Source organism: Klebsiella sp. RC2 (genome assembly GCF_014192815.1).
Taxonomy (GTDB): domain Bacteria; phylum Pseudomonadota; class Gammaproteobacteria; order Enterobacterales; family Enterobacteriaceae; genus Klebsiella; species Klebsiella variicola.
Genome location: NZ_JACHYL010000011.1, coordinates 1 through 57391 on the forward strand (window position 1 = coordinate 1; position 57391 = coordinate 57391).

The following is a 57391-nucleotide window of genomic DNA, read 5'->3' on the forward strand; positions in this document are numbered from 1 at the left end:
GACTTGGTATTCATTTTTCGTCCGAGGACGTTAAGAATCCATGTCACTTTGAGTGCCCACACAGATTGTCTGATAAATTGTTAAAGAGCAGTTGCAACGCGGCTTTCAGCTCACCGTTGCGAGGTCCCGTATAATACGTTTTCCTCATGCAGAGTCAAGCGCTTATTTTGCTTTTCTCTGTCGGTTTTCAGCGTTGAACTTCATCACCGAAACCCTGCTGACCCGGCGGCTTGTTTGCCGTTGTTCCGTGTCAGTGGAGGCGCATTATAGGGAGTTCTGAGACGTTGACAAGCCCTGTTTTCAAAAAATTATTCAACCGTCTCTTTTTTGTGCAAAACGCCCTTAAAGCGGTAATTTTTCCAGCGTTGGGAAACCATAGCGATGCAGAACGGGTAAAAGTTGTTCTGTTTCTGCCGTCAGCGCCATGCAGAATGCTTTATTCTCGTCACTGGACTTCGCGTCCGGCGCTTCATGCTCTAACAGCCAGGCGGTGCGGCGGGCAATCGCCGCGCCAGAATCGATAAGCCGCGTGCCCTCCGGCAGAACGCGCTGCAGCTCCTCCTGTAAAAGAGGAAAGTGGGTGCAGCCCAGCACCACCGTATCCGGCGGCTCCTGCATCCGCAGCCACGGGCGCAGGATACGGCGCAGCTCTTCTAACGGCACAGGCTCGCCATGCAGCTTCGCTTCCGCCAGCTCCACCAGCTCCGCCGACCCCAGCATCTCAATCCGACATTCATTGGCAAAGCGGTCAATCAGCTCACGGGTATAAGGACGCTTAACGGTACCGCGCGTCGCCAGCAGGCCAACAATACCGTTCGCCGTTAAGCGGGCGGCGGGCTTGATCGCCGGCACCACGCCAACGACGGGGAAAGCGAACTTTTCACGCAGGGCAGGCAGTGAGACGGTACTGGCGGTGTTACAGGCGATGACCGCCAGCGCCAGTGGATAGCGTTGCTGAACGGCAGTCACGATTTCCACAACGCGCTCAACGATAAACTCCTCGCTCTTCTCACCGTACGGGAAAGCGACGTTATCAAAAGCATAGATGTAATGCAGATTCGGCAGCAGCTGCCGAATCTCATTATAAACCGACAACCCACCGACGCCGGAATCAAACACCAGCACGGTGGGACGTGGATCAGAAGGTGTAGCTGCCAGACAAGGTGAATTCCCGTCCTGCAGATTGGTAGCCATAAACTGTCTCGTAATCTTTATCGAACAGGTTGGCTATTTTACCACGAACTGTCAGGTGTGAGGTGACGGGATACGATAAACCGACATCCCAGAGGCTCAACCCACCCATATTGACGGTACGCGAGTTGTCGTAGTCATAATCGTAACGCTTGCCGATGTAGTGATACGTCACATCCCACCCCAGATCGTAGACCTGACCGTTCAGCTCGTATTTCACCTGCTGCTTCGCCCGGCGATAGAGGATCTTGTTGGTTTCGTCATCGCGAGGGTCAACATACTGCAGCGTCAGATGATGCTCCACCGGCCCGGTGGTGACATTCCCCGTCCACTCCAGCCCCTTGATCGTCGCAGACTTGACGTTGTAATAGGCGTTGTTGTCGTAATCGATGAGGTTCTGAATCTCATAGCGATACGCGGAGAGGCGCCAGTCGAGCGGCCCCGTTAACCCTTCGAGGCCCGCTTCCCATTGCTTCGACTCCTCGGGTTTCAGGTTCGGGTTAGAGGCGATGCCAAAACGCTCTGCGCCATACTGCTGCCCAAGGGAGGGGGCGAGGAATCCTGTACCGTACGAGAGCGTTGTCCGATAACCGTCGATAAACTCCCAGCCTGCCGCCGTCTGCCAGGTTCCGTGCCAGCCAAACTGCTCGTCATGATCCTCACGGCCGGAAGCTTCCAGCGTCACGCTATCAATCTGCTGCTGCCCAGTCAGATAAAGACCGGTGGTGTCACGCTTATACACGTCGGTACTGGTCGTTCCGCTGGATTTCAGCTTCTCTTGTTTCCAGTCAACGCCGCCGCTCACTGCCCCATGGCCTACCACAACATTATTTCCCCACTGGATATAGCGCTGTTCCATATCATCCAGGGTGGTGCCCGCGGCATAGCGGCCAGCGTCGCTGCTGTAGTTGTAATCTTTGATGCGCTGATAGTTAGCAATCAACTGAGAGGAGTAAATCCCGGAGTGGTAGTGCAGACCGGTATCCCAGGACTGAGTATAAGACTGATCTTCATCGTTTCCGCCTGCGTAGCCCCAGTTGCCCTGGTCATAGTCAGCGTTGGCGGAATAACCATAGCCGCGGAAGAAACCTGAGAAGTTGTCATCGAACTGATGCTGTACCCCGCCCCACAGCATTTTATTGCGGTAGCCGTCGCGATCGCTGTCGCCACTATAAGAGGAGTTTGGCTGAACGTTAAATCCTTTGGTGGTCTGATAGGCGCCGGCAGCGGTAACCAGCGTATCGCCAAACCGCTTGTTAAAGGCGCCGTCATAGGACTGGTAGCCGTTCGTCCCCGCGCCGGCGTTAATTTGCGAACGCTCAGCGTCGGTCATGGTGATAATGTTCACCACCCCACCGATCGCTCCGGAGCCGTAGACTGCGGAGCGCGGGCCACGGATGTATTCCACCCGCTGGACCAGCGAGATAGGGATCTGACTGATATCTACGCCATTGGAGATCCCCGGACGCGCCATCGGCACACCGTCGATCAGCACCAGCACGTGACGAGCCTCCGTCCCCCGAACATACAGCGAAGCGCTCTGCCCCATGCCGCCGTTGCGGGCAATATCGACCCCAGGAAGACGACGCATGACATCGTTTAAATCTTTGGACTGCCAGCGGTCGATATCATCGCGCGTCACAATGTCGGTCGGCGCCAGCACGGTATTGACCGGCTGTTGAAAACGGTTTGCTGTCACCACTAACGTATCTGAATTGCTATCCTGCGCCCAGCCGGAAAATGCCGTGACGGATAAAGCCGTCATCAGCGAAGCTTTTTTAATCATTGTAAAAGCATCCGAAACAGAAAAAGGATGCCGCAGGTTTTATCAGTTGCTCGCGACGATAAAACCCAGTGCGACGTATTCCGGCAGGTCTTCGGGCTTGGAGGCTGTTTCAAGAAATAATGACTTCCCACGGCTAGCCGCAGTGTCTGCACCGAGTGCGCTCATTTCTCACCTTCCTTACCGCTGCGCGTCAGCCCCAGATTTCCACTGGGTTCCCTTTTAACTCACAGGACCGGTAGGCGAATGCTACAATTAGAATCATATAGATGTCCAGACTGCTAATTATATTTCCCGCCACATTCGAGGCTGGACATCCCCGGCGCTTTCCCTACAATCCCCGCGTACTTATTTTATTCAGGATGCATCATGACCCCCGAACACCTTCCTACCGAACAATACGAAGCGCAGCTGGCAGAAAAAGTCGTCCGTTTGCAAACCATGATGGCGCCTTTTGCCGCGCCGGTTCCGGAAGTGTTTCGTTCGCCGGTCAGCCACTACCGGATGCGCGCCGAGTTCCGTCTGTGGCACGATGGCGACGATCTGTACCATATTATTTTCGATCAGCAGACCCGGTCGCGGATTCGCGTTGACAGCTTTCCGGCCGCCAGCGCGCTTATCAATCAGCTGATGACCGCCATGCTGGAGGGCGTGCGCAACAATCCCGTGCTGCGCCATAAGCTGTTCCAGATTGACTATCTGACCACCCTCAGCAACCAGGCGGTCGTTTCGCTGCTGTATCATAAAAAACTCGATGATACCTGGCGTGAGCAAGCGGAGGCGCTGCGTGACGCCCTGCGAGCCCAGGGACTCAATGTGCATCTGATTGGACGGGCGACCAAAACCAAAATCGAGCTCGATCAGGACTATATAGATGAACGCCTGCCGGTTGGCGGTCGAGAGATGATCTACCGTCAGGTGGAAAACAGTTTTACCCAGCCGAACGCGGCCATGAACATTCAGATGCTGGAGTGGGCGCTGGATGTCACCAAAGAGGCGACCGGTGACCTGCTGGAATTGTACTGCGGCAACGGTAACTTCTCGCTGGCGCTGGCGCGTAATTTTGATCGCGTGCTGGCCACCGAAATCGCCAAACCGTCGGTGGCTGCGGCGCAGTACAACATCGCCGCTAACCATATCGACAACGTGCAGATTATCCGCATGGCGGCGGAAGAGTTTACTCAGGCGATGAATGGCGTGCGGGAGTTCAACCGGCTGCAGGGTATCGATCTGCAGAGCTATCAGTGCGAGACCATTTTCGTCGATCCGCCGCGCAGCGGACTGGACAGCGAAACGGAAAAAATGGTGCAGGCCTATCCGCGCATTCTGTACATTTCGTGCAACCCGGAAACGCTGTGCCGCAATCTGGAGACGTTAAGCCAGACGCACAACGTCACCCGGCTGGCGCTGTTCGACCAGTTCCCGTACACCCATCATATGGAATGCGGCGTTCTGCTGACCCGGAAATAGGCCCAAAAAAACCGGCAATGTCATATTGCCGGTTTTTTTTACACCACTGGCGGCTTACTCGGCTGCCGTATTTTTGCGGTTACGCATCTTGTAGCCGATCCAGAAGACCATCGCGACGGACAGAACGGCCGGGAAGAAGTTAGAGCCGATATCCGGGTACTCCGCACGCACGACGGTGCTGTACAACAGTACCCCGAGAATAAAAAAGGCGGCGGCCAGGCCCGGAAGCCCAACGGGCATACTGCGATTCTGATAGCGCTGATGCAGACAGTAGATCGTCAGCAGCAGGGATAAAATCGGGAAGACGGAAAACGGAACTATCGAACTGAACAGCGCCGCAAAGGCGCCATTAATGGATAACCCGGCAATCAGCGCCAGCAGCAGCGTACCTTTATCTTGAACTGAGTGTTTCATTGCTCGTCCTTCACGTTATTCGGAATGATGTGACATTTTTTCTTGTTCACGGCGATACCAGTAATACGCGCCTTTCGAGATCATTCTGAGCTGCAGCACCAACCGTTCTTCCAGCTGCCGGCGCTGTTCAGGGCCGACATCCAGCGCTTCCGCGCCAGCGCTAAAGACGATGGTGACCATAGCTTCAGCCTGCGCTTCGGTGAAGGCGCGCGGCATATGGTTTTCGAGTTCTAAATAGTCGGCGAGTTCCGCGATAAAGTGCTGGATCTCGCGCGCGACGGCGGCGCGAAACGCCGCAGAGGTTCCCGAGCGCTCTCGCAACAGCAAGCGGAAGGCGTTCGGGTTGTTACCGATAAACTCCATAAAGGTGGAGACCGAGGTACGGATCACGCTGCCGCCTTTAGCAATTCTCTGGCGCGCCTGGCGCATCAGTTGGCGCAGCATCAGTCCGCTCTCATCGACCATCGTCAGGCCTAACTCATCGACATCGCGAAAATGACGATAAAAGGACGTCGGCGCGATCCCAGCTTCCCGCGCCACTTCGCGCAAGCTCAGGCTGGCGAAACTCCGCTCAGCGCTAAGTTGGCTGAATGCTGCTTCCACCAGCGAACGGCGGGTTTTTTCTTTTTGTTGTGCTCTTACGCCCATCACGATGTATGAATCCTTCCAATAGCCCTGCTGGCACTATACCAGAGATTAAAACTAATCGGTTTGCACTGGATTGTGAATGATTGTTTACGAGCCGTTTCTGCTTTTATGCCGCAAAAAAGCACAACGATAATTGGGTTAAAGCGCAGCGAATGTTATCATCGTGTTTATTTTATGTATAAAACAGGTGAGTAATGCCATGTCACACTCTTGGGATTATGATGCAATAGTGATTGGTTCCGGTCCTGGCGGCGAAGGCGCCGCCATGGGACTGGTGAAACAGGGAGTACGCGTTGCCGTCATTGAGCGCTACCATAATGTCGGCGGCGGTTGCACCCACTGGGGCACCATCCCGTCGAAAGCCCTCCGCCATGCCGTCAGCCGTATTATCGAGTTTAACCAAAACCCCCTCTACAGCGACCACTCCCGCCTTCTTCGCTCTTCTTTCGCCGACATCCTCAACCATGCCGACAGCGTCATCAACCAGCAGACTCATATGCGCCAGGGATTCTATGAGCGCAACCACTGTGAAATTCTGCAGGGCAATGCGCACTTCGTTGATGAACATACTCTGGCGCTGGAATGCCATGACGGCACGGTCGAGACGGTGACTGCGGAGAAATTCGTTATCGCCTGCGGGTCACGCCCCTATCATCCGGCCGATGTCGATTTCCACCACCCGCGCATCTATGACAGCGATTCGATTCTCAGCCTGCAGCATGAGCCGCGCCACGTGATCATTTACGGCGCCGGGGTGATCGGTTGCGAATACGCCTCGATCTTCCGCGGCATGGAGGTGAAGGTCGATCTGATCAACACCCGCGATCGTCTGCTGGCCTTCCTCGATCAGGAGATGTCAGACTCGCTCTCTTATCACTTCTGGAACAGCGGCGTGGTCATTCGCCACAATGAGGAGTATGAGAAAATTGAGGGGGTGGATGACGGCGTGATCATGCACCTGAAGTCCGGTAAAAAACTGAAGGCCGATTGCCTGCTGTACGCCAATGGCCGCACCGGCAATACCGACACCCTGGCGCTGGAAAACATCGGTCTGCAGACTGACAGCCGCGGCCAGCTGAAGGTCAACAGCATGTACCAGACCGCCCTCCCGCACATTTATGCGGTTGGCGATGTCATCGGCTATCCAAGCCTGGCTTCTGCCGCTTACGATCAAGGGCGCATTGCCGCCCAGGCGCTGGTGAAAGGCGAAGCTTCAGCGCATCTGATTGAAGATATCCCCACCGGGATCTACACCATTCCGGAAATCAGCTCCGTCGGGAAAACCGAGCAGCAGCTGACGGCAATGAAAGTGCCGTATGAGGTGGGTCGCGCCCAGTTTAAACACCTGGCACGGGCGCAAATCGTTGGCATGAGCGTGGGAACCCTGAAGATCCTGTTCCATCGGGAGACCAAGGAGATCCTCGGCATTCACTGCTTTGGCGAACGCGCAGCCGAAATCATTCACATCGGCCAGGCGATCATGGAGCAGAAAGGTGGTGGTAACACCATTGAGTACTTCGTCAACACCACCTTTAACTACCCGACCATGGCGGAAGCGTATCGGGTTGCCGCGCTGAACGGCTTAAACCGCCTGTTTTAACGCCTTGTCGAAATGGCCATCCATCGTACCGCGGATGGCCTCCGCCAGATGTTCATAGCGGCTGCGCAGCGGGGAGCCGGGACGGTAAACCAGGCCGATGGTTCGTCTTGGCTCTGGCTTAATGCACGGCAGATAGACCACGCCATCGCGTTTTCTTTCCTGCGGTACCGCCAGCGCAGGCAGCAAGGTAATGCCGCTGCCTGCCGCCACCATATTGCGTAGCGTTTCCAGACTGGTCGCCCGGAAGTGGGTATCCTCATCCGCTCCTGCTTCAAAGCAAAAGCCCATCGCCTGATCGCGCAGACAGTGGCCATCCTCCAGCATCAGCAGCTTTTCACCAGCCAGATCCGACATCGGCACCCGGTCGCGGTTCGCCCACGGGTGATCCTCATAGATAGCCAGCATCATCGGCTCATCAAACAGCGGCACCTCGATAAAGGCCTCGCTCTCTTTGACCAGCGCCAGAATGGCGCAGTCGAGCTTACCGCTGTCGAGCTGGGCCAGCAGCTGATGGGTCTGCGCTTCGTGCAGGTACATTTCCAGTTTCGGAAAAGTTTGGTGCAGCATCGGAATGATTTGCGGCAGCAGGTACGGGCCAATTGTCGGGATCAAGCCGATATGCAACGGCCCGGACATGGTTTCCCCTTGTTGGCTTGCCATCTCCTTGAGCACTTTTACTTCGCGTAACACGGTACGCGCCTGATCCACCAGCAACAGCCCCGCCTGGGTAAACAGAACCTTACGGCTGGTGCGCTCCAGCAGCATGACGCCAAGTTCATCCTCGAGCTTGCGGATCTGTCCGCTGAGCGTCGGTTGGCTCACGTGGCATGAGTCAGCCGCCCGCCGGAAGTGGCGGTGTTCGGCGAGCGCTACCAGGTATTCAAGATCGCGAATATTCATTATTCATCCTCCATCGCCACGATAGTCCATGGCGATAGATAGCATAGCAACGAACGATTATCCCTATCAAGCTTTCTGTTCAATAATACGCCCATAGAGACGGTAAACCTGTGAAAATCATTGGCCCGTCACACTGTTTCTCTACCCGAACAACTAAAGCCAACGTGAACTTTTGCGGACCTTGTGTCCGCTTTTTTTTTTTTGCATAAAAAACCCGGCGTCGTCAGGCTCGGCCGGGTTCAGAAAGGTGGATGCCAGAGAATTAGCTCAGGCGCGCTTTCGCGTCGCTGATAGCCTGCGCCACCTGCTGCGGCGAAACGCCGCCTTTCGCTGCGCGTTTATCGAGGCAGGACTGCAGAGACAGAATCGGATAAACATCGTCTGCGATGACCGGACTGAATTTCTGCAGATCGACCAGGGGCAGCGCTTCCAGCGGTTTCCCTTGCGCAATGGCTTCGACTACCGCCTCACCAACAATATGGTGCGCTTCACGGAACGGAACGCCTTTTGCCACCAGATAATCTGCCAGTTCTGTGGCGTTGGCATAGCCCTGCTGCGCCGCTTCCGCACAGCGCGGGCGTTTCACCTGGATGCCATCCAGCACCAGGGTCGCCATATGCAGGCAGTCGAGCCAGGTATCCAGGGCGTCGAAAAGCCCCTCTTTATCTTCCTGCATGTCTTTGTTGTAGGCCAGCGGCAGCCCTTTCAGCGTCATCATCATGCCGGTCAACGCGCCCTGCACGCGGCCGCATTTACCACGAATTAATTCCAGCGCGTCCGGGTTTTTCTTCTGCGGCATCAGCGAGGAGCCGGAGGTCACGCGATCAGAAAGTTCGACGAAGTTCGCCTCGCCGGAGTTAAAGAAAATCAGATCTTCAGCAAAGCGCGACAGATGCACCATGCCGATAGACGCATCGGAAAGCAGCTCCAGCACATGGTCGCGATCGGAAACGCTGTCGAGGCTGTTGCGTGTGGCAGAGGCAAAGCCCAGCCAGCCGGCCAGCTGCTCGCGGTCGATTTCATACGCCGTCCCCGCCAGCGCGCCGCAGCCCAGCGGGCTAACGTCGAGGCGCTTCAGCGCGTCCTGCAGGCGGCTTTCGTCACGCGCCAGCATTTCAACATAGGCCAGACACCAGTGTGCGAACGTCACTGGCTGGGCACGCTGCAGGTGAGTGTACCCCGGCATCACCGCGTCCTGGTTATGCTGGGCGGTCTCCACCAGCGCGCTCTGCAGCTGGCGGTTCGCCGACAGCAGTTCGACAACGGTATCTTTGCACCATAGTTTAAGATCGGTGGCGACCTGGTCGTTACGGCTGCGCCCGGTATGCAGTTTCTTGCCCAACTGGCCCACTTTATCGATCAGCTTGCCTTCCACCCAGCTGTGAATATCTTCGGCATCGCTGGCAAGGATTTGCTGCGGATTGGCGCGCACCTCTTCCAGCAGCACGTTCAGCGCTTCTTCCAGCTGCTGCTGTTCAGCGGCACTCAGAACGCCGACCGTTACCAGCGCTTTCGACCAGGCGACAGAGCCAACGATATCCTGCTCCGCCAGACGATAGTCGAAGCGCAACGAGTCGTTGAACTGTTTGAACCGTTGATCTGCTGCCTGTGTAAAACGCCCGCCCCAAAGTGCCATAACATGCTTCCTTTATTCGTTAGTTCTGCCGGCGGCATTGTGCCGCCCGGCCTACAGTCTGTAAGCCCGGCAGACGACGCGCCGCCGGGCATGATATCTTAAGCCAGAATACGTGTGCCGATCGGCGTGCCGTTAAATAACGCTGGCAGCTGCTCGGCGTGACGCCAGGAGGCGATATCCACCGGACGGCCCAGGGCACGTGCGGCGTCAAGGGCCGCATTCACTTTAACAATCATGCCGTCAGTGATAATGCCCTGCTCGATCAGCTGCTCCGCTTTCTCGGCGGTCATCTCGGCAATGCGCTGTCCTTTACCGTCGAGGATACCGCTGACATCAGACAGCAGGATCAGATCCGCCCCCAGGGTGGCCGCCAGCGCTGTCGCCGCCTGGTCAGCATTGACGTTCATCAGCTGGCCTTCATCGGTCACCCCGATAGAGCTCACCACCGGCAGGTAACCGCCCGCCAGCAGGGTGTTGATCAGCGCCGGGGAGCCCGGCTGCGCCAGCCCGACATGGCCCAGCTCGGCATCCAGTTGCGTGACCTTCACGCTATCGCCATCGCCGAGGAACAGGCCTACCGAGGAAATACCATGTTTTTTCGCCCATGCCAGCAGCGTTTTGTTGGCGGTTCCCGCCAGCGCGCCGGTAATGATGTCAATCTGATCAGCAGGCGTAACCCGCAGGCCATTTTTCTTTTTCACCGGCAGATTAAGCTGCTTCATCAGCTCATCCACCACGCAGCCGCCGCCATGGACGATAATCAGCGGGCGCTGGTGCGCTTCACGGTAGTTAACCAGCGCGGTAAACAGGCGCTCCAGCGCCTCTTCGCTATCGAGTAATACGCCGCCGAGTTTGATAATTAATGGGTTCATCATCACACCTTAAATAAGAGACTGCGTCTCAGCGAAGCCGAAACGAATATTCGCGCACTGCACTGCCTGCGCTGCGGCGCCTTTCAGCAGGTTATCTTCAGCCGCGACGACGATGAGATGGTCGTCCTGCACGGCAAAACCGATATCACAGAATGGCAGACCCTCGACGCTTTTCAATGCGGGTACGCCTTTATCATATAAACGTACCAGCGGTTTATCGGCGTAAGCCTGCTGGTAAACCGCTGCGATCTGCGCGTGGCCGACGCCCGGCTTCAGGCGGCAGGTAATGGTTTCAAGGATGCCGCGCTTAAAATTACCCAGGTGCGGGGTAAAAATCACCTTTGCCCCGAGGTGGCTGGCAATCTCCGGCTGATGGCGATGGTTAAATATGCCGTATGGCTGCAGGCTCACTTCACAGAAGCTATTGCCGATCGCGGCTTTACGACCCGCGCCGCTCACCCCGCTGGTGGCGTTGATCACCGGCCACTGGTTCAGATCCAGCAGATTGGCCTCAATCAGCGGCTTCAGCGACAGCTGCGCCGCCGTCGGATAGCAGCCAGGCACCGCGATTAACTGCGCTTCTTTAAGCGCATCCGCGCTCCACTCCGCCAGACCATACACCGCCTGTTTGAGCAGGTCGGGATGTTGATGAGTGAAACCGTAATATTTTTCGTAGAACGCCCCATCGTTAACGCGGAAGGCACCGGAAAGATCGAACACCACGCAGCCGGCGGCAAGGAACTGCGGCGCCAGGTCGTGACTCACTTCGTGCGCGGTGGCGAGAAACACCACGTCCACGCCAGCGCTGAATTCGCTGATATCGGACATCGGCTGCAGCGGCATATCGACAATGCCTTTGAGCTGCGGATGCAGGTCGGAAATTAATTTTCCCGCATCATTGCTTTGCGCGGAGACCGTCAAAGCGGTTATGTTCATATGCGGATGACGATTGATATAGGTCACCAGCTCTGCGCCGGCATAACCACTGGCACCCACAATCAGCGTATTTAACATTGGAAGCGCATCTCCTTACATTCGATGGGTTTTCTTACGCTCAACGATATTGTATTTTTATTCACAATAAATGCATGAATATTGATACTATCACGACCCAAGGTGTGTCAACAATGAAAAACAATTTACCGCCCTTTATCGAGATTTACCGCGCGTTGATCGCCACACCGTCCATCAGCGCGACCGAAGAGGCTCTCGATCAAAGCAATGAGTCTTTAATCAATTTGCTGGCAGGCTGGTTCCGCGATCTCGGCTTCAATGTTGAGATACAGCCGGTGCCGGATACGCGCCATAAATTCAACCTGCTGGCCAGCACCGGACACGGCGCCGGCGGCCTGCTGCTCGCCGGGCATACCGATACCGTGCCATTCGATGATGGCCGCTGGACGCGGGATCCGTTCACCCTCACCGAACACGATAACAAGCTCTACGGCCTCGGCACGGCTGACATGAAAGGCTTCTTCGCCTTTATTCTCGACGCCCTGCGCGATGTCGACGTCACCACGCTGAAAAAACCGCTGTATATTCTGGCCACCGCCGACGAAGAGACCAGCATGACCGGCGCGCGCTATTTTGCCGAAACCACCCAGCTGCGCCCGGACTGCGCCATCATCGGCGAGCCCACCTCCCTGCAGCCGATCCGCGCCCACAAAGGACATATGTCCAACGCGATCCGTATTCAGGGCCAGTCCGGTCACTCCAGCGATCCGGCACGCGGAGTTAACGCGATTGAGCTTATGCACGACGCCATCGGCCGCATTATGCAGCTGCGCGATCTGCTAAAAGAGCGCTACCACTTCGAGGCGTTCACGGTCCCTTACCCAACCCTCAACCTGGGCGCTATCCATGGCGGCGATGCCTCAAACCGTATCTGCGCCTGCTGCGAACTGCATATGGATATCCGCCCGCTGCCGGGGATGACCCTCAACGATCTTAATGGTCTGTTGGGCGAGGCGCTGGCGCCCGTCAGTGAGCGCTGGCCGGGCCGCCTGACGGTCTCAGAGCTGCACCCGCCGATCCCCGGCTACGAATGCCCGCCGGACCATAAGCTGGTCCAGGTGGTTGAGAAACTGCTCGGCGCGCAGACCGACGTGGTGAACTACTGCACCGAAGCGCCGTTTATCCAGACGCTATGTCCGACGCTGGTTCTCGGCCCGGGTTCCATCAATCAGGCCCATCAGCCTGACGAGTATCTGGAGACGCGCTTTATCAAGCCGACCCGGGAGCTGATTAGCCAGGTGGTCCACCACTTCTGCTGGCACTAAAATCGCCCTCTTTTTCCGCCCCGTTCTCCCGGGGCGGAACGGTGACGATCGTCACATTTCTATAAGCGATGCTTATCCAGCGCCCCCTGAATTAAATTTCGCAAATTACGGCGATTTACTCGTTTGCTGAAGCGATTTCGCAGTAATTGACGTGGGGGTATTTACGTGGCTTTATAAAAGACGGGTTGCTTATCCGTTGCTCACGTTCCAGCGCAGCGGATATAACAAAATAAAATGAGATGGGGTGTCTGGGGTAACATGAACGAACAATATTCCGCATTGCGTAGTAATGTCAGTATGCTCGGCAAGGTGCTGGGCGATACCATCAAGGATGCATTGGGAGAAAATATTCTTGATCGTGTCGAAACTATCCGTAAGTTGTCCAAATCTTCACGCGCCGGCAACGAAGCTAACCGCCAGGAGCTGCTGACCACGCTGCAGAATTTGTCTAACGACGAACTGCTGCCGGTTGCCCGTGCCTTCAGCCAGTTTCTGAATCTGGCGAACACCGCTGAGCAGTACCACAGCATTTCGCCGAATGGCGAAGCGGCCAGCAATCCGGAAGTCATTGCGCGTACCCTGAGAAAGCTCAAAGACCAACCCAATCTCAACGAAGACACCATCAAAAAAGCGGTGGAATCTCTGTCTCTGGAGCTGGTATTAACCGCCCACCCAACCGAGATCACCCGCCGGACGCTGATCCATAAAATGGTGGAAGTGAACAGCTGCCTCAAGCAACTGGACAATAAAGACATCGCCGACTACGAACACCATCAGCTGATGCGCCGTCTGCGCCAGCTGATCGCCCAGTCCTGGCATACTGACGAGATCCGTAAATACCGCCCGTCTCCGGTCGACGAAGCCAAATGGGGCTTCGCGGTGGTGGAAAACAGCCTGTGGGAAGGGGTGCCTAACTATCTGCGCGAGCTGAACGAACAGCTGGAAGCCAACCTTGGCTATCAGCTGCCGGTGGACTTCGTCCCGGTGCGTTTCACCTCGTGGATGGGCGGCGACCGCGACGGCAACCCGAACGTGACCGCCGACATCACCCGCCACGTGCTGCTGCTCAGCCGCTGGAAAGCCACCGATCTGTTCCTCAAAGACGTGCAGGTGCTGATCTCCGAGCTGTCGATGGTGGAGTGTACCGACGAACTTCGCGCGCTGGCTGGCGCCGAGGGTGCTCAGGAACCGTACCGTTATCTGATGAAGAAACTGCGCACTCAGCTGATGGAGACCCAGGCCTGGCTGGAAGCGCGCCTGAAAGGTCAGAAGCTGCCGAAACCGGCGGGACTGATCACTCAGAACGAGCAGCTGTGGGAACCGCTGTACGCCTGCTATAAATCGCTGCAGGCCTGCGGCATGGGCATTATCGCCAACGGCGAACTGCTCGACACCCTGCGCCGCGTGAAGTCTTTCGGCGTACCACTGGTGCGTATTGATATCCGTCAGGAAAGCACTCGCCATACCGAAGCTCTGGGCGAAATGACCCGTTACCTCGGGATCGGCGATTACGAAAGCTGGTCAGAAGCCGACAAACAGGCTTTCCTGATCCGCGAACTGAACTCCAAACGTCCGTTGCTGCCGCGTCAGTGGGAGCCAAGCGAAGAGACGCGCGAAGTCCTCGATACCTGCAAAGTGATCGCCGAGGCGCCGCGCGGATCGATCGCCGCCTACGTGATCTCGATGGCCAAAACGCCGTCCGACGTGCTGGCGGTTCATCTGCTGCTGAAAGAGGCCGGGATTGGTTTTGCTCTGCCGGTGGCCCCGCTGTTCGAAACGCTGGACGACCTGAACAACGCCAACGATGTCATGACTCAGCTGCTGAATATCGACTGGTACCGCGGCTTTATCCAGGGCAAGCAGATGGTCATGATTGGCTATTCTGACTCCGCCAAAGATGCTGGCGTGATGGCCGCCTCCTGGGCGCAGTACCAGGCGCAGGACGCGCTGATCAAAACCTGTGAGAAAGCCGGTATCGAACTGACGCTGTTCCACGGACGCGGCGGTTCCATCGGCCGCGGCGGCGCGCCAGCCCACGCGGCGCTGCTCTCGCAGCCGCCGGGAAGCCTGAAAGGCGGCCTGCGCGTCACCGAGCAGGGCGAGATGATCCGCTTTAAGTACGGCCTGCCGGAAGTGACCATCAGCAGTCTGTCGCTGTATACCAGCGCCATTCTGGAAGCCAACCTGCTGCCGCCGCCGGAACCGAAAGCCGAATGGCGCGACATCATGGCTGAGCTGTCCGACGTCTCCTGCAAGATGTATCGCGGCTACGTACGTGAAAACAAAGATTTCGTGCCTTACTTCCGCTCTGCGACTCCGGAGCAGGAGCTGGGCAAACTGCCGCTGGGTTCGCGTCCGGCAAAACGTCGCCCGACCGGCGGCGTCGAGTCGCTGCGCGCCATTCCGTGGATCTTCGCCTGGACCCAGAACCGCCTGATGCTACCGGCCTGGCTGGGCGCTGGCGCCGCGCTGCAGAAGGTGGTCGAAGGTGGAAAACAGAGTGAACTGGAAGCGATGTGTCGCGACTGGCCGTTCTTCTCTACCCGCCTCGGCATGCTGGAGATGGTTTACTCGAAGGCTGACCTGTGGCTGGCAGAGTACTACGATCAGCGCCTGGTGAAGCCGGAGCTGTGGGCGCTGGGTACCGAGCTGCGTAAGCTGCTGGCTGCCGACATCAACGTCGTGTTGGCCATCGCCAACGACTCCCATCTGATGGCCGACCTGCCGTGGATCGCCGAGTCTATCCAGCTGCGTAATATCTATACCGACCCGCTGAACGTCCTGCAGGCGGAACTGCTGCACCGTTCACGCCAGGCCGAAGAAGCAGGCAAGGACCCGGATCCGCGCGTTGAACAAGCGCTGATGGTCACCATCGCCGGCGTTGCCGCCGGTATGCGTAACACCGGCTAATCGAAGTCTCTCTCCCCCGGCCGCCCGGTCGGGGGATTTTCACCTGTTCTAGTGGTGCAGCATCTCATCAACGATCTGCTCTTTATGCAGCGCATATGGATAATAGGTCGGCCAGTTATCCATCTCTTTCAGCAACGCCTCCTGTGATTCATTACCCATGAAAATATGGAAATGCTGCGATTTACGCGGGCCAATGATATGGTCGCTGAACTGCACAAATTTCGGCGCGTTGGCATCGCCCTGCTGGCACTCAAACAGGTAACGTACGCCTTTCTTGCCGGAGGCGTAATGCAGAATTTTGTAGCCTGAATAGCGGTATTTGCAGCTGTTGACGACATCGCCAACGTGGAACTCAATCACATCATTTTCAATGCCAATCTGCTCCACATCGGTGGCGTAGCCCTTCTTATAATAGGCGCGATACTCCTCGACGCTCTTGCCGCCGGGCTTTTTCGCCTTCTGCTCCAGCACCGGGTCAAGGTCGCCGTTGAGCAGATACGGGTTTACCGACTGCCAGACGCCCTCCCAATCGCTCAGCGCGCGGTCCTGCACATTTTTATCGGCAAAAATGCCTTCGCTGGCCTGACGCTCGATGTCGGTTAACGCCGGGCCATGGTTATGATTGCCGTGGGCAAACGCCTGGGCGCTGGCTAACGCCATGCCGAATCCAAAGGCCAGCAGGGGGATCTTTCTGGTCATTACTCTCTCCTGAGTTTGCTATCAATGGCGACAAATTGTTACGATATAACATATCTCATCTGGGAAGCAAGCGTGACTGGCAAGCGCTTTTACCGCTGGAAAAATGTCCGGTATGATGAAAGAGGTGATGCGCTGAACGGAAGAATGATGGACAACGATATCAATCAACTTATTGATTCATTCCTAAAAAAGCAGAATGGTATCGGCCGGGTCTATTTTGCCGGCGAGATGCGCTCGCCTGCTGAGCCGGTAGTGCAGGTTGATTTTCCCCGTCTGAACATCATCATCGATGGGCAGTTGCCTGACCGGGCACTCGGCGAAAACGCCAGCCCTCTTGAGGCGAACGACGTGCTCTATATCCCTGGCGATAGCTGGAACTGCCCGCAGTGGCAGGCGCCCTGCCTGCTGTTAAGTCTCCTGTTCGATAAGCAGCGGCTGGAGTGCTCGCTGCAGCACTGGAATGGCAAGGCGATAACCGTTGTCGAAAAGCGGCAGGCGCTGCGCCGCGGGCCGCGCGTCGGTTCATTTCTGCTGCAGGCGCTCAATGAGCTCCGGATGCAGCCGCAGGAGCAGCGAACCGCCCGCAGCATTGTCGTCAGCCTGCTCAGCCACTGCCATGACCTTCTCGGCAGCCAGGCGCAAACCTCCTCGCGCAGCCAGGCGCTGTTTGAGGCGATCCGCCAGTACATGGACGCCCATTATGCAGAGCCGCTGAGCCGGGAATCGGTGGCCCAGGCGTTCTATCTCTCCCCCAACTATCTTTCTCACCTGTTCCAGAAATGCGGGCCAATGGGCTTCAATGAATATCTGAACCATATTCGTCTTGAACAGGCCCGTATGCTGCTGAAGGGCCACGATATGAAAGTGAAAGATATCGCCCACGCCTGCGGCTTCGCCGACAGCAATTATTTCTGCCGCCTGTTTCGCAAAACCACCGAGCGCTCGCCGTCTGAATATCGCCGTCAGTATCATAGCCAGTTAACGGAAATATCTTCTCCGGCCAAAAACTAGATTTTTGTGTGTTAAACCTGACTTTTGTGCGCGCTTTTATTGCTGCCCAACCCCACCATCGCCGATAAATGTGATCTAAATCATCCTTAATCGTGATGCGTACATTTATCCAGTTTTTGGCAAATTTGTCATCTGGCGGTCCTTCGAACGAAAGCCGTATGCTTACCTCAACGACAATATCGAATTAAGCATTGAGGAAAACACGATGGAACTCTATCTGGATACCGCCAACGTCGCCGAAGTGGAACGCCTGGCCCGCATCTACCCGCTGGCCGGGGTAACCACCAACCCGAGCATTATCGCCGCCGGTAAAACCCCGGTATGGGACGTGCTCCCACGCCTGCAGAAAGCCATCGGTCCGGAGGGCACCCTCTTCGCGCAGACCATGAGCCGCGATGCGCAGGGCATGGTGGAAGAAGCTAAACGCCTGAGCAACGCCGTGCCGGGCATCGTGGTCAAAATCCCGGTGACCGCCGAAGGCCTCGCCGCTATCAAAATGCTGAAGAAGGAAGGCATCCCGACCCTTGGCACCGCCGTCTACAGCGCTTCGCAAGGCCTGCTGGCCGCACTGGCCGGCGCAAAGTACGTCGCGCCTTACGTTAACCGCGTTGACGCCCAGGGCGGGGACGGCATCCGCATGGTGCAGGAGCTGCAATCTCTGCTGGAAATGCATGCGCCCGAGAGCAAAGTGCTGGCGGCGAGCTTCAAAACGCCCCGTCAGGCGCTGGATTGCCTGCTGGCCGGTTGCGAAGCCATCACCCTTCCATTAGATGTAGCGCAACAAATGCTCGGCACCCCTGCGGTAGAGTCAGCCATAGAGAAGTTTGAACAGGGCTGGAATAACGCCTTTGGCACGCTGAACCTGTAACCGGACCTGAGGGTCGCCTGCGGGCGGCAGCACGGTCATCGAGGAGGAATCGAAATGGATCGCATTATTCAATCACCAGGCAAATACATTCAGGGCGCAGGCGCCATCAAGCGCCTCGGCGACTATCTGAAGCCGCTGGCCGAACGCTGGCTGGTAGTCGGCGATAAGTTCGTACTGGGGTTTGCGGAAGAGATGCTGCGTAAAAGCCTGGCCGACGCTGGCCTGGCGGCCGAAATTGCGCCGTTTGGCGGTGAGTGTTCGCATAATGAAATCAATCGCCTGCGCGATATCGCCGGCAGCGCGAAGTGCACCGCCGTGCTGGGGATCGGCGGTGGTAAAACGCTGGATACCGCGAAAGCGCTGGCCCATTTTATGAAGGTGCCGGTGGCGATCGCCCCCACCATCGCCTCCACCGATGCGCCGTGTAGCGCGCTGTCGGTGATTTACACCGACGAAGGGGAGTTCGACAGCTACCTGATGCTGCCGCACAACCCCAACATGGTCATTGTCGATACGCAGATTGTTGCCGGTGCGCCAGCTCGCCTGCTGGCCGCCGGGATTGGCGATGCGCTGGCCACCTGGTTCGAAGCCCGCGCCTGCTCCCGTAGCGGCGCCACCACCATGGCGGGTGGGAAATGCACTCAGGCGGCGCTGGCGCTGGCCGAGCTGTGCTACAACACCTTACTTGAAGAGGGTGAAAAAGCGATGCTGGCCGCCGAACAGCACGTGGTCACCCCGGCGCTGGAGCGAGTGGTGGAAGCCAACACCTACCTGAGCGGCGTCGGCTTTGAAAGCGGCGGCCTGGCGGCGGCGCACGCGATTCACAACGGCATGACGGCCATCCCTGACGCCCACCACTATTATCACGGGGAAAAAGTGGCGTTCGGTACCCTGACGCAGCTGGTGCTGGAAAATGCGCCGGTGGACGAAATAGAGACCGTCGCCGCGCTGTGCCACAGCGTTGGGCTGCCGATCACCCTGGCGCAGCTGGACATCAAAGGTGATATCCCGACCAAAATGCGCCTGGTGGCGGAAGCCGCCTGCGCTGAAGGCGAAACCATTCACAATATGCCGGGCGGCGTCGACTCAGACCAGGTCTACGCCGCGCTGTTGGTGGCCGACCAATACGGTCAGCGCTTCCTGCAGGAATGGGAATAACCCAGAGCAAAACACCCGGCATCAGCCGGGTGTTTTTTTATGTCTATCTGTCGAACGCGCCGCCTACTGACCGCGGAAACGGCAAGCACTCAGGCCGGACGCACGCCCAGCGTATGGCAGATGGCGTAGCTCATCTCGGCGCGGTTCAGGGTATAGAAGTGGAAGTCTTTTACCCCTTCCCGGCTTAAAATCTTCACCATGTCCATGGCGATATTCGCCCCCACCAACTGACGGGTTTCGGCGTCGTTATCCAGCCCTTCGAACATTTTCGACATCCACACCGGGATACGGACGTTGGTCATATCCGCAAACTTTTTCGCCTGTTTAAAGTTGGAGACCGGCAGGATACCCGGAATGATTTCCACGTCGATGCCCGCCGAAACGCAGCGATCGCGAAAACGCAGGTAGCTTTCCACATCGAAGAAGAACTGGGTGATCGCGCGGTTGGCGCCCGCCTCGACTTTACGCTTCAGGTTCAGCAAATCCGCCTGTGCGCTTTTCGCTTCCGGATGCACTTCAGGATACGCGGCGACAGAGATATCAAAATCGCCCACCTCTTTCAGCAGCGTCACCAGATCGGCGGCATACATATCCGGTTTACCGCTGCCCGGCGGCAGGTCGCCGCGCAGGGCGACGATATGGCGAATACCGTTGTTCCAGTAATCCTGAGCGATAGTACGCAGCTCATCACGAGTGGCATCGATACAGGTCAGGTGCGGCGCGGCTTCCAGACCAGTTCGCTCTTTAATGCCTTTGATGATGCTGTGGGTGCGATCGCGCTCGCCAGAGTTCGCGCCATAGGTTACCGAAACAAACTTCGGTTTCAGACTGCTCAGGCGATCGATGGATTTCCACAGGGTTTGCTCCATTTCACTGGTGCGCGGCGGAAAGAATTCAAAAGACACATTAATCTGGCCCTGGACTTCCGCCAGGCTCTGATTCAGGGCTTCCCGCTGATTGGCGTGAAAAAAGCTCATACCTTACCTCATCAATCGCATGTAATGGCTGTTATATTGCGAACATCTATACGTTTAGACGTCCAGATGTAAAAATGACGGAAAAGCGCGCGGGCGTCAATAGAAAAATCTGCGTAAAGAGTGAGGAATAAGCCTCAAAAATGAAAAAAATTCATCTTCCGCCGCTTTGCCAGCCGAAAGAGCTCGCTCTGCAGTCAATATGGGGTAGCACAATGTTCAGCCTGAGACTAGCGAGTCGTCAGGTGATCATCCAGCAGTGAGAGCCATTGCTGCACGGATTCCGCATGGTGAGGCGCATAGACTACCCCAAGGCTTAACGGCATGTTGTCGCCTTCAGCGACAGGACAGAACACCACCCCCTGACGCTGGATCGCGGAAAAGGACGCCGGCAGGAGGATCATGCCTTCCCCACGCGCAATACGCGCCAGCAGCACATCATGTTCGGCAGGCTCTTCCACGTAAGCGGGGGTATAGCCAGCCCGGTCAAAAATACGTCGCGTGTAGTCAAAGAAATCGGGATTGCGCTCGCGTTTAAACCAGAACAGCGGCCGATGATTGAGCGCGCGTAGCGTTAACGCTGGTCTGGCGGCTTCCGGCCAGGAGGCAGGCAATGCCGCGATGAGCGGCTCCTGATACGGCAAAGGATGCAGGTGCAGCCCTTCGGTATTCAGCGGCAGCGCGACCAGCGCCGCATCGAGTTTGCCTTTGCGTACCTGCTGAGCCAGCGCCGGTGAGGCGTGGCGGGTAATATGCAACGCGCGGGTATGATCGCTCAGCGCAGATTCAACGGCGGCGAAAATGCCCTGTTCGAAGGCCGTCGTCACGCCCAGACGCAGAGACGGCGGCGAGTGGGCGGCGAGCTCACTCAATGCCGCCAGCGTGCGTTCCTGGAGCGTCAGCAGAGGTTGAATCATCTCCAGCACCTCTCTACCCGCGTCGGTCAGGATCAAGCCTTTGCTGTGGCGCTGAAACAGCGTCACCCCCAGCTGCGCTTCCAGATGGCGGATATGGCGGGTCAGCGGCGGCTGCGAGATAAATAACCGCTGCGCCGCCCGGCTGATGTTATTTTCCTCCGCCACCACGGCAAAGGCGCGCAGCAGGCGAATATCCAGGGAATGTAATCGCGAAGTTGTCATACTGAAAAGGTATCACGAAAAGGGTATTACTCAAGTCCGGCACACTTCCCTACCCTTCCTCTCAACGCTTCATCACAGAGAGGAAAAAATGATGTCCAGCGAACGTTATATCACCGGTCAGGAAATGCTGCAGCGGGTGGATGGCCACGGCGGGGAAGCCGTCGTCGACAGCCTGCAGGATATCGCCCCCGATTTCGCCCGCTATCTGATTGAGTTCCCCTTCGGCGATATTTACGCCAGGCCAGGGCTCGACTTACGCAGCCGGGAAATCGCCACTATTGCCGCGCTCACCGCGCTGGGTAACGCCGCGCCGCAGCTGAAAGTACATATTGCCGCGGGATTAAATGTCGGTCTGACGCAAGAGGAGATTACGGAAGTGATCATGCAGATGGCGGTCTACGCCGGATTCCCGGCGGCGCTCAACGGCCTGTTTGCCGCTAAAGCGGTTTTTGCGGCGCACTAACAAAAAAGACCAGGCAGCGCCTGGTCTTTTTCTCGGAACTACAGCAGCTGCGCCAGACGGTTAATATCCGACTGGATCGCCCCGGCGGTCACATCGCGCCCGGCGCCGGGCCCGCGGATCACCAGCGGGTTATCGCGATACCAGCGGCTTTCGATGGCGAACACGTTATCGCACGGCAGCAGCGCCGCCAGCGGGTGCTCTTCGCGTACCGCTTCCACGCCGACGCGTGCTTTGCCGTTAGCATCAAAGCGCGCCACGTAGCGGAGCACCAGCCCCATCTCGCGGGCCGCTTCCAGACGCTGCAGCATTTGCTCGTTCAGCTCTTCGCCATTTTCAAAGAAGTGATCGACCGACCCCTCTTCGCAGTGTGCAGGGACCAGTGATTCCACACGGACCTGATCCGGTTCGATGTCATAACCCGCTTCCCGCGCGAGGATCACCAGCTTACGCATCACATCCTTACCGGACAGATCGACGCGCGGATCCGGCTCGGTCAGCCCCTGCTGCCAGGCCTGGTCCACCAGGTCGGTGAACGGCACGGTGCCATCAAACTGCAGGAACAACCAGGAGAGCGTTCCCGAGAAGATACCGCTCAGGCCGAGGATGGTGTCGCCGCTGTCGATCAGATCGCGCACCGTATGGTTCACCGGCAAACCCGCGCCAACGGTAGCGTTATACAGCCAGTGGCGACCCGTCTTCTCAAACGCGTCGTGGATCTGGCGATATTTATCACTGCTGCTGGCGCCCGCCAGCTTGTTGGCGCTGATCACGTGGAAGCCATGGCTGGCGAAATCAAGGTACTGGTCGGCCAGCTGTTCGCTGGCGGTGACGTCCAGTACCACTAAATCATCGTACGGATGCGCGCGCATCCACAGGAACAGCGACTCTTCATCCTGCTCCACCGCTTCATCGTTGAAGAAGGCCAGCGCCCGGCTGGCATCCAGCCCGTCGTAGTTCAGCAGGCTGCGTTTACTGTCGACTACGCCGGCGAGAACAAACTCGAAGCCAGTGCGCGCCGACAGCGTAGTTTGTTCACGGGCAAACAGCTCCAGCCAGCGGGAGCCAATGTTCCCTTTGCCGAACAGCATCAGGCCAATACGCTTCTCTGCACGAAACAAGGTCTGATGCAGACCCTGGATCAGGCTTTCCGTTGGTCCGGCGCGCAACACGGCTACCAGACTGATCCCCTCTTCGGACTGCCAGGTGAACTCCACCGGTTGCCCTTTCAGTTGCTGCCAGAAACGATGGCAGTGCAGTGGGTTACGGGTGACACCCGCGCCCACCATCGCCACCAGCGCCAGCTTCTGACGCAGACGCAGCTCGCCCGGCAGACCCGCTTCATCGAGCAGCTTCAGCGCGCTGTCGGCGACCTCGGAGGTATAGCAGAACTGCAGCAGCTTACGGTCGGCATGGACGCCAACGGCTAACGGGCGCAGCTGGGCGCGTTTGAGCAGGGCATCCAGCTCTTTATGCGCCAGTTTGAAATCATGGCTGGCCGGCACCTGGAACTCCACCAGACAGACGTCATCATGGCTGGTGACAATCCGCGCGCCGGTACCGGAGGCCAGCACGCGCTCAATGCGCGTAGAACCCTGTTCCGGCGTATAGCTGCAACGTAACTGCAGATCGATATCGCTGGCGGACACCGGCTGCAGCGTGCGGGCGTGGAGCACTGGAGCGGCCAGACGCGCCAGCTCGCTGGCTTCATCCAGACGCAGCAGCGGCAGCAGACAGGCATCTTTGACCTTACGCGGATCCGCGCTGTACACCCCGGCGACATCACTCCAGATGGTGACGCGAGAGGCGCCCGCCAGCGCGCCGATCTGCGTGGCGGAGTAGTCAGACCCGTTACGGCCCAGCAGGACGGTTTCCCCGGCCTGGTTGCGGGAGATAAAGCCGGTCACCACCAGACGCTTATTCGGATGTTGCGCCATCAGCTGTTGCAGCAGTGGATAAGATAATCCTTCATCCACCTGCGGCTGCGCGGCGCGTTCCGCACGCAGGAAAGCGCGAGCATCCAGCCAGGCCGCTTCCATACCCAGTTGGTTAAGGACCGCCGCCATCAGGCGTGCGGACCAGACTTCACCATGGCCGACTACTTCCGCATAAACCGCTTCGGTAACCCCGCCATCAAGCAGCCCTGCCAGACGCTCAAGGTCATGGATGAAGGCGGCGATCAACGTATCCGCCGCCGCCGGCTCCACCAGACCGCCAATCAGCTCGGTCTGATAACGGCGAAGCGACTGCTGAACCTGATGCGCAGCAAGGCGATCGCTCTGGCTAAGTTTAAGCCAGCTGATCAGCTGGTTGGTGGTGCTGCCAGCGGCGGAGACAACCATCATGTCGCCCGCCTGCGAATATTCCTTCATGATCCCCGCGACGCGCAGGTAACATTTCGCATCCGCTAAACTACTCCCACCAAATTTGTGCAGCTGACGACCCTTCGCCCCTGCCTGCGCAATCACACTCATTTTTATTCCTCGTTTGCTGCCCGGAAGCCATTTTCCAGGTCGGCAATTAAATCTTCACCATCTTCAATACCGGTTGAAATACGCAGAAGCGTTTCTGAAATTCCGGCGGCGGCACGCGCTTCAGGCGCCATGCCGGCATGCGTCATCGTTGCCGCATGGGAAATCAGGCTTTCAACGCCCCCCAGCGATTCCGCCAGTGTAAACAGCGACAGCCCGCTCAGGAAACGGCGCAGCGTCTGCTCGTCACCGTCCAGCTCGAAGCTTAACATTGCGCCAAAACCTTTTTGCTGACGCGCCGCAATTTCATGCCCCTGGTTTTCCGGCAGCGACGGATGATACAGCTTTTTCACCAGCGGCTGGGTTTTCAGATACTCAACAATCGCCAGGGCATTACGCTGCGCCACTTCCATACGCGGAGACAGCGTCCGCAGACCGCGCAGCAACAAATAGCTGTCGAAGGCGCCGCCGGTGACGCCAATATTATTCGCCCACCATGCCAGTTCGGTGACAGTCGCCGGATCGTTGGCAATCACCACCCCGGCCACCACATCGGAGTGGCCATTCAGGTATTTAGTACAGGAATGCAACACCAGATCGGCACCCAGCGCCAGCGGGTTTTGCAGCGCCGGGCTCAGGAAGGTGTTGTCCACCACGCTCACCGCGCCTGCCTCACGCGCCAGACCACAGATTTTCGCAATATCCACCACCCGCAGCAATGGATTACTTGGGCTTTCGACCAGCACCAGCTTCGGTTTTTCCGCCAACGCCGCCCGCAGCGCCTGCTCATCATTTTGATCGACGAACTGGACGCGATAACAGCCGCGCTTCGCCAGGCTGTCGAACAGACGGTAGCTGCCGCCGTAGCAGTCGTGCGGCGCCACCAGCAGATCGCCCGGCTTAAGGAACACCGTCGTCACCAGCAGGATCGCCGACATACCGGTATTGGTCAGCACCGCGCCGGCGCCACCTTCCAGCTCCGCTAAGGCGCGCTGCACCACATCACGCGTCGGGTTGCCGCGGCGGGAGTAGTCGTGGGCGCGAGGTTCATTAAAGCCGGTGAAGTTATAGGTACTGGAAAGGTGGATCGGCGGGACAACGCAACCGTACTGCTCGTCGTCATTTAAACCGCTACGCACTGCGATGGTGGCCTGTTTACGCGTCATGTTGGGAAGTTCCTGGGCTGAATCGGTGAAAAGTCAGGCTCCAGAGTAAACATTGTCACAATAGACGTCAATACATCTGGACATCTAAACTTCTTTGCGTATAGATTGAGCAAAGTGCAAATAGCCGTTAAAATTATATGCATTAGCGCACGTCGGTAGCGGCTTATCTCATGTTAGAAAGCGCGCTCATACGGTAAACTACGCGCAATTATAGCCCGGGCGGAATATTCTGGCCCTTCACTAATAAACAGAGGATTAAGGTATCTCATGGCTGAATGGAGCGGCGAATATATCAGCCCATACGCTGAGCACGGTAAGAAGAGTGAGCAAGTAAAGAAAATTACGGTTTCCATTCCTCTGAAGGTGTTAAAAATCCTCACCGATGAACGCACGCGTCGTCAGGTGAACAACCTGCGTCACGCGACCAACAGCGAGCTGCTGTGCGAAGCGTTCCTGCATGCCTTTACCGGACAACCGTTGCCTAACGATGAAGACCTGCGTAAAGAGCGCAGCGATGAGATCCCGGAAGCGGCGAAAGAGATTATGCGTGAACTGGGGATCGACCCGGATACGTGGGAATACTGAGTTGATAAAAAGGGCGGAAGCAATTTTCCGCCCTTTTTTGTGTCCCGCCCAGGCTGGCGAGAGGCACAAAAAAGCCGCCCTGAGGCGGCTTCTTCTGGCAACTTACTTGCTGCCCGGGATGCTGAAGCGCTTGTTGAAGCGGTCAACACGGCCACCGGTAGCAACATCACGCTGTTTGCCGGTGAAGAACGGGTGGCATTTACCGCACACGTCGAGGTTCAGGTCGTGACCAACGGTGGAACGGATTTTCATGACATTACCGCAAGAACAGGTAGCAGTAATTTCTTCGTATTTTGGGTGAATACCTTTTTTCATGGGAGAACCTCAGTTAAGGCCGCGTCGCTCTTCCAGCCCTAACGCCAGACACCACGCGATATTAATAATTTCCCGTCGTCTTCCACGCTGCTGACAGCGCGAAGCGTACGGTAATGGTCAATCTCCAATGCGGTATAAAGTGCATTGAAGGCGGCGAATCATACAGAATTTGACCAGCATATGCAAACTGATCCGCGCCGCCTTATCGTAATGTGTATACTATCCCGCCAGATTTCAAGTCAGGAAGATGACATGCCCGTCGCCCACGTTGCCCTACCCGTTCCGCTACCGCGCACCTTTGACTATCTGCTGCCTGATGGCATGACGGTCAAAGCGGGCTGTCGGGTGCGGGTGCCGTTCGGCAAACAGGAGCGGATCGGCATTGTCGCGGCGGTGAGCGAGCGCAGCGAGCTGCCGCTGGATGAACTCAAACCGGTCGCCGAAGCGCTGGACGACGAGCCGGTCTTCTCTGGCACCGTCTGGCGACTGCTGATGTGGGCGGCTGAGTATTACCATCATCCGATTGGCGATGTGCTGTTCCATGCGCTGCCCATTCTGCTGCGCCAGGGCAAACCCGCCAGCGCGACGCCGCTGTGGTACTGGTTCGCCACCGAGCAGGGGCAGGCTGTCGACCTCAACGGTCTGAAACGCTCCCCAAAGCAGCAGCAGGCGCTGGCGGCGCTGCGCCAGGGAAAGATCTGGCGTCATCAGGTTAGCGAACTGGAATTTAATGAAGCGGCGCTGCAGGCGCTGCGTGGCAAAGGGCTGGCGGAGCTGGCCTGTGAAGCGCCCGTCCTCACCGACTGGCGCAGCACGTATTCGGTTGCCGGCGAGCGCCTGCGTCTGAATACCGAACAGGCCACCGCCGTCGGAGCGATCCACAGCGCTGCCGATCGCTTCTCCGCCTGGCTACTGGCAGGCATCACAGGCTCAGGGAAAACGGAAGTCTACTTGAGCGTGCTGGAGAATGTACTGGCGCAGGGGCGCCAGGCGCTGGTGATGGTGCCGGAGATCGGCCTGACGCCGCAAACTATCGCCCGTTTTCGCCAGCGCTTTAATGCGCCGGTGGAAGTGCTGCACTCCGGACTCAATGACAGCGAACGTCTCTCGGCCTGGCTGAAGGCGAAAAACGGCGAAGCGGCCATTGTGATAGGCACTCGCTCCTCGCTGTTTACGCCGTTTAAAGATCTCGGCGTCATCGTCATCGACGAAGAGCATGACAGCTCCTACAAACAGCAGGAAGGCTGGCGCTACCACGCCCGCGACCTGGCGGTATGGCGCGCTCACAGCGAACAGATCCCGATTATTCTCGGCTCGGCGACGCCGGCGCTGGAGACCCTGCACAACGTCCGCCAGGGCAAATATCGGCAGTTAACCTTAAGCAAACGCGCGGGCAACGCGCGTCCAGCCCAGCAGCACGTGCTCGACCTGAAAGGACAGGTGCTGCAGGCGGGTCTGTCACCCGCGCTGATCAACCGCATGCGCCAGCATCTGCAGGCGGATAACCAGGTGATCCTGTTTCTTAACCGCCGCGGCTTTGCGCCGGCGCTGCTGTGCCACGACTGCGGCTGGATCGCGGAGTGCCCGCGCTGCGACAGCTACTATACGTTGCACCAGGCGCAGCACCATCTGCGCTGCCACCACTGCGACAGTCAGCGCCCTATCCCGCGCCAGTGCCCTTCCTGCGGTTCCACACATCTGGTGCCGGTGGGTATCGGCACCGAGCAACTGGAGCAGTCCCTAACGCCGCTGTTCCCTGGTGTGCCCATCTCGCGTATCGACCGCGATACCACCAGCCGTAAAGGGGCGCTTGAGGAACATCTCGCCGCAGTCCACCGCGGCGGCGCGCGCATTTTGATCGGCACCCAAATGCTGGCCAAAGGCCACCACTTTCCGGACGTGACCCTCGTCTCCCTGCTGGACGTCGACGGGGCGCTATTTTCCGCTGATTTCCGCTCCGCAGAGCGTTTCGCTCAGCTCTATACCCAGGTCTCCGGACGAGCGGGCCGGGCAGGAAAACAGGGCGAAGTGATCCTGCAAACCCACCATCCGGAGCATCCTCTGCTGCAGACCCTGCTGTATAAAGGCTACGACGCCTTTGCCGAGCAGGCGCTGGCCGAACGCCAGACGATGCAGCTACCGCCGTGGACCAGTCACGTGTTGATACGTGCTGAAGACCATAACAACCAGCAGGCGCCGCTTTTTTTACAGCAGTTACGTAATCTCTTGCAGGCCAGCCCGCTGGCCGACGATAAACTGTGGGTGCTCGGTCCGGTTCCGGCGCTGGCGCCGAAGCGCGGCGGCCGCTGGCGCTGGCAAATATTACTGCAGCACCCTTCGCGGGTGCGCCTGCAGCACATCGTTAGCGGTACGCTGGCGTTAATCAATACGCTACCGGAGGCGAGAAAAGTGAAATGGGTGCTGGATGTCGATCCTATTGAAGGGTAAGGCTTCTCTTGCGAGCCGGATCGAAAAATTCAACAAGCATCACGTTTTTCATGAAAATTCTGTAACTCACTGCCGCGACTATCTGATAAAAATGATGCAGCAGTTAGCGCGCAAGGGAAATGTCAGCGCCATTCAGCGAGGAGAAACCAGGTGAAGCCCAAAAAACAAGTGGTTGCCGCCACCATGAAAGACGTCGCCCTCAAGGCAAACGTTTCCACGGCAACCGTGTCCCGAGCGTTGATGAACCCTGATAAGGTGTCGCAAGCCACCCGTAACCGGGTCGAGCAGGCGGCGCTGGAAGTCGGCTATTTACCGCAGTCGCTCGGGCGAAATATGAAGCGCAACGAATCGCGGACGATCCTCGTGATCGTGCCGGATATCTGCGATCCCTTTTTTAGTGAAGTCATCCGCGGAATTGAAGTCACGGCCGCCGAGCACGGTTATCTGGTGTTAATCGGCGATTGCGCCCACCAGAACCAGAAAGAAAAAACCTTTATTGACCTTATTATCACCAAGCAGATCGACGGCATGGTGCTGCTCAGCTCGCGCCTGCCGTTCGACGCCAGTGTGGAAGAGCAGCGCAATTTGCCGCCGATGGTCATGTCGAACGAATTCGCGCCGGAGCTGGAGTTACCCACCGTCCACATCGATAACCTGACGGCGGCCTTTAACGCGGTGAACTATCTTCATGAGCTGGGACACCAGCGTATTGGCTGTATCGCCGGCCCGGAAGATATGCCGCTGTGCCATTATCGCCTGCAGGGTTATGTGCAGGCGCTGCGCCGCAGCGGTATCACCGTCGATCCGCACTATATCGCTCGCGGCAATTTTACCTTCGAAGCCGGCGCCAATGCGCTGGAGCAGCTGCTGTCACAGCCGGTGCCGCCCACCGCGGTCTTCTGCCATAGTGATGTGATGGCGCTGGGCGCCTTGTCGCTGGCGAAACGCCGCGGCCTGAAGGTGCCGGACGACCTGTCGATTGTCGGCTTCGATAACATCGCGTTGTCTGAATTTTGCGATCCGCCGTTGACTACCGTTTCACAGCCGCGTTTTGATATCGGCCGTGAAGGAATGCTGCTATTACTTGAGCAAATGCAGGGTCATAATGTGAACAGCGGCTCGCGTCTGCTCGATTGCGAACTGATCGTTCGCGGCAGTACGCAAAAAATCAGACGATAACCATCAGGCTTTCGGGCCTGCTCTTCTAGTCAAAGGCCCGCCGCTTAAGTAACATGGCGGGCTGACGAACAAATATAAGACAGCGAAACGATAGTGGCACAACGAGATTATGTACGCCGCAGCCAACCGGCTTCTTCGCGGCGCAAAAAGAGCACTACCCGAAGCTCAAGGAATAAGCAAAGCAGCCTTCCGGCGATTTCACCGGCTATGGTGGCGATCGCGGCGGCGGTGCTGGTGGCCTTTATCGGTGGACTTTATTTCATTACGCACCATAAGAAAGAAGAAGCGGAAGCGATGCAAAATCGCCAGGCCGCCGGTAACGGCTTGCCGCCAAAACCGGAAGAGCGCTGGCGCTATATCAAAGAGCTGGAAAGCCGCCAGCCTGGCGTCCGCGCGCCGACCGAACCGACCGCCGGTGGCGAGGTGATGAAACCGGAACAGCTGACCGACGAGCAGCGCCAGCTGCTCGCCCAGATGCAGGCCGATATGCGCCAGCAGCCGACCCAGCTGACCGAAGTGCCGTGGAACGAACAAACCCCGGCACAGCGCCAGCAGACGTTGCAGCGTCAGCGTTTAGCACAGCAGCAACAGCAGGCGCAACAGCAGCAGTGGGCGCAAACTCAGCCGCAGGCCGTGCAGCAGCAGCCGCGCGTCCAGCAGCCGAAGCCGGTGCAACAGCAACAGCCGAAGCAGACCGCGTCGAACCAGCAGCCGTACCAGGATCTGCTGCAGACGCCGGCGCATACCAATACCACGCAGCCACGTACGCAGGCCGCCGCGCCGGTAACCCGCGTGGAGGAAGCGCCGAAAGCCGCCGAGAAGAAAGACGATCGTAGCTGGATGATCCAGTGTGGCTCCTTTAAAGGCGCCGAGCAGGCCGAAACCGTCCGCGCTCAGCTGGCTTTTGAAGGGTTTGCTTCACATATCACCACCAACAACGGCTGGAACCGCGTAGTCATTGGCCCGCTGAAAGGCAAAGAAAGCGCCAACGAGATGATCACCCGTCTGAAGATGGCCGGACACGCGAACTGCATTCGTCTCGCCGCCAGGGGTTGAAACCCTCAAAATCCCCCCCATCTATAATTGCATTCGGCCCCGCGGACAGCGCGGGGCCCCTGTTCCGCTTTTGCAACCAAGGGGTCTGCTCGTGACTACAATTGTAAGTGTTCGCCGTAACGGCCATGTTGTTATTGCCGGTGATGGCCAGGCCACGCTGGGCAACACCGTGATGAAGGGCAACGTGAAGAAAGTGCGTCGTCTGTATAACGACAAAGTGATTGCCGGTTTTGCTGGCGGCACCGCTGACGCCTTCACGCTGTTCGAACTGTTTGAACGTAAACTGGAAATGCACCAGGGCCATCTGGTGAAGGCCGCCGTTGAGCTGGCCAAAGACTGGCGAACCGATCGGATGTTGCGCAAGCTGGAAGCGCTGCTGGCCGTCGCGGACGAAAACGCGTCGCTTATCATCACCGGTAACGGCGACGTGGTACAGCCAGAAAACGATTTGATTGCTATCGGCTCCGGCGGTCCTTACGCCCAGGCCGCGGCCCGCGCGCTGTTGGAAAACACCGATATGGGCGCGCGCGACATCGCCGAGAAAGCGTTGGATATTGCAGGTGATATCTGCATCTATACCAACCATTTCCACACCATCGAAGAATTACCTTCTAAAGCGTAAGGATCTCCCATGTCTGAAATGACCCCACGCGAAATTGTCAGCGAACTGGACAAACACATTATCGGCCAGGACGCCGCCAAGCGTTCTGTTGCTATCGCCCTGCGTAACCGCTGGCGCCGGATGCAGCTTAACGAAGAGCTGCGTCATGAAGTCACGCCGAAAAACATTCTGATGATCGGCCCAACCGGCGTCGGTAAAACCGAGATTGCCCGTCGTCTGGCGAAACTGGCCAACGCGCCGTTTATTAAAGTTGAAGCGACCAAGTTCACCGAAGTGGGCTATGTTGGTAAAGAAGTGGACTCGATCATCCGCGATCTGACCGATGCGGCGATCAAAATGGTTCGCATGCAGTCCATCGATAAAAACCGTTACCGCGCGGAAGAGCTGGCGGAAGAGCGCGTGCTTGACGTGCTGATCCCACCGGCGAAAAACAACTGGGGCCAGGCTGAGCAGCCGCAGGAACCCTCTGCTGCGCGCCAGGCGTTCCGCAAGAAACTGCGTGAAGGCCAGCTGGACGATAAAGAGATTGAAATCGATCTCGCTGCGGCGCCGATGGGCGTTGAAATCATGTCCCCTCCGGGCATGGAAGAGATGACCAGCCAGCTGCAGTCCATGTTCCAGAACCTCGGCGGTCAGAAGCAGAAACCGCGTAAGCTGAAAATCAAAGACGCGATGAAGCTGCTGATTGAAGAAGAAGCGGCCAAGCTGGTCAACCCGGAAGAGCTGAAGCAGGAAGCCATCGACGCTGTAGAACAGCACGGTATCGTCTTTATCGACGAAATCGACAAAATCTGTAAGCGCGGCGGCAACTCCTCCGGCCCGGACGTGTCTCGCGAAGGCGTACAGCGCGACCTGCTGCCGCTGGTTGAAGGCTGCACCGTCTCCACCAAGCACGGGATGGTTAAGACCGACCACATTCTGTTTATCGCCTCCGGCGCGTTCCAGGTGGCCAGTCCGTCCGATCTGATCCCTGAGCTGCAGGGGCGTCTGCCGATCCGCGTTGAGCTGAAAGCGCTGACCACCCATGACTTCGAGCGCATCCTGACCGAGCCGAATGCCTCCATCACCGTGCAGTACAAAGCGCTGATGGCGACCGAAGGGGTGAATATCGAATTCACCGAAGACGGTATCAAGCGTATCGCCCAGGCCGCGTGGCAGGTAAACGAAACCACCGAGAACATCGGTGCGCGTCGCCTGCACACCGTGCTGGAGCGTCTGGTGGAAGATATTTCCTATGATGCCAGCGAGATGAACGGCCAGACCGTCATTATCGATGCCGAATATGTGAGTAAACACCTGGATGTTCTGGTGGCAGATGAAGATCTGAGCCGTTTTATCCTATAATCCGGTGCAATGCATTTTCATCACTGTTGATGGGGGCTATAGCCCCCATTTTTATTGGCTAAAATAACTATGACTGATATCAGCCGTTCTCGGGCATGGCTGGAAAGCCTGCGTCCTAAAACGTTACCGCTGGCGTTTGCCGCGATTATTGTTGGCACCACCCTTGCCTGGCAGCAGGGCCATTTTGATCCCTGGGTTGCTCTGCTGGCGCTGATCACCGCTGGCTTGCTGCAAATTCTTTCTAACCTGGCGAATGACTATGGCGACGCAGTCAAAGGGAGCGATAAACCCGATCGCATCGGGCCGCTGCGCGGCATGCAGAAAGGGGTGATTACCCCCCAGCAGATGAAGCGCGCTCTCATCGTCACCGTCGCGCTGATCTGTCTGTTTGGTCTGGCGCTGCTGTGCGCCGCCTGGCAGAGTGTCGGCGATTTTATCGGCTTCCTTGTGCTGGGTGGCCTGTCCATCGTGGCCGCCATCACCTACACGGTGGGCACCCGCCCCTATGGATATATTGGCCTGGGTGATATCTCGGTACTCATTTTCTTCGGCTGGTTGAGCGTCCTTGGCAGCTGGTATCTGCAAGCGCACAATGTGGAAGCGGCCATTTTTCTGCCGGCGACGGCCTGCGGTCTGCTGGCGACCGCCGTGCTGAACATCAATAATCTGCGGGATATTGATAGCGACCGGCAGAACGGGAAGAACACCCTCGCCGTGCGCCTGGGCCCGGTCAATGCCCGCCGCTATCATGCCTGCCTGCTGTTCGGCGCCCTGCTGTGTCTGGCGCTGTTTAATCTGCTGGCGCTGCATTCAGCCTGGGGCTGGCTGTTTATTCTCGCCACGCCGCTGCTGGTGAAACAGGCGCGCTACGTCCTGCGCGAATCCGATCCGCTGGCGATGCGGCCAATGCTCGAAAAGACGGTCAAAGGGGCCTTACTGACCAACCTGCTGTTTGTTATCGGAATTATTGCCAGTAAGCTAATGGCTTAACTGACAAATATCAATTAACAATTGATGATTTTGCCAACAATGGGATTCGCGGGATATACTAAAAACTCTCGCAGCAACTGAACGTTAAGCCTATGAAATACGATACTTCCGAGCTTTGTGACATCTACCAGGAAGATGTCAACGTCGTGGAACCGCTGTTCTCTAACTTTGGAGGACGGTCGTCGTTTGGTGGACAAATCATTACGGTAAAATGTTTCGAGGATAACGGGTTGCTCTATGATCTGCTCGAGCAGAACGGCCGTGGTCATATTCTCCTGATCGACGGCGGCGGCTCAGTACGACGCGCGTTAATTGACGCCGACCTGGCGCGTCTGGCCGTACAGAATGAATGGGAAGGGTTAGTGGTCTATGGCGCGGTGCGCCAGGTTGACGACCTTGAGGAGCTGGACATCGGCATCCAGGCGCTGGCGGCTATTCCGGTCGGCGCGGCTGGCGAAGGCATCGGCGAAAGCGACGTGCGCGTCAATTTCGGCGGGGTGACCTTCTTCTCCGGCGACCATCTGTATGCCGATAACACCGGGATGATCCTGTCGGAAGACCCGCTGGATATCGAATAAACCCTCCGCCATAAAAAAGGCCTTCTCCATGAGAAGGCCTTTTGTTTATCCGACGCGCAACTTAGTACAGTTTCTTCGCGCAATCCAGCCAGTCGTTCTTGAACGGACGCTTCATGTTCTCGATGGCATCGATGATGTCGTGGTGCACCAGCTTCTCGTTCTGGATGCCGACGCAACGGCCGCCATGGCCTTGCAGCAGCAGCTCAATTGCATAGGCGCCCATGCGGGAAGCCAGGATGCGGTCGTAAGGAACCGGGGAACCGCCGCGTTGAATGTGGCCGAGGACGGTGGCGCGAGTTTCACGCCCGGTTTCTTTCTCGATGTAGCTTGCCAGCTCGTCAACGTCGCACATGTGCTCGGTGATCGCCACGATAGCGTGTTTCTTACCTTTCGCGATACCGGCTTTGATTTCGGCCACCAGATCGTCACGGGTGTATTCCACTTCCGGCACCATGATGAACTCACAGCCGCCGGCAATCGCCGCCGCCAGGGTCAGGTCGCCGCAGTAACGGCCCATCACTTCCACCACGGAGATGCGCTGGTGTGAAGAAGAGGTGTCGCGCAGACGGTCAATCGCTTCCACCACGGTGCTCAGGGCGGTGAAAAAGCCGATGGTGTAGTCAGTGCCTTTGATATCGTTGTCGATGGTGCCCGGCAGACCGATGCACGGGAAGCCCATCTCGGTCAGGCGCATTGCCCCCATATAGGATCCGTCACCACCGATAACCACCAGCGCATCCAGGCCACGCTTCTTCATGTTTTCGATAGCCACAGCGCGAATGTGTTCTTCGCGGAATTCCGGGAAGCGAGCGGAGCCCAGGAAGGTGCCGCCGCGGTTGATCATGTCGGAAACGCTGTAACGGTCGAGCTGAACCATACGGTCTTCATACAATCCGAGGTAACCGTCATAGATTCCAAAAACTTCCAGACCTTCCGTTAATGCCGCGCGCACAACGCCACGAATTGCTGCGTTCATGCCCGGCGCATCACCGCCACTTGTCAACACACCGATTTTCTTAATCATGACTACCTCTGAACTTAGGAAGCAAAAAATAATTCTGTTGCCTGAAGCGCTCCCTCACCAGGAGTGCACGACGCTAATGACAATAGTATATCAAACGCCTCAAGCTGAATTGATTCAGGTCAGACCAAACGGCGGTAATTTATACAAAAAATGCCGATCTGCCCCACATTTTTACATCGAGTTTACAGACTATAACCTAACGCTCAAAAAAGCCCTGCTGCGCCGCTGGCACCACAGAACTGGGATCCTGATGGATAATGACATCGGAACCCGGGAAACGGCGCAGAATCGCCTGCTCCACCTGGTCTGCAATCACGTGGGCTTGCACCAGCGGGAGGTTATCTTCCATTTCCAAATGAATCTGAATAAAGCGGGTCGGCCCTGACTGCCGCGTTCGTAGATCGTGCGCCCCGCGGATGCCGGGCCATGCGGTCACGATGGTGATAATGTCCTGACGCTCCTCGTCAGGCAAGGCGCGGTCGAGTAGTGACTGAACCGCCTCATAGCCCATCCGCAGCGCGCTATATAAAATATAGATGCCAATTCCTAAGGCAAACAACGCATCGGCGCGATGCCAGCCGTACCAGGAAAGGCCCAGCGCCACCAGAATAGCGCCGTTCATCATAACATCAGACTGATAATGAAGCATATCCGCCCGCACCGCCTGGCTCTGGGTTTTTCGCACCACCCAGCGCTGGAAGGTCACCAGCGCCAGCGTGCTGAACAGGGCGATCAACGTGACGACGACCCCGACGCCAGCGGCCTGCAGCGGCTCCGGACGCACCAGGTGCTGGATGCCGGTGAGAAACAGAAACAACGCCGAGCCGGAGATAAACATGCTTTGCGCCAGCGCCGCCAGCGATTCCGCTTTGCCATGGCCAAAGGTATGTTCTTCATCAGCAGGTTGCAGCGAATAGCGAACCACCAGCAGGTTGGTCAGCGAGGCGGCAATATCCACCAGCGAATCCACCAGCGCAGCCAGAATACTGACTGAACCGGTATACCACCACGCAAAAATTTTGATCAAAAGTAACGCGGAGGCCATGGCCGTCGCGGCGATAGCGGCGCGGCTGACCAACCGGCCATAAGATTGATTCATATAGGCTCCTTCTCCTGCAATGCGCTTAGTATAACCTGAACTTGTGACGCTCACGGGATACGCGAAGAAGTTGATTTGCCGAAAAAAGGGCAAAAAAAACCCCCACATCATGTGGGGGAAGACAGGGATGGTGTCTATGGCAAGGAAAACAGGGTTTGTTACTGGGGTTGCAGGGTGTTGCTACTACTCGAAAGCATCATTGCTGAGCCTTTCTGCATCCTTGCAACCTCACGCAACTGATCCATACGTTGCTGGTGCTTAGCATTTAAAACCGCTTGCTGCTCTGGCGTAAGCAGGTGGTACATCTGGTTGCGGACCTTAGCCATTTCAACCTGGCGAGCAACCTGTTCCTGCGCCATCTTTTCTGCCTGAGCGCGCACAGCGTTTTCATCAAAATTTTCTGCGGTGACAAGGCGATGCATTGTCTCCATTTCGCTAACATTAACGGGGAGCCTGTCGTGGCGTGCCCGTTGCATAAGATCCCGTAACTGCTGACGTTGCTGCTCGGTTAAACTTATGCCGTCAAACATATGGCTCTGGCTACCGCGCTGTCCCCCTTCGTCTCCGGGGAGCCAGTTAACGCTGGTAACGACTTCAGCGGCCTGGCTATATGCACTTAGCGCCAGCGTTGAGGCCATGACGGCAGCGATAACATTGCGCATCACATACTCCCAAAACGTTTGTGTCGCGATTCAACGAGAGACAGTCTACGATTCAGGCTGCAAACATGCGTCAGGGGGTGTAAAACAACGTAAAGTCATGGATTAGCGGGCCTTGATGACGTAATTTCTGCCTCGGAGGTATTTAAAAGATGAATAAAATCCTGTTAGTTGATGATGACCGGGAGCTCACCTCCCTGTTAAAAGAGCTGCTCGATATGGAAGGTTTTAACGTGCTGGTGGCCCATGATGGGGAACAGGCGCTGGCCCTTCTGGACGACAGCGTTGATTTATTGCTGCTCGACGTGATGATGCCGAAGAAAAACGGTATCGATACGCTGAAAGAGCTGCGTCAGACACACCAGACCCCGGTTATCATGCTAACAGCGCGCGGGAGCGAGCTGGATCGCGTTCTCGGCCTTGAGCTGGGCGCGGATGACTATTTGCCTAAGCCGTTCAACGATCGTGAACTGGTGGCCCGTATACGCGCGATTCTGCGCCGTTCCCACTGGAGCGAGCAGCAGCAGACGACCGAAGCCGGATCGCCAACGCTGGAAGTGGATGCCTTAAGCCTGAACCCGGGCCGCCAGGAAGCCAATTTCGATGGTCAGACGCTGGAGCTCACCGGTACCGAGTTCACCCTGCTCTATCTGTTAGCGCAGCATCTCGGCCAGGTAGTGTCGCGTGAACATTTAAGCCAGGAAGTGTTAGGCAAGCGCCTGACGCCGTTCGACCGCGCCATCGATATGCATATTTCCAACCTGCGGCGTAAGCTGCCGGAGCGCAAAGATGGCCATCCATGGTTTAAAACGCTGCGTGGTCGCGGGTATCTGATGGTTTCCGCTTCATGATTGGAAGTTTGACTGCACGCATCTTCGCCATCTTCTGGCTCACGCTGGCGCTGGTGTTGATGCTGGTGCTGATGTTGCCCAAACTGGATTCCCGGCAGATGACCGAGCTGCTGGAAAGCGAGCAGCGTCAGGGCATCATGATCGAGCAGCACGTCGAGGCCGAGCTGGCCAACGATCCGCCAAACGATCTGATGTGGTGGCGCCGTCTGTTTCGCGCCATTGATAAATGGGCGCCGCCGGGACAACGCCTGCTGCTGGTGACCAGCGAAGGCCGCGTGATCGGCGCAGAACGCAACGAGATGCAGATCATTCGTAACTTTATCGGCCAGGCCGATAATGCCGATCATCCGCAGAAAAAACGCTATGGCCGCCTGGAAATGGTGGGCCCGTTTTCCGTCAGGGACGGCGAGGATAACTATCAGCTCTATCTGATTCGTCCCGCCAGCACCTCCCAATCCGACTTTATCAACCTGTTGTTTGACCGGCCGCTGCTGCTGCTGATCGTCACGATGCTGGTCAGCGCCCCGCTGCTGCTGTGGCTGGCGTGGAGCCTGGCGAAACCGGCGCGTAAGCTGAAAAACGCCGCCGACGAAGTCGCCCAGGGCAACCTGCGCCAGCATCCGGAGCTGGAAGCCGGGCCGCAGGAGTTCTTAGCCGCTGGCGCCAGCTTTAACCAGATGGTGACCGCGCTGGAGCGGATGATGACCAGCCAGCAGCGGCTGCTGTCGGATATCTCGCATGAGCTGCGCACACCACTTACGCGCCTGCAGTTGGGCACCGCCCTGCTGCGTCGCCGCAGCGGTGAGAGCAAGGAGCTGGAGCGCATCGAAACCGAGGCGCACCGGCTGGACAGCATGATCAACGACCTGCTGGTAATGTCGCGCAATCAGGCCAAAAATGCCCTGGTCAGCGAGACGGTGAAAGCCAATCAGCTGTGGGGCGAAGTGCTGGACAACGCGGCGTTTGAAGCCGAGCAGATGGGTAAATCTTTCACCGTTGAATATCCGCCGGGCCCCTGGCCGCTGTACGGTAACCCTAATGCGCTGGAAAGCGCGCTGGAGAATATCGTCCGCAACGCCCTGCGCTACTCGCACACGAAGATTTCCGTCAGCTTCTCGGTGGATAAAGACGGGATTACGGTTAACGTCGACGACGACGGCCCGGGCGTCAGCCCGGAGGATCGCGAACAGATTTTCCGGCCATTCTACCGGACCGACGAGGCGCGCGACCGCGAGTCCGGCGGCACCGGTCTGGGGCTGGCGATTGTCGAAACCGCTATTCAGCAACACCGCGGTTGGGTGAAGGCCGACGACAGCCCGCTGGGTGGTTTACGCTTAACCCTTTGGCTGCCGCTGTATAAGCGCACCTGACTCTGTCCCGGCTTGCGCTGCGCTAAGCCGGGAACATCCCCGAAGATACTCAATATGGGGGAATTATTTCCCCCACAATCTCCGCGAACTATCCTCGATCTTACCGCTTAAACGCCGCTTCTGCAGCGTTCGGCTCCAGCTCACCGACAGGCCCGCAGCCGACAATAAACGATGATACTGATCATCATCAAACGGCATCTGCCAGGCAATCGCCCCGGCCTCATGGACACTGACATCGCTCAGCCGGGAAACCAGCTCGAGCGGCGCATCGCTGGAGACTTGCCCCCCGGCAATCACCCGATACAACCAGCCGGTCTTCCCGCTGTTTTGCACCAGCTGCGCCATATCACCGATCGCAAAATGAAAGTTGAGCTTGAAGCACGGCGATCGCGGCTGGGTGACCTGGATCAGCGCCTCGCCCCAGCGAAAGATATCGCCGATATAAACATTTTGCTCGGTAAGCCCGGTGGTGGAGAGGTTTTCGCCGAACGCCGGCGCGCAGAAGCGCTCGGCCTGCTGGGGGAATTCACGCATCCAGTCGGCATAGTGTTCGCGCGGATAGTGGCACAGCGCGCGGTCCGGCCCGCCGTGTATTTTCTTCTCCGCCTGCTCATCCCCATCGAGGCCGAGATCGCCGAGCTGCAATTCGCCATCGACCTGGATTTTGCCGATCGCGCTGGGGCGACTGCCCGCGTAGTCCCTGATTTTGCCGACAAAGACATTCACCGGATAATGCATGGCTGCTCTCCTTGCTACAGATATAAAAAAAGCGAGTCATCAGACTCGCTTCTCTCTTAGCGCAATGCAACCTTATTTTTTAGCGGCAAAACGCGCTGCAGCTTCGTCCCAGTTCACTACGTCCCAGAAGGCTTTGATGTAGTCCGGACGACGGTTCTGGAATTTCAGGTAATAAGCGTGTTCCCACACGTCCAGACCCAGGATCGGGAAGCCGGAAGCGCCGGAAATGGCTTCGCCCATCAGCGGGGAATCCTGGTTGGCGGTGGAGACAACGGCCAGTTTGTCACCTTTCAGGACCAGCCACGCCCAGCCGGAGCCGAAACGGGTCGCAGCGGCTTTTTCGAATTCCGCTTTGAAATTGTCTACAGAGCCGAAATCGCGCTCGATAGCCGCTTTCAGGTCGCCCTGCAGGGTGGTGCCGGTTTTCAGGCCTTTCCAGAACAGGCTGTGGTTAGCGTGGCCGCCCGCGTTGTTACGCAGTACGGTCTTTTTGTCAGCCGGCAGCTGATCCAGCTTGGTGATCAGCTCTTCAGCGGACAGGTTAGCGAACTCCGGCAGGCTTTCCAGCGCGGCGTTGGCATTGTTCACGTAGGTCTGATGGTGTTTAGTGTGATGGATCTCCATCGTCTGCTTGTCGAAGTGCGGTTCCAGAGCATCGTAAGCGTACGGCAGGGATGGCAGGGTATAGCTCATAATCATCTCCATTATTGTCGAGCGGCTCAAGTGTTAACGCCGCGTAAGCAGTTTGTCCATTATAGTTAATTAAATGGTATTGAAAATGCTTATCAATGCCGTATTTTTCATATGGATATAACCAGAAGAAATACCCGTCATTTTGTGATGTAGAACAACTAATTAAGCCCATGGTTGCCAGGGTTCGCCATCCTGTGGCAACGGCTTGAAGGCGGCCAAAGCGGCTAATTTTTACACTCATCACATCGGAAGCCGCCGTCTCCGATAAAAAAGATGAGGATAAAATCAATGAACCACGCGATTACGATGGGTATTTTTTGGCATTTGATAGGGGCCGCCAGTGCCGCCTGTTTCTATGCCCCGTTCAAAAAAGTAAAACACTGGTCGTGGGAAACCATGTGGTCGGTTGGAGGGATCGTCTCCTGGCTGATCCTGCCCTGGGCCATCAGCGCCACGCTGTTACCCGACTTCTGGGCCTACTACCGCTCCTTTAACGCCTCCACGCTGCTACCGGTCTTCCTGTTCGGCGCCATGTGGGGCATCGGTAATATCAACTATGGCCTGACCATGCGCTATCTTGGCATGTCGATGGGGATTGGCATCGCCATTGGCATCACGCTGATTGTCGGCACGCTGATGACGCCGATTATTAACGGTCAGTTTTCGGTGCTGATGCACACCCAGGGCGGTCAAATGACGCTGCTCGGCGTGCTGGTGGCGGTGATTGGCGTCGGCATCGTCACCCGCGCAGGCCAGCTGAAAGAGCGCAAAATGGGCATCAAAGCCGAAGAGTTCAATCTGAAGAAAGGACTTCTGCTGGCGGTGATGTGCGGTATCTTCTCCGCAGGGATGTCGTTCGCGATGAACGCCGCCAAACCGATGCATGACGCCGCCGCAGCGCTCGGCGTCGACCCGCTGTACGCGGCGCTGCCAAGCTACGTAGTCATTATGGGCGGCGGGGCGCTGGTCAACCTCGGCTTCTGCTTTATTCGTCTGGCGAAAGTGAAGAACCTGTCAGTCAAAGCCGATTTCTCGCTGGCCAAACCGCTCATCATCAGCAACCTTCTGCTCTCCGCCCTCGGCGGCCTGATGTGGTATCTCCAGTTCTTCTTCTATGCCTGGGGCCACGCCAGCATTCCGGCGCAATATGACTATATGAGCTGGATGCTGCACATGAGTTTCTACGTGCTGTGCGGCGGTCTGGTGGGTCTGGTGCTGAAGGAGTGGAACAACGCCGGTCGTCGTCCGGTGAGCGTCCTGAGCCTCGGCTGCGTGGTGATCATCATCGCCGCCAATATCGTCGGTCTGGGGATGGCCAGTTAACCACCGGGTCATCAGCCAGACAACGACGGTCTTCAGGCGGCGGCGCGACTGCGCTGCCGCCACTGCCCCGGCGACATGCCGATTTCCCGGCTAAAAACCACCGAAAAGTAGTTACTGTCCTCAAAGCCGCACTGCATGGCGATATCGCCGATTAAGCGCTCGGTATGCTGCAGCAGATACTGCGCATGGCAGATCCGCAGCTGGCGTAAATAGTGATTGATGGTCATCCCGGTTTGCTGGCGAAACTGCTGGCGAAGCGCCCGCTCGCTGCCGCCCTCCTGCTCGCAGAAACGCTCCAGAACAAAGGGGCGGCTGAGGCTGGCCGCCAGCGCGGCCAGCAGTTTGTCCAGCAGCGCTTCGCGCTGCGTCGCCGCGGGATCATCCGTCGCGTAGCGATGGCGCTGCAACGTCAGCGCCAGCTGGGCAAAAAGCAGTTCGGCCATCGCATTTCCCTGCGCGTCGCGCCGGGCGCACTCATGCTCAAGCTGGCTAATCACCTGGCGCGCCTGCGCCATACCTGTGCTGCCCATGCGCCAGTGGGGCTTCCACGGCGTGCCAAAGAGGCCAGGGATCGTCCCCGCCCAGTCAAAATTGAGCTGCAGCCGCTCCGGGCAATAGATGATGTTCTGCAGGACTAAATCATTAACCGAAGCATAGGAGTGTTTATCTTCGGCGCGAATATAGAACAGATCGCCGCGGGTAATGCGCCAGGGGCGATCGTTAAGGACGTGCAGCCCGTTGCCGCGCCACACCAGCACCAGCTCGCAGAACTCGTGGGTATGCTCGGCAAAAACATTTTGCGGGTAGCGGTCAGCCACCGCCACTGCCTGCGTGGCGGAAGGGAAAAACTCCTCTTTACGTAGAATCAGACCGGCCACGGCTCACACTCCAAACGCGGATAAGGGCGCATTATTCGCGTTTTTAGCCCGCAATACGTTGACTCTTCTCGCGTTACTGAAGAATGGCGTCGCGGCCCTGGCGGATATCGCGCGGCGACCAGTCAAATTCGCGGCGAAAAAGCGTCGAAAAGTGGTTACTGTCGCCGAAGCCGCAGCGAAAAGCGATATCAGTCACGCTTTCATCGCTGTGGCGCAGCAGATGCCGGGCCTTCATCAGGCGCACCCGATTAAGATAGCGCTGCGGCGTCAGGCCGGTCTGCTGCTTCAGCTGGCGGTGCAGGGTACGCAGCGACAGCGAAAACTGCGCCGCCACCTCCTCCCAGCAGATCTCCTGGGCAAAATGATCTTCCAGCCAGGCCAGCAGCTGATTCAGCCGCGCATCATTGTTGGTAGCCTCTTCCGCAAGACTGCTTTTACGCAACAGCACCAGCAGCTGCATAAACAGGATCTCACGGCTGGCGACGGCATGGGTATCCGTTTCGCTCCCCATGGCCTCCATCTGCGCCACGATATGCCGAACCTGCTGCAGGACCGTCTGGTTCACCCGCCAGTGCGACGGGTAGTTCCCCTCCTGTTCCTGGGGCAGCAGTTGGCTGACCCCGGCGAGAAAACGAAACGCATCCGGCGCGCGATAGAGCACGTTGGTCAGACACAGGTTATCCGTATGCTCGTACAGATGCCGGTCGTGATCGCGAATAAAGCAGACCGAACCGCCGCCGATGGTATAGGGCTGACCATTGAAGACGTGAATACCCGTGCCCTGCTCCACGATGACAATTTCATGGAAATCATGGTGATGTTCCGGAAAGGCCGACTGAGGGAGGCGGGGTTCAATAGCCACCGTCGAGATCCCGGCCTTAAAGAAATCCGTACTGTGCAATATGGTCATGATGCCACCCTCGTAATGAGAAAAATTATCAGTCACCGGCTGATAGTAATGAAGGGTTGGCTATCCGGCCTTCAATTTTTGACCATGAAATTCGTAAATCCTGCCGCTTTTTCAAGAATCAGCCGGAAAGATACGGAACTGCGGACGCCATCACATCCCCCTCGCCACCCCCTAAAACCGCAAATTGTGATTTCCCTCACGGTCACCTTTGCTTTCTTGCCAGCGGCCAGTTTTGACTGTCCGTAGCGAGAAGGTGTCAGTAAGCGGCCTTTTTTAGACTGCGGACAATGATTTTAAGAAGGGTCTTTCCATGAGTATTCGTCATTGTGTCGCCGTCGATTTAGGCGCCTCCAGCGGGCGGGTGATGCTCGCCAGCTATCAGTCCGGGCCACGCGCCCTGACCCTGCGGGAAATTCATCGCTTCACCAACAGCCTGCAGAAGGTGGATGGCTTCGACTGCTGGGATGTGGATAGCCTGGAAGGCGAGATCCGTCGCGGGCTGGAGAAAGTGTGTGAGCAGGGCATCCTGATCGACAGTATCGGCATCGATACCTGGGGGGTGGATTATGTCCTGCTGGATAAGCAGGGCCAGCGCGTCGGACTGCCGATCTCCTATCGCGACGACCGCACCCAGGGCCTGCTACGTCACGCTGAAGAACAGCTGGGCCGGGCGGAGATCTATCGCCGCAGTGGTATTCAGTTTCTGCCGTTTAACACCCTTTACCAGCTGCGCGCCCTGGTGGAGCAGCAGCCGGAGCTGGTCAGTCAGGCCGCGCATGCCCTGCTGATCCCCGACTATTTCAGCTTCCGCCTGACCGGCAATCTGAACTGGGAATATACCAACGCCACCACCACCCAGCTGGTTAACATCAATAGCGATAGCTGGGATGAGACGCTGCTGAACTGGACCGGCGCGCCGTTGGCGTGGTTCGGAACGCCGACCCACCCCGGCAATGTGATTGGTCACTGGATCTGCCCGCAGGGCAACCGTATTCCGGTGGTCGCTGTCGCCAGCCACGACACCGCCAGCGCGGTGATCGCCTCCCCGCTGGCCGACCGCCATGCCGCCTATCTCTCCTCCGGCACCTGGTCGCTGATGGGGTTTGAAAGCCTGACTCCATACACCTGCGACGCGGCGCTGCAGGCCAATATCACCAACGAAGGCGGAGCCGAAGGCCGCTACCGGGTGCTGAAAAATATCATGGGCCTGTGGCTGCTGCAGCGGGTGCTGAAAGAACAACACGTCAGCGACCTGCAGGGGCTGATCGCCCGCACCGCCGCGCTACCGGCGTGCCGCTTCATGATTGACTGCAACGATGACCGCTTTATCAACCCGGCCAGTATGAGCGCCGAGATCCAGGCCGCCTGTCGCGACGCCGGGCAGCCCGTTCCTGAAAGCGATGCCGAGCTGGCGCGCTGCATTTTCGACAGCCTGGCGCTGCTCTACGCCCGGGTGCTTAACGAGCTGGCGGCGCTGCGCGGCCAGCCCTTCAGCCAGTTGCATATCGTCGGCGGCGGCTGCCAGAACGCGCTGCTTAACCAGCTGTGCGCTGACGCCTGCGGGATCGCCGTCGTGGCCGGCCCGATAGAAGCCTCCACCCTCGGCAATATCGGCATCCAGTTAATGACCCTCGACGAGCTGGCCAATGTCGATGAGTTTCGTCAAGTGGTGCGCGACAACGCGGCGCTCACCGCTTTTACCCCCAATCCTGATAGTGAAATTGCCCGTTTCGTGGCGCAGTTTCAGCCACAACAGACCAAGGAGCTTTGCGCATGACCACTCAACTTGAACAAGCCTGGGAAATTGCTAAGCAGCGCTACGCCGCCGTCGGCGTGGATGTCGAGGAGGCCCTGCGCCAGCTGGACCGTCTGCCCGTCTCCATGCACTGCTGGCAGGGTGACGACGTCGCCGGTTTCGAAAACCCGGCGGGAAGCCTGACCGGCGGCATCCAGGCGACCGGCAACTACCCGGGCAAAGCGCGCAATGCTGAAGAGCTACGCGCCGACCTTGAGCAGGCGCTGAGCCTGATCCCGGGACCAAAGCGTCTCAACCTGCACGCTATTTACCTGGAATCCGACGCGCCGGTAGCGCGCAATGAGATTAAGCCGGAGCACTTTAAAAACTGGGTTACGTGGGCGAAAGCCAACAAACTGGGGCTGGATTTCAACCCCTCCTGCTTCTCGCATCCGCTGAGCGCCGACGGCTTTACCCTGTCGCACGCCAACGATGAGATCCGCCAGTTCTGGATCGACCACTGCAAAGCCAGCCGTCGCGTATCCGCTTATTTTGGCGAACAGCTGGGTACCCCATCGGTGATGAATATCTGGGTGCCGGACGGCATGAAAGATATTACCGTTGACCGCTTCGCGCCGCGCCAGCGGTTGCTGAATGCCCTTGATGAAGTGATCAGCGAGAAGCTCGACCCGGCGCACCATATTGACGCCGTGGAGAGCAAGCTGTTCGGCATCGGCGCCGAAAGCTACACCGTTGGCTCCAACGAGTTCTATATGGGCTACGCCACCAGCCGCCAGACGGCGCTGTGTCTCGATGCCGGCCATTTCCACCCGACGGAAGTGATCTCCGACAAAATCTCTGCCGCCATGCTCTACATCCCGCGCCTGCTGCTGCACGTCAGCCGCCCGGTACGTTGGGACAGCGACCACGTGGTGCTGCTGGATGATGAAACCCAGGCCATCGCCAGTGAAATCATTCGCCATAACCTGTTTGACCGCGTGCACATCGGCCTCGACTTCTTCGATGCCTCCATCAACCGCATCGCAGCCTGGGTGATTGGTACCCGCAATATGAAAAAAGCGCTGCTGCGCGCCCTGCTGGAACCGACCGCTCAGCTTCGTCAGCTGGAGAACGACGGCGATTACACCGCCCGCCTGGCGCTGCTCGAAGAGCAAAAATCGCTGCCATGGCAGGCCATCTGGGAGATGTACTGTCAGCGTCACGACACGCCGGCGGGCAGTCAGTGGCTGGACAACGTACGGGCTTATGAGAATGCGGTTCTGAGCCAGCGCGGGTAATGCACGGGCTTTCCCGGGTCGCGGCTGACGCCTTACCCGGGCTACGAACTGCGCGATGTTGCCAGAGCGCACCGAACAGTTCCCTCTCCCCTGTGGGGAGAGGGTTAGGGTGAGGGGCTACCCCCACCAAATCAACAGGAAAGACAAGACTATGCAGACCATTATCGACGCCTGGTTCGTCCAGGGCATGATCAAAGCCACCTCCGACGCCTGGCTGAAAGGCTGGGACGAACGCAACGGCGGCAACCTGACGCTGCGTCTGGATGAAGCGGATATCGAACCTTATGCGGCGGATTTCCACGCCAAACCGCGTTACATCGCCCTCAGCCAGCCGATGCCAATCCTGGCCAACCAGCCATTTATCGTCACCGGCTCCGGCAAATTCTTCCGTAACGTCCAGCTCGACCCGGCCGCTAACCTCGGCGTGGTAAAGGTCGACAGCGATGGCGCGGGATACCATATCCTGTGGGGCCTCACCGAGGATGCCGTACCGACCTCCGAGCTGCCGGCACACTTCCTGTCGCATAGCGAGCGCATCAAACTGACCGGCGGCAAAGACCGGGTGATCATGCACTGCCATGCCACCAACCTGATCGCCCTGACCTATGTTCTGGAGAACCACAGCGATCTGTTCACCCGCAAGCTGTGGGAAGGTAGCACCGAATGTCTGGTGGTCTTCCCGGACGGCGTCGGCATTCTGCCGTGGATGGTGCCGGGCACCGATGAAATCGGCCAGGCGACCGCCGAAACCATGCAAAAACACTCGCTGGTGCTGTGGCCATTCCACGGCGTCTTCGGCAGCGGCCCCACGCTGGATGAGACCTTCGGCCTGATCGACACCGCCGAGAAGTCCGCCGAAGTGCTGGTGAAAGTCTTGTCCATGGGCGGGATGAAGCAGACCATCACCCGCGAAGAGCTTATCGCCCTTGGCAAACGCTTCAACGTGCAGCCGCTGCAGTCCGCTTTAGATCTTTATCCATAACAACATCGCGCCCCGCTCACCGAGACGGGGCGAAACATCACCTGCAAACCCTACAAAACTAACTCATGTGGAGTAAAAGCAATGAAAACAAAGACAAGCTTGATCCTCACCGTTGCCGCCCTGGCGTTGTCCGGTTCCGCCTTAGCAGAAGTTAAGATCGCCCTTGTGGCGAAATCGCTGGGAAATGGCTTCTTCGAAGCCGCCAACGTTGGCGCCCAACAGGCAGCCAAAGAGTTAGGTGATGTCAAAGTGATCTACACCGGCCCGACCACTACCACCGCCGAAGCGCAGATCGATGTGCTGAACGGGTTGATCGCCCAGGGCGTGGATGCGATCGCCATTTCCGCCAACGATCCGGACGCCGTGGTACCGGTGCTGAAAAAAGCGATGCAGCGCGGCATCAAGGTGGTCTCGTGGGACTCCGGCGTGGCGCCGGCAGGCCGCCAGATCCATCTTAACCCCTCGAATAACGCCTTAATTGGCGAAACCAACGTCAAGCTCGCCGCCGATGCGCTGAAGGCGCTGAACGTTGAGAAAGGCGAGGTGGCCGTGTTAAGCGCCACCCCAACCTCCACTAACCAGAACATCTGGATTGAGGAGATGAAAAAGGTGCTGCCGCAGTATCCGTCCGTACAGCTGGTCACCGTCGCCTACGGGGACGATCTGTCGGATAAAAGCTACCGCGAAGCGGTGGGCCTGCTGAAATCATATCCGGACCTGAAAGTCATTGTTTCGCCGTCGTCGGTGGGCATTGTTGCCGCCGCGCAGGCGGTGAAGGATCAGGGCAAAATCGGCAAAGTCTATGTCACCGGGCTGGGGCTGCCGTCGGAAATGGCCGGCGCGATCAAGTCCGGCGCCAGCAAAAGCTTCGCCATCTGGAACCCGATTGACCTGGGCTACGCCGCCACCTATCTGGCCGACGATTTAGTCAAAGGCACGGCAACCAAAACCGAAGCCAGTATGGGCAAGCTGGGCAAAGTGAAGCTGGATGCTGAGGGGAATGGCGCGATGGCCGAGCCGTTCGTCTACGATGCGAGCAACATCGATAAGTTCTCGAAAATTTTCTAACCCTTGTTCCCTCACCCCGGCCCTCTCCCGGAGGGAGAGGGGGAAAGGCTGGTCCTCTGCACGATGTGGCCAGCGGACGCCGGACCGTTCCCACGCCCCTTTGGGGAGAGGGTTAGGGTGAGGGGTGATTTTTGTGGAGAACTATCATGTCAGCATCAACGCCACTGCTGTCGCTGAAGGGGATCACCAAGATTTTTCCCGGTGTGCGCGCCCTTGAGAACGTGCAGCTTGATCTCTGGCCCGGCAAAGTGACCGCCTTAATCGGCGAAAACGGCGCGGGGAAATCCACGCTGGTCAAAGTGATGACCGGTATTTATCAGCCCGAAGAGGGCGAGATCCTCTATAAAGCGATCCCTATTCATCTGCCAACGCCGGAATCGGCGCATAAGGTAGGGATCACCGCCATTCACCAGGAAACCGTGCTGTTTGACGAACTCTCGGTCAGTGAAAATATTTTCGTCGGCCAGTATCTGTATAAGGGACTGTTAAAAACGCTCGACTGGCCGGCGATGCACCGCAGAGCCAGCGAGATCCTCACCCGGCTGGAAGTCCAGATCGACCCGCGGGCCACGCTGAAAACCCTCAGCATCGCCCAGCGGCACATGGTGGCGATTGCCCGGGCGCTGGCTTTCGACGCCCAGGTGGTGATCCTCGATGAGCCGACCGCCGCCCTCTCCCAGCATGAAATCCTGGAGTTTTATCACATCGTTGAGCGTCTGAAGCAGGACGGCAAAGCGATCCTGTTTATCTCGCATAAGTTCGATGAAATTTTCGAGCTGGCCGATTATTACACCATCCTGCGCGATGGGGTGTACGTCAGCTCCGGGGCGATAAGCGACATCACCGAAGAGCGAATGGTGTCGATGATGGTGGGCCGGGCGATCACCCAAACCTACCCGAAAATCGACTGCACGCCCGGAGAAACGGTGCTGGAGGTGACCGATCTCTGTCATCCTACCGAGTTTGCCCATATCAGCTTCCGCCTGCGCAAGGGCGAAATTCTCGGCTTTTACGGCCTGGTGGGCGCCGGACGCACCGAGCTGATGCAGGCGCTCTCCGGTGTCTCGCGTCCCTCCTCCGGCGAGATCCGCCTGAACGGCAGCCCCATGCGCTTTCGCCAGCCCGCCGACGCCATCCGCGCGGGCATCGTCTGCGTGCCGGAAGAGCGGCAGAAACAGGGGGCGATCATCGCCCTGCCCATCGCCCAGAACATCAGTCTGCCGCAGCTCAGCAAGCTCAATCCTAACGGCGTCCTGAACGACGCCCGGGAATGGCGGCTGGCGGACGAGTACGCCTCGCGCCTGCAGGTTAAAGCCTTCAGCTGGCGGCAGCCGGTGGAGACCCTCTCTGGCGGCAACCAGCAGAAAGTGGTGATCGGCAAATGGCTGGCGACCCATCCCGAGGTGATTATCCTCGATGAGCCGACCAAAGGCATCGATATCGGCTCAAAAGCCGCCGTGCATCAGTTTATGTCCGAGCTGGTCAGCCAGGGACTGGCGGTGATTATGGTCTCGTCAGAGCTGCCGGAAGTGATGGGCATGGCCGACCGGATTATCGTGATGCACAAAGGGCTGATGGTCGCCGAATACCAGGCCGGGGAAGCGACAGCGGAAACCATCGTTAGCGCCGCCAGCAGCATCGGCCAGGAGGCGGCATGATGGGACACGCATGGCTTAAACATCGCGAAGCGCTGCTGGCGGTGGTCATCATTTTGATGATCGGCGCCATCGGCAGCCGGGCGCCGTCGTTCGTTTCACCGGGCAATCTGGTGGAGATGTTTAACGATACCGCCATCCTTATCATCCTCGCCCTCGGGCAGATGATGGTGTTGCTCACCAAAGGCATCGATCTGTCGATGGCCGCCAACCTGGCGCTGACCGGGATGATCGTCGCCCTGCTTAACGCCCACTATCCGGGTATTCCGGTGGTGGCGCTGCTGGCACTGGCAACCCTGCTGGGCCTGCTGATGGGGATGATTAACGGCCTGCTGGTCTGGCGCCTCGGCATTCCCGCCATCGTGGTGACCCTGGGCACCATGAGCATTTATCGCGGCATTATCTTCCTGCTGACTGACGGCGGCTGGGTTAACTCACATCAGATGAGCGCTGATTTTCTCAGTCTGCCGCGCAGCACGCTCATGGGATTACCGCTTCTGAGCTGGTGCGCCATCGCCGCGCTGCTGCTGGTGGGTTATTTCCTGCGCTACAGCCGCACCGGCCGGGCCTTATACACCGCAGGCGGCAACGCGACGGCGGCGTACTACACCGGCATTAACGCCGGAAAAATGCAGTTCGTCAGTTTCTGTCTCTCCGGAGCGCTGGCCGGCTTCTGCGGCTATCTGTGGATCTCGCGCTTCGCCGTCGCCTATGTCGACGTGGCGAACGGCTTTGAACTGCAGGTGGTCGCGGCCTGCGTGATCGGCGGTATCAGTACCATGGGCGGAAGCGGACGGGTGCTGGGCTGCCTGTGCGGCGCGCTGTTCCTCGGGGTCATCAATAACGCCCTGCCGGTGATCGGCATCTCGCCCTTCTGGCAAATGGCGATCTCCGGGGCGGTGATCGTCATAGCGGTGCTGCTCAACGAGCGCGGCAATCGCGGTCACGGGCGGTTAATCCTGCGCAACGCGGCGTTAGCCCGACAGAAACAGGCGGTAAAATCATGAGCAAGATGATGGTATCTGAAGAGATGAAAAACACCCCGGCCGCGCCGTCGCCGCTGCGCCGCCTGCTGTGCTGGGAAGGGTTTTTACTGGCGGTAACCCTGGCGGTATTTATCGGCAACGCGGTGGCTTCCCCGTACTTCCTCAATATCTGGAACCTCTCGGACGCGACCTTTACCTTTACCGAGAAGGCGATCGTCGTCCTGCCGATGGCGATGCTGATTATCGCCCGGGAAATCGATCTGTCGGTGGCCTCGACGATGGCGCTCAGCTCAACGGTGATGGGCTTCTGCGCGGCAGCGGGGGTGGACACGCCGCTGCTGGTGGTCATCGGTCTGGGCGTAGGTCTGCTGTGCGGCCTGTTCAACGGCTTGCTGGTGACTCGCTTTAACCTGTCGTCCATTGTGATCACCATCGGCACCATGAGCCTGTATCGCGGCATCACTTATATCCTGCTGGGCGATCAGGCGCTCAATCACTATCCGGAGAGCTTTGCCTGGTTCGGCCAGGGCTACGTGTGGGGGGCGCTCTCTTTTGAGTTTGCGCTGTTTATCCTCCTCGCGGCCGCCTTCACCTTCCTGCTGCATAAAACCAACTTTGGTCGCCGGACCTACGCCATCGGCAATAACCCGACCGGCGCCTGGTTTTCGGGGATCAACGTTAAGCGTCATAACCTGGTGCTGTTCGCGCTGGTCGGGCTGATGGCCGGGCTGGCGGCGGTCCTGCTGACCTCACGGCTCGGCAGTACCCGCCCTACCCTGGCGATGGGCTGGGAGCTGGCGGTTGTCACCATGGCGGTGCTCGGCGGCGTCAATATTCTTGGCGGCTCCGGCAGCATGCCCGGGGTGATCATTGCCGCCTTTCTGATGGGGCTGGTGACCTTCGGCCTGAGCCTGCTGAACGTCCCCGGCATCGTGATGTCGGTGATTATCGGCGCCATGCTGATCGTGGTGATCTCCCTGCCGATTATGACCCGGCGGATGATGCAGCGAAGACGATGTTAATTTCCCCCTCACCCTGGCCCTCTCCCCAAGGGAGAGGGGACTGCCCGGCGCACGCAGGCAGCCTGTAGTCCGGGACCGGTTTTCCCCCTCTCCCTGCGGGAGAGGGCTGGGGTGAGGGGAAACGGATTTCCCAAAATCAACATTAAGGAGAATTATCATGAGTTTTATGTTGGCACTACCTAAAATCAGCCTCCACGGCGCAGGCGCTATCGGTGATATGGTCAAGCTGGTAGCGGGCAAACAATGGGGCAAGGCGCTGATCGTCACCGACGGTCAACTGGTGAAGCTGGGCCTGCTGGACAGTCTGTTTTCCGCGCTGGATGAACAGCAGATGGCTTATCAGCTGTTTGACGGCGTGTACCCCAATCCCACCGAAGCGCTGGTGCAGCAAGGCTATGCGGCGTACCAGGCGGCCCGCTGCGATTACCTGATCGCCTTCGGCGGCGGCAGCCCGATTGATACCGCCAAGGCGATAAAAATCCTCACCGCCAACCCTGGCCCCTCCACCGCCTACTCCGGCGTCGGCAAAGTGAAAAACGCTGGCGTGCCGCTGGTGGCCATCAACACCACCGCCGGCACGGCGGCGGAGATGACCAGCAACGCAGTGATTATCGATAGCGAGCGGCAGGTAAAAGAGGTGATTATCGACCCGAACCTGATCCCGGATATCGCCGTCGACGACGCCAGTGTGATGCTCGACATCCCGCCAGCCGTTACCGCCGCCACCGGCATGGACGCCCTGACCCACGCCATCGAGGCCTTTGTCTCCGTTGGCGCCCATCCCCTGACCGACGCCAACGCCCTCGAGGCCATTCGCCTGATTAACCTGTGGCTGCCGAAAGCGGTAGACGATGGGCAAGATCTGCAGGCCCGCGAGCAGATGGCGTTTGGCCAATACCTGGCGGGCATGGCGTTCAACAGCGCCGGTCTCGGGCTGGTACACGCCCTGGCCCATCAGCCTGGCGCCACCCACAACCTGCCGCACGGGGTGTGCAACGCCATCCTGCTGCCGATCATCGAAAACTTTAACCGCCCGAACGCGGTGGCGCGCTTCGCCCGCGTGGCGCAGGCGATGGGCGTCGATACTCGCGGCATGAGCGATGAAGCTGCCAGCATGGAGGCCATCAATGCCATCCGCGCGCTGAGCAAACGCGTAGGGATCCCCCAGGGTTTCAGCCAGCTTGGCGTCAGCAAAGCCGATATCGAAGGCTGGCTGGATAAAGCGCTGGCCGACCCGTGCGCGCCGTGTAACCCGCGCCCCGCCAGCCGCGATGAGGTTCGCGAGCTCTATCTGGAGGCCTTATGATCCGTAAAGCTTTCGTCATGCAGGTGAACCCCGACGCGCACGAGGAGTACCAGCGCCGCCATAATCCCATCTGGCCGGAGCTGGAGGCAGTGCTGAAGGACCACGGCGCGCACCATTACGCCATTTATCTCGATAAAGAACGCCATCTGTTGTTCGCGACGGTGGAGATTGAGTCGGAAGCCCGCTGGGAGGCGGTCGCCAGCACGGAAGTGTGCCAGCGCTGGTGGAAATACATGCGCGAGGTGATGCCCAGCAACCCGGATAACAGCCCGCTGAGCGCGGAGCTCAAAGAAGTGTTTTATCTGGCGTGAAAATAACCGGCCTCCCTCCAGACGGGAGGCCGGTTGATTAAACGGTCATCGCATTATCCCGAAGCGGCTCGGTTTTCGCCTTACCCGCTAACGTAAACGCTGAGATTAAGGTAACCGTCAGGGCAATACCGCCGAGGATCATATAGGTATCCTGAAAGCCGATCCGATCGTACATATTGCCGGCGAAGGCGGAGAGGAAGATCGCCGCCACCTGCTTGGCGAACTGGAAGCCCACCAGGTAAATGGTCGCCGACAGCCGGACATCAAACACACCGGTAATGTATTTAAAGGCGCCCACCAGCAGGAACGGCACCTCCAGCGCATGGAGCATTTTCAACGCTATGACTTCCGCGGCCGTAGTGGCGAAGGAAGAGCCAATCATTCTTGCCGCCATCACCATCCCGGCGATCAGCAGGGTATTCTTCGCCCCGATGCGGTTAATAATCCACGGCGAGCTGAACATAATGATGGCGTTACATATTTCTCCCGCGGTGGTGGCGAAACCAAAGGCGCGGGTGCCCGCTTCCGGGGTCGCGAAGAACGATTTAAAAAAGGTGGCGAACTGCTGATCAAAAACGTCATACACGCAGGCCACGCCGATGACATACAGAATAAACATCCACATCTTACGCTGGCGGAACATGCGCACCGCCGTTTTTAAATCGATCGCCGGGCGATTGGCGCCGAGCGAATCCATCACCTGCGCGGACTGACTGGCCTGCGGTTTGGCGATGGCCACCAGCACTACCAACAGCAGCGCGGCGGCCGACCCCATCCAGAACACCCATTCGGGATTAATGCTGAACAGCATTCCGGCGGTGGTCGCGCACAGCGCCCATCCCAGACAGCCAAAGGTGCGCGCCTTGCCGTATTCAAACCCGCTGTTGCGGCTTACCCGTTCGATATAGGCCTCCATCGCGCCGGCGCCTGCGGAGAATACAAAGCCGATATAGGCGCCGCCGCTCAGCGCCCCGAGCCAGATGTTGGTTTTCAGCAGCGGAGCGAAAACATAGAGGAAGAAGGGAGCAATCAGCACCAGCAGAACAGTCACGATCCACATCAGGTGTTTTTTCAGCCCCAGCTTGTCAGAGATCACCCCGAGGACCGGCTGGAAACAGATGGCGAACAGCGACAGGCTGGAGAAAACGAGGCCGGTTTCGGTTTTATTCAGGCCGATGACGTCCGACAGCCAGATCGGCAGAAACGGAAAGCAGGTGGCCATGATGAAGAAGTAGAGAAAGAAGAACAGCCCGAAAATCCAGAAGTTGGGGTTGTTTTTGTGGGTACAGACGGTCGGGTTCATTATATTTTCCTCAAGAAGGGCCGCGACGCGGCCCGATACCATCACACGCGTTGCAGGCCAATCAGAATGGCGCTTTCCGGGTCGAGGATGGGCAGCGCCAGCCCCGCCTGCTGTAGCCACTCACCGCTCACCGTCTGCGGCGTCGTCATCCATGCCGGCAGCTTCCGCATGGTGTGGCCACCCTCGCCGGTTATCTGAATGTTCGGATGATCGAGGAGCGTCACCTGATAGCGGGCGCTCGCCTCCAGCCCCGCCAGGCGCAGCGGCGCCATCAGGGTGTAGTCCGGCATCGCCAGCTGGCTGATGAGGAAAATCGCCTGCGCTTTATCCGGGCTGACGACGCCATGGGCAAGAGTGGTGGCGTCCGGCATATCCATCCGCCACTGCACGCCGTGATGGATCACGTCGCGCCACTGCTTATGCAGGGCCGCATATTTCCGGTATCCGGCGCGCTCTTCTTCATCAGCGCTCACCGGATCCAGCTCAAGTCCCATATGACCAAACAGCGCCGTCAGGCCGCGGAAGGCGATACTGTGCTGGCGGAAAGTGGCATGACAGTGGCGATTGCCAATATGCGCGCCCATCACCTCCGGCGGGAAGAAGTAGCTCATGCCGCGCTGGATGGTGTTGCGCTCAAGGGCGTCATTATTGTCAGACGCCCAGAAGCGATGGCTGCGCTTGAGGACTTCATAATCGATCCGCCCGCCCCCGGAGGAGCAGGATTCAAATTCAATGTGCGGGAAACGGGCCACCAGCGTATCCAGCAGGCGGTAGAACTGGCGCGTTTGCGCGTCCGCGGCGGCGCGTCCCTGATGCCCAGGCTGCACCAGCTCGCGGTTCATATCCCACTTCACGTAGTCCACCGCGTGCTCGCCCAGCAGCCAGCTCATCCGCTCCAGCAGATAATCAAACGCTTCCGGAATGTTAAGATTCAGGACAAACTGATGGCGGCCGGTCAGCGGGGTATAGCCCGGCAGCGCCAGCACCCAGTCCGGGTGCGCCCGGTACAGATCGGAATCCGGGTTAATCATTTCCGGCTCCACCCAAATACCGAATTCCATCCCCAGCGATTTCACATGATCGATAACCGGCGTCAGGCCGTAGGGGTATTTTTTCTCATCAAGATACCAGTCCCCAAGCGCCGCCCAGTCGTCGTTGCGCCCTTTAAACCAGCCGTCATCGATAATAAAGCGCTCGACGCCCAGCGCCGCCGCCTCGTCAGCCATACGCATGATGTAGTCCGGGTCGTGGTCGAAATAGATCCCCTCCCAGGTGTTGAGATGCACCGGACGCGGCTTGTTGCCCGGGAAGCGAATAATCCGTTCGCGCAGATAACGATGGAACTGCTGGCTCATGCCGTTCAGCCCGTTCGCCGAGTAGCTGGCATACAGGTACGGCGTCCACAAGGTTTCCC

The 57391-nt window shown here is 58.1% G+C and carries 51 protein-coding genes and 1 riboswitch (1 of these 52 cut by a window edge); of the genes, 28 read left to right on the forward strand and 23 right to left on the reverse strand.

Going from position 1 to position 57391, the window contains the following annotated elements; translation table 11 throughout:
• Window positions 1–342 precede the first annotated feature (342 nt).
• On the reverse strand, window positions 343–1194 hold the full coding sequence (gene murI / locus FHW76_RS24790; RefSeq protein ID WP_022065003.1) for a glutamate racemase: 852 nt from the start codon (window positions 1192–1194) through the stop codon (window positions 343–345).
• Window positions 1139–2977 (reverse strand): TonB-dependent vitamin B12 receptor BtuB, encoded by a 1839-nt coding sequence (gene btuB / locus FHW76_RS24795; RefSeq protein ID WP_022065002.1) that lies wholly within the window; start codon window positions 2975–2977, stop codon window positions 1139–1141. Before btuB ends, murI begins: the two co-directional genes overlap by 56 nt.
• 64 nt (window positions 2978–3041) lie before the next feature.
• Window positions 3042–3229: riboswitch (cobalamin riboswitch) on the reverse strand.
• Between the two features lie 114 nt (window positions 3230–3343).
• Between btuB and trmA the strand changes: the two genes are divergently transcribed.
• Window positions 3344–4444, forward strand: coding sequence for a tRNA (uridine(54)-C5)-methyltransferase TrmA (gene trmA / locus FHW76_RS24800; protein ID WP_012543257.1), 1101 nt, complete (start codon window positions 3344–3346; stop codon window positions 4442–4444).
• Between the two features lie 54 nt (window positions 4445–4498).
• On the opposite strand, the gene FHW76_RS24805 is transcribed toward trmA, so the two are convergent.
• Entirely contained in the window at window positions 4499–4858 is a 360-nt protein-coding gene (locus FHW76_RS24805; RefSeq protein WP_008807851.1) for a YijD family membrane protein, read from the reverse strand.
• 15 nt (window positions 4859–4873) lie between these two features.
• Window positions 4874–5509 carry an HTH-type transcriptional repressor FabR gene (gene fabR, locus FHW76_RS24810; RefSeq protein WP_004151856.1) on the reverse strand — a complete coding sequence of 212 codons (636 nt, stop codon included), beginning with the start codon at window positions 5507–5509 and terminating at the stop codon, window positions 4874–4876.
• Window positions 5510–5705: 196 nt separating this feature from the next.
• Here fabR and sthA point away from each other — a divergent pair, with 196 nt between their 5' ends.
• Window positions 5706–7106, forward strand: a complete 1401-nt coding sequence (gene sthA, locus FHW76_RS24815) for a Si-specific NAD(P)(+) transhydrogenase (protein WP_008807852.1) — start codon at window positions 5706–5708, stop codon at window positions 7104–7106.
• On the opposite strand, the gene oxyR is transcribed toward sthA, so the two are convergent.
• From oxyR to argC, 4 genes are all read right to left on the reverse strand, one after another.
• Window positions 7089–8006 (reverse strand): DNA-binding transcriptional regulator OxyR, encoded by a 918-nt coding sequence (gene oxyR / locus FHW76_RS24820; protein WP_008807853.1) that lies wholly within the window; start codon window positions 8004–8006, stop codon window positions 7089–7091. The genes sthA and oxyR overlap by 18 nt on opposite strands.
• A gap of 262 nt (window positions 8007–8268) precedes the next feature.
• Window positions 8269–9642, reverse strand: coding sequence for an argininosuccinate lyase (gene argH / locus FHW76_RS24825; RefSeq protein WP_012543258.1), 1374 nt, complete (start codon window positions 9640–9642; stop codon window positions 8269–8271).
• Between the two features lie 98 nt (window positions 9643–9740).
• On the reverse strand, window positions 9741–10517 hold the full coding sequence (argB, locus tag FHW76_RS24830; protein WP_086070891.1) for an acetylglutamate kinase: 777 nt from the start codon (window positions 10515–10517) through the stop codon (window positions 9741–9743).
• 6 nt (window positions 10518–10523) lie between these two features.
• Window positions 10524–11528, reverse strand: coding sequence for an N-acetyl-gamma-glutamyl-phosphate reductase (gene argC / locus FHW76_RS24835; protein WP_022064625.1), 1005 nt, complete (start codon window positions 11526–11528; stop codon window positions 10524–10526).
• Window positions 11529–11641: 113 nt separating this feature from the next.
• Between argC and argE the strand changes: the two genes are divergently transcribed.
• A complete protein-coding gene (argE, locus tag FHW76_RS24840) occupies window positions 11642–12793 on the forward strand; it encodes an acetylornithine deacetylase (protein WP_064170666.1) in 1152 nt (383 codons plus the stop codon).
• A 258-nt stretch (window positions 12794–13051) separates the two neighbouring features.
• Window positions 13052–15703, forward strand: a complete 2652-nt coding sequence (ppc, locus tag FHW76_RS24845) for a phosphoenolpyruvate carboxylase (protein ID WP_008807858.1) — start codon at window positions 13052–13054, stop codon at window positions 15701–15703.
• Between the two features lie 48 nt (window positions 15704–15751).
• Here the strand turns inward: ppc and zinT are convergent, their stop codons facing one another.
• Window positions 15752–16402, reverse strand: coding sequence for a metal-binding protein ZinT (zinT, locus tag FHW76_RS24850; RefSeq protein ID WP_044643258.1), 651 nt, complete (start codon window positions 16400–16402; stop codon window positions 15752–15754).
• A gap of 24 nt (window positions 16403–16426) precedes the next feature.
• On the opposite strand from zinT, the gene FHW76_RS24855 reads away from it, so the two are divergent.
• The 3 genes from FHW76_RS24855 to FHW76_RS24865 all read left to right on the forward strand — a co-directional run bounded on the left by FHW76_RS24855 (window position 16427) and on the right by FHW76_RS24865 (window position 19439).
• The gene (locus FHW76_RS24855) at window positions 16427–17413 is read left to right on the forward strand and encodes an AraC family transcriptional regulator (protein ID WP_183477066.1); all 987 of its coding nucleotides are present in this window, start codon (window positions 16427–16429) and stop codon (window positions 17411–17413) included.
• A 205-nt stretch (window positions 17414–17618) separates the two neighbouring features.
• A complete protein-coding gene (gene fsa, locus FHW76_RS24860; RefSeq protein ID WP_183477068.1) occupies window positions 17619–18281 on the forward strand; it encodes a fructose-6-phosphate aldolase in 663 nt (220 codons plus the stop codon).
• 54 nt (window positions 18282–18335) lie between these two features.
• A complete protein-coding gene (locus tag FHW76_RS24865) occupies window positions 18336–19439 on the forward strand; it encodes a glycerol dehydrogenase (RefSeq protein ID WP_012969213.1) in 1104 nt (367 codons plus the stop codon).
• An 89-nt stretch (window positions 19440–19528) separates the two neighbouring features.
• Here the strand turns inward: FHW76_RS24865 and metF are convergent, their stop codons facing one another.
• Both metF and FHW76_RS24875 read right to left on the reverse strand, forming a co-directional pair.
• Window positions 19529–20416 (reverse strand): methylenetetrahydrofolate reductase, encoded by an 888-nt coding sequence (metF, locus tag FHW76_RS24870; protein WP_008807863.1) that lies wholly within the window; start codon window positions 20414–20416, stop codon window positions 19529–19531.
• Window positions 20417–20643: 227 nt separating this feature from the next.
• Complete coding sequence (locus tag FHW76_RS24875; protein ID WP_109956426.1) at window positions 20644–21552, reverse strand: LysR family transcriptional regulator; 909 nt, start codon at window positions 21550–21552, stop codon at window positions 20644–20646.
• Window positions 21553–21643: 91 nt separating this feature from the next.
• Here FHW76_RS24875 and FHW76_RS24880 point away from each other — a divergent pair, with 91 nt between their 5' ends.
• Entirely contained in the window at window positions 21644–22015 is a 372-nt protein-coding gene (locus tag FHW76_RS24880) for a carboxymuconolactone decarboxylase family protein (protein WP_008807865.1), read from the forward strand.
• 38 nt (window positions 22016–22053) lie between these two features.
• Here FHW76_RS24880 and FHW76_RS24885 read toward each other — a convergent pair whose 3' ends face one another.
• Entirely contained in the window at window positions 22054–24486 is a 2433-nt protein-coding gene (locus FHW76_RS24885; RefSeq protein WP_008807866.1) for a bifunctional aspartate kinase/homoserine dehydrogenase II, read from the reverse strand.
• A gap of 2 nt (window positions 24487–24488) precedes the next feature.
• Window positions 24489–25649 (reverse strand): cystathionine gamma-synthase, encoded by a 1161-nt coding sequence (gene metB, locus FHW76_RS24890; protein WP_008807867.1) that lies wholly within the window; start codon window positions 25647–25649, stop codon window positions 24489–24491.
• Between the two features lie 267 nt (window positions 25650–25916).
• Between metB and metJ the strand changes: the two genes are divergently transcribed.
• The gene (metJ, locus tag FHW76_RS24895; RefSeq protein ID WP_004107547.1) at window positions 25917–26234 is read left to right on the forward strand and encodes a met regulon transcriptional regulator MetJ; all 318 of its coding nucleotides are present in this window, start codon (window positions 25917–25919) and stop codon (window positions 26232–26234) included.
• A 102-nt stretch (window positions 26235–26336) separates the two neighbouring features.
• Here the strand turns inward: metJ and rpmE are convergent, their stop codons facing one another.
• Window positions 26337–26549, reverse strand: coding sequence for a 50S ribosomal protein L31 (gene rpmE, locus FHW76_RS24900; protein ID WP_008807868.1), 213 nt, complete (start codon window positions 26547–26549; stop codon window positions 26337–26339).
• A 252-nt stretch (window positions 26550–26801) separates the two neighbouring features.
• On the opposite strand from rpmE, the gene priA reads away from it, so the two are divergent.
• The 7 genes from priA (at window position 26802) to rraA (ending at window position 34766) form a co-directional block, all read left to right on the forward strand.
• Window positions 26802–28997: a primosomal protein N' gene (priA, locus tag FHW76_RS24905; RefSeq protein ID WP_008807869.1), complete on the forward strand. Its 2196-nt coding sequence runs from the start codon at window positions 26802–26804 to the stop codon at window positions 28995–28997.
• A gap of 150 nt (window positions 28998–29147) precedes the next feature.
• Window positions 29148–30176 (forward strand): DNA-binding transcriptional regulator CytR, encoded by a 1029-nt coding sequence (gene cytR, locus FHW76_RS24910; protein ID WP_004203676.1) that lies wholly within the window; start codon window positions 29148–29150, stop codon window positions 30174–30176.
• Between the two features lie 93 nt (window positions 30177–30269).
• Window positions 30270–31232: a cell division protein FtsN gene (ftsN, locus tag FHW76_RS24915; RefSeq protein ID WP_071599441.1), complete on the forward strand. Its 963-nt coding sequence runs from the start codon at window positions 30270–30272 to the stop codon at window positions 31230–31232.
• A 91-nt stretch (window positions 31233–31323) separates the two neighbouring features.
• Complete coding sequence (gene hslV, locus FHW76_RS24920; protein WP_002882918.1) at window positions 31324–31854, forward strand: ATP-dependent protease subunit HslV; 531 nt, start codon at window positions 31324–31326, stop codon at window positions 31852–31854.
• A 9-nt stretch (window positions 31855–31863) separates the two neighbouring features.
• Complete coding sequence (gene hslU / locus FHW76_RS24925; protein WP_008807871.1) at window positions 31864–33198, forward strand: HslU--HslV peptidase ATPase subunit; 1335 nt, start codon at window positions 31864–31866, stop codon at window positions 33196–33198.
• 69 nt (window positions 33199–33267) lie between these two features.
• Window positions 33268–34188: a 1,4-dihydroxy-2-naphthoate polyprenyltransferase gene (gene menA, locus FHW76_RS24930; RefSeq protein WP_048963694.1), complete on the forward strand. Its 921-nt coding sequence runs from the start codon at window positions 33268–33270 to the stop codon at window positions 34186–34188.
• Window positions 34189–34280: 92 nt separating this feature from the next.
• Window positions 34281–34766 carry a ribonuclease E activity regulator RraA gene (gene rraA, locus FHW76_RS24935; protein ID WP_002882913.1) on the forward strand — a complete coding sequence of 162 codons (486 nt, stop codon included), beginning with the start codon at window positions 34281–34283 and terminating at the stop codon, window positions 34764–34766.
• A gap of 61 nt (window positions 34767–34827) precedes the next feature.
• Here rraA and pfkA read toward each other — a convergent pair whose 3' ends face one another.
• The 3 genes from pfkA to cpxP form a co-directional block, all read right to left on the reverse strand.
• On the reverse strand, window positions 34828–35790 hold the full coding sequence (gene pfkA / locus FHW76_RS24940) for a 6-phosphofructokinase (protein ID WP_002882911.1): 963 nt from the start codon (window positions 35788–35790) through the stop codon (window positions 34828–34830).
• A gap of 196 nt (window positions 35791–35986) precedes the next feature.
• Complete coding sequence (gene fieF, locus FHW76_RS24945; protein WP_008807873.1) at window positions 35987–36889, reverse strand: CDF family cation-efflux transporter FieF; 903 nt, start codon at window positions 36887–36889, stop codon at window positions 35987–35989.
• Between the two features lie 158 nt (window positions 36890–37047).
• A complete protein-coding gene (gene cpxP / locus FHW76_RS24950; protein ID WP_004178004.1) occupies window positions 37048–37551 on the reverse strand; it encodes a cell-envelope stress modulator CpxP in 504 nt (167 codons plus the stop codon).
• 149 nt (window positions 37552–37700) lie between these two features.
• On the opposite strand from cpxP, the gene cpxR reads away from it, so the two are divergent.
• Complete coding sequence (gene cpxR, locus FHW76_RS24955; protein ID WP_002882901.1) at window positions 37701–38399, forward strand: envelope stress response regulator transcription factor CpxR; 699 nt, start codon at window positions 37701–37703, stop codon at window positions 38397–38399.
• Window positions 38396–39769, forward strand: a complete 1374-nt coding sequence (gene cpxA / locus FHW76_RS24960; protein WP_008807874.1) for an envelope stress sensor histidine kinase CpxA — start codon at window positions 38396–38398, stop codon at window positions 39767–39769. The genes cpxR and cpxA overlap by 4 nt, the downstream gene beginning before the upstream one ends.
• Window positions 39770–39832: 63 nt before the next feature.
• On the opposite strand, the gene yiiM is transcribed toward cpxA, so the two are convergent.
• Both yiiM and sodA read right to left on the reverse strand, forming a co-directional pair.
• On the reverse strand, window positions 39833–40507 hold the full coding sequence (gene yiiM / locus FHW76_RS24965; protein WP_008807875.1) for a 6-hydroxyaminopurine reductase: 675 nt from the start codon (window positions 40505–40507) through the stop codon (window positions 39833–39835).
• A gap of 72 nt (window positions 40508–40579) precedes the next feature.
• Window positions 40580–41200, reverse strand: coding sequence for a superoxide dismutase [Mn] (sodA, locus tag FHW76_RS24970; protein ID WP_004203668.1), 621 nt, complete (start codon window positions 41198–41200; stop codon window positions 40580–40582).
• 288 nt (window positions 41201–41488) lie between these two features.
• On the opposite strand from sodA, the gene rhaT reads away from it, so the two are divergent.
• A complete protein-coding gene (gene rhaT / locus FHW76_RS24975; protein ID WP_012543269.1) occupies window positions 41489–42523 on the forward strand; it encodes an L-rhamnose/proton symporter RhaT in 1035 nt (344 codons plus the stop codon).
• Between the two features lie 32 nt (window positions 42524–42555).
• Here the strand turns inward: rhaT and rhaR are convergent, their stop codons facing one another.
• Entirely contained in the window at window positions 42556–43401 is an 846-nt protein-coding gene (rhaR, locus tag FHW76_RS24980; protein WP_008807878.1) for an HTH-type transcriptional activator RhaR, read from the reverse strand.
• A gap of 73 nt (window positions 43402–43474) precedes the next feature.
• A complete protein-coding gene (gene rhaS, locus FHW76_RS24985; RefSeq protein ID WP_008807880.1) occupies window positions 43475–44311 on the reverse strand; it encodes an HTH-type transcriptional activator RhaS in 837 nt (278 codons plus the stop codon).
• A gap of 310 nt (window positions 44312–44621) precedes the next feature.
• Between rhaS (FHW76_RS24985) and rhaB the strand changes: the two genes are divergently transcribed.
• The 9 genes from rhaB to rhaM all read left to right on the forward strand — a co-directional run bounded on the left by rhaB (window position 44622) and on the right by rhaM (window position 54674).
• Window positions 44622–46088 carry a rhamnulokinase gene (gene rhaB / locus FHW76_RS24990; RefSeq protein WP_012543271.1) on the forward strand — a complete coding sequence of 489 codons (1467 nt, stop codon included), beginning with the start codon at window positions 44622–44624 and terminating at the stop codon, window positions 46086–46088.
• Window positions 46085–47344, forward strand: a complete 1260-nt coding sequence (rhaA, locus tag FHW76_RS24995) for an L-rhamnose isomerase (RefSeq protein WP_012543272.1) — start codon at window positions 46085–46087, stop codon at window positions 47342–47344. Before rhaB ends, rhaA begins: the two co-directional genes overlap by 4 nt.
• 151 nt (window positions 47345–47495) lie before the next feature.
• On the forward strand, window positions 47496–48326 hold the full coding sequence (rhaD, locus tag FHW76_RS25000) for a rhamnulose-1-phosphate aldolase (protein WP_008807883.1): 831 nt from the start codon (window positions 47496–47498) through the stop codon (window positions 48324–48326).
• Between the two features lie 81 nt (window positions 48327–48407).
• Window positions 48408–49394: a rhamnose ABC transporter substrate-binding protein gene (gene rhaS / locus FHW76_RS25005; protein WP_008807884.1), complete on the forward strand. Its 987-nt coding sequence runs from the start codon at window positions 48408–48410 to the stop codon at window positions 49392–49394.
• Between the two features lie 146 nt (window positions 49395–49540).
• Complete coding sequence (locus FHW76_RS25010; RefSeq protein WP_183477070.1) at window positions 49541–51052, forward strand: sugar ABC transporter ATP-binding protein; 1512 nt, start codon at window positions 49541–49543, stop codon at window positions 51050–51052.
• The gene (locus FHW76_RS25015; protein WP_162993312.1) at window positions 51049–52056 is read left to right on the forward strand and encodes an ABC transporter permease; all 1008 of its coding nucleotides are present in this window, start codon (window positions 51049–51051) and stop codon (window positions 52054–52056) included. The genes FHW76_RS25010 and FHW76_RS25015 overlap by 4 nt, the downstream gene beginning before the upstream one ends.
• Entirely contained in the window at window positions 52053–53057 is a 1005-nt protein-coding gene (locus FHW76_RS25020) for an ABC transporter permease (protein WP_110209758.1), read from the forward strand. Before FHW76_RS25015 ends, FHW76_RS25020 begins: the two co-directional genes overlap by 4 nt.
• A 157-nt stretch (window positions 53058–53214) precedes the next feature.
• A complete protein-coding gene (fucO, locus tag FHW76_RS25025) occupies window positions 53215–54363 on the forward strand; it encodes a lactaldehyde reductase (RefSeq protein ID WP_048963688.1) in 1149 nt (382 codons plus the stop codon).
• A complete protein-coding gene (rhaM, locus tag FHW76_RS25030) occupies window positions 54360–54674 on the forward strand; it encodes an L-rhamnose mutarotase (protein ID WP_002882870.1) in 315 nt (104 codons plus the stop codon). Before fucO ends, rhaM begins: the two co-directional genes overlap by 4 nt.
• Window positions 54675–54711: 37 nt before the next feature.
• Here rhaM and FHW76_RS25035 read toward each other — a convergent pair whose 3' ends face one another.
• Window positions 54712–55977, reverse strand: coding sequence for an MFS transporter (locus tag FHW76_RS25035; RefSeq protein ID WP_023323425.1), 1266 nt, complete (start codon window positions 55975–55977; stop codon window positions 54712–54714).
• Between the two features lie 41 nt (window positions 55978–56018).
• Window positions 56019–57391: the 3' portion of an alpha-galactosidase gene (locus FHW76_RS25040; protein WP_183477072.1), read on the reverse strand. Its footprint extends 751 nt past the window's final position; 1373 of the gene's 2124 nt are visible here — the last part of the coding sequence; its start codon lies beyond the right edge, outside the window — the gene reads right to left on this strand; it ends in the stop codon at window positions 56019–56021.

Excerpts from the sequence above, each read along its gene's own strand:
- rhaT (WP_012543269.1), top strand. The coding sequence starts at position 41,489 with ATGAACCACGCGATTACGATGGGTATTTTTTGGCATTTGATAGGGGCC.
- argE (WP_064170666.1), top strand. The coding sequence starts at position 11,642 with ATGAAAAACAATTTACCGCCCTTTATCGAGATTTACCGCGCGTTGATC.
- menA (WP_048963694.1), top strand. The coding sequence starts at position 33,268 with ATGACTGATATCAGCCGTTCTCGGGCATGGCTGGAAAGCCTGCGTCCT.
- pfkA (WP_002882911.1), bottom strand. The coding sequence starts at position 35,790 with ATGATTAAGAAAATCGGTGTGTTGACAAGTGGCGGTGATGCGCCGGGC.
- rhaA (WP_012543272.1), top strand. The coding sequence starts at position 46,085 with ATGACCACTCAACTTGAACAAGCCTGGGAAATTGCTAAGCAGCGCTAC.
- ppc (WP_008807858.1), top strand. The coding sequence starts at position 13,052 with ATGAACGAACAATATTCCGCATTGCGTAGTAATGTCAGTATGCTCGGC.
- zinT (WP_044643258.1), bottom strand. The coding sequence starts at position 16,402 with ATGACCAGAAAGATCCCCCTGCTGGCCTTTGGATTCGGCATGGCGTTA.
- rraA (WP_002882913.1), top strand. The coding sequence starts at position 34,281 with ATGAAATACGATACTTCCGAGCTTTGTGACATCTACCAGGAAGATGTC.
- rhaS (WP_008807884.1), top strand. The coding sequence starts at position 48,408 with ATGAAAACAAAGACAAGCTTGATCCTCACCGTTGCCGCCCTGGCGTTG.
- FHW76_RS24865 (WP_012969213.1), top strand. The coding sequence starts at position 18,336 with ATGGATCGCATTATTCAATCACCAGGCAAATACATTCAGGGCGCAGGC.
- FHW76_RS25020 (WP_110209758.1), top strand. The coding sequence starts at position 52,053 with ATGAGCAAGATGATGGTATCTGAAGAGATGAAAAACACCCCGGCCGCG.
- yiiM (WP_008807875.1), bottom strand. The coding sequence starts at position 40,507 with ATGCATTATCCGGTGAATGTCTTTGTCGGCAAAATCAGGGACTACGCG.
- FHW76_RS24855 (WP_183477066.1), top strand. The coding sequence starts at position 16,427 with ATGGCGACAAATTGTTACGATATAACATATCTCATCTGGGAAGCAAGC.
- hslU (WP_008807871.1), top strand. The coding sequence starts at position 31,864 with ATGTCTGAAATGACCCCACGCGAAATTGTCAGCGAACTGGACAAACAC.
- sthA (WP_008807852.1), top strand. The coding sequence starts at position 5,706 with ATGTCACACTCTTGGGATTATGATGCAATAGTGATTGGTTCCGGTCCT.
- murI (WP_022065003.1), bottom strand. The coding sequence starts at position 1,194 with ATGGCTACCAATCTGCAGGACGGGAATTCACCTTGTCTGGCAGCTACA.
- metB (WP_008807867.1), bottom strand. The coding sequence starts at position 25,649 with ATGACGCGTAAACAGGCCACCATCGCAGTGCGTAGCGGTTTAAATGAC.
- rhaB (WP_012543271.1), top strand. The coding sequence starts at position 44,622 with ATGAGTATTCGTCATTGTGTCGCCGTCGATTTAGGCGCCTCCAGCGGG.
- FHW76_RS24880 (WP_008807865.1), top strand. The coding sequence starts at position 21,644 with ATGTCCAGCGAACGTTATATCACCGGTCAGGAAATGCTGCAGCGGGTG.
- metF (WP_008807863.1), bottom strand. The coding sequence starts at position 20,416 with ATGAGCTTTTTTCACGCCAATCAGCGGGAAGCCCTGAATCAGAGCCTG.
- cpxA (WP_008807874.1), top strand. The coding sequence starts at position 38,396 with ATGATTGGAAGTTTGACTGCACGCATCTTCGCCATCTTCTGGCTCACG.
- fucO (WP_048963688.1), top strand. The coding sequence starts at position 53,215 with ATGAGTTTTATGTTGGCACTACCTAAAATCAGCCTCCACGGCGCAGGC.
- rhaS (WP_008807880.1), bottom strand. The coding sequence starts at position 44,311 with ATGACCATATTGCACAGTACGGATTTCTTTAAGGCCGGGATCTCGACG.
- rhaD (WP_008807883.1), top strand. The coding sequence starts at position 47,496 with ATGCAGACCATTATCGACGCCTGGTTCGTCCAGGGCATGATCAAAGCC.
- sodA (WP_004203668.1), bottom strand. The coding sequence starts at position 41,200 with ATGAGCTATACCCTGCCATCCCTGCCGTACGCTTACGATGCTCTGGAA.
- oxyR (WP_008807853.1), bottom strand. The coding sequence starts at position 8,006 with ATGAATATTCGCGATCTTGAATACCTGGTAGCGCTCGCCGAACACCGC.
- argC (WP_022064625.1), bottom strand. The coding sequence starts at position 11,528 with ATGTTAAATACGCTGATTGTGGGTGCCAGTGGTTATGCCGGCGCAGAG.
- FHW76_RS25010 (WP_183477070.1), top strand. The coding sequence starts at position 49,541 with ATGTCAGCATCAACGCCACTGCTGTCGCTGAAGGGGATCACCAAGATT.
- trmA (WP_012543257.1), top strand. The coding sequence starts at position 3,344 with ATGACCCCCGAACACCTTCCTACCGAACAATACGAAGCGCAGCTGGCA.
- rhaM (WP_002882870.1), top strand. The coding sequence starts at position 54,360 with ATGATCCGTAAAGCTTTCGTCATGCAGGTGAACCCCGACGCGCACGAG.
- argH (WP_012543258.1), bottom strand. The coding sequence starts at position 9,642 with ATGGCACTTTGGGGCGGGCGTTTTACACAGGCAGCAGATCAACGGTTC.
- argB (WP_086070891.1), bottom strand. The coding sequence starts at position 10,517 with ATGATGAACCCATTAATTATCAAACTCGGCGGCGTATTACTCGATAGC.
- cpxR (WP_002882901.1), top strand. The coding sequence starts at position 37,701 with ATGAATAAAATCCTGTTAGTTGATGATGACCGGGAGCTCACCTCCCTG.
- fsa (WP_183477068.1), top strand. The coding sequence starts at position 17,619 with ATGGAACTCTATCTGGATACCGCCAACGTCGCCGAAGTGGAACGCCTG.
- FHW76_RS25015 (WP_162993312.1), top strand. The coding sequence starts at position 51,049 with ATGATGGGACACGCATGGCTTAAACATCGCGAAGCGCTGCTGGCGGTG.
- FHW76_RS24805 (WP_008807851.1), bottom strand. The coding sequence starts at position 4,858 with ATGAAACACTCAGTTCAAGATAAAGGTACGCTGCTGCTGGCGCTGATT.
- cpxP (WP_004178004.1), bottom strand. The coding sequence starts at position 37,551 with ATGCGCAATGTTATCGCTGCCGTCATGGCCTCAACGCTGGCGCTAAGT.
- FHW76_RS25035 (WP_023323425.1), bottom strand. The coding sequence starts at position 55,977 with ATGAACCCGACCGTCTGTACCCACAAAAACAACCCCAACTTCTGGATT.
- FHW76_RS24885 (WP_008807866.1), bottom strand. The coding sequence starts at position 24,486 with ATGAGTGTGATTGCGCAGGCAGGGGCGAAGGGTCGTCAGCTGCACAAA.
- metJ (WP_004107547.1), top strand. The coding sequence starts at position 25,917 with ATGGCTGAATGGAGCGGCGAATATATCAGCCCATACGCTGAGCACGGT.
- FHW76_RS24875 (WP_109956426.1), bottom strand. The coding sequence starts at position 21,552 with ATGACAACTTCGCGATTACATTCCCTGGATATTCGCCTGCTGCGCGCC.
- rpmE (WP_008807868.1), bottom strand. The coding sequence starts at position 26,549 with ATGAAAAAAGGTATTCACCCAAAATACGAAGAAATTACTGCTACCTGT.
- fieF (WP_008807873.1), bottom strand. The coding sequence starts at position 36,889 with ATGAATCAATCTTATGGCCGGTTGGTCAGCCGCGCCGCTATCGCCGCG.
- priA (WP_008807869.1), top strand. The coding sequence starts at position 26,802 with ATGCCCGTCGCCCACGTTGCCCTACCCGTTCCGCTACCGCGCACCTTT.
- btuB (WP_022065002.1), bottom strand. The coding sequence starts at position 2,977 with ATGATTAAAAAAGCTTCGCTGATGACGGCTTTATCCGTCACGGCATTT.